The 40,706-nt window shown below is 62.4% G+C and carries 66 protein-coding genes; 59 read left to right on the top strand and 7 right to left on the bottom strand.

What is annotated here, in order from left to right:
* Positions 1-728 precede the first annotated feature (728 nt).
* Both ACFVU2_RS21300 and ACFVU2_RS21295 read left to right on the top strand, forming a co-directional pair.
* Entirely contained in the window at positions 729-1,025 is a 297-nt protein-coding gene (locus tag ACFVU2_RS21300; protein ID WP_387878768.1) for a hypothetical protein, read from the top strand.
* A gap of 167 nt (positions 1,026-1,192) precedes the next feature.
* Positions 1,193-2,545: a tyrosine-type recombinase/integrase gene (locus ACFVU2_RS21295; RefSeq protein WP_387878766.1), complete on the top strand. Its 1,353-nt coding sequence runs from the start codon at positions 1,193-1,195 to the stop codon at positions 2,543-2,545.
* Here the strand turns inward: ACFVU2_RS21295 and ACFVU2_RS21290 are convergent.
* Positions 2,478-2,765 carry an ImmA/IrrE family metallo-endopeptidase gene (locus ACFVU2_RS21290; protein ID WP_387878770.1) on the bottom strand — a complete coding sequence of 96 codons (288 nt, stop codon included), beginning with the start codon at positions 2,763-2,765 and terminating at the stop codon, positions 2,478-2,480. The two genes, ACFVU2_RS21295 and ACFVU2_RS21290, sit on opposite strands and share 68 nt — an antisense overlap.
* Before the next feature lie 91 nt (positions 2,766-2,856).
* Positions 2,857-3,246 (bottom strand): helix-turn-helix domain-containing protein, encoded by a 390-nt coding sequence (locus tag ACFVU2_RS21285; RefSeq protein ID WP_387878763.1) that lies wholly within the window; start codon positions 3,244-3,246, stop codon positions 2,857-2,859.
* 115 nt (positions 3,247-3,361) lie between these two features.
* On the opposite strand from ACFVU2_RS21285, the gene ACFVU2_RS21280 reads away from it, so the two are divergent.
* The 56 genes from ACFVU2_RS21280 to ACFVU2_RS21005 all read left to right on the top strand — a co-directional run bounded on the left by ACFVU2_RS21280 (position 3,362) and on the right by ACFVU2_RS21005 (position 37,830).
* The gene (locus ACFVU2_RS21280; protein ID WP_387878760.1) at positions 3,362-3,565 is read left to right on the top strand and encodes a hypothetical protein; all 204 of its coding nucleotides are present in this window, start codon (positions 3,362-3,364) and stop codon (positions 3,563-3,565) included.
* Positions 3,562-3,795, top strand: a complete 234-nt coding sequence (locus ACFVU2_RS21275) for a helix-turn-helix domain-containing protein (RefSeq protein WP_387878758.1) — start codon at positions 3,562-3,564, stop codon at positions 3,793-3,795. Before ACFVU2_RS21280 ends, ACFVU2_RS21275 begins: the two co-directional genes overlap by 4 nt.
* Positions 3,796-3,877: 82 nt before the next feature.
* Positions 3,878-4,711 (top strand): phage antirepressor KilAC domain-containing protein, encoded by an 834-nt coding sequence (locus tag ACFVU2_RS21270; RefSeq protein ID WP_387878756.1) that lies wholly within the window; start codon positions 3,878-3,880, stop codon positions 4,709-4,711.
* On the top strand, positions 4,708-4,875 hold the full coding sequence (locus ACFVU2_RS21265) for a hypothetical protein (protein WP_387878755.1): 168 nt from the start codon (positions 4,708-4,710) through the stop codon (positions 4,873-4,875). The genes ACFVU2_RS21270 and ACFVU2_RS21265 overlap by 4 nt, the downstream gene beginning before the upstream one ends.
* Before the next feature lie 192 nt (positions 4,876-5,067).
* A complete protein-coding gene (locus ACFVU2_RS21260; RefSeq protein ID WP_387878752.1) occupies positions 5,068-5,406 on the top strand; it encodes a hypothetical protein in 339 nt (112 codons plus the stop codon).
* 121 nt (positions 5,407-5,527) lie between these two features.
* Positions 5,528-5,653: a hypothetical protein gene (locus tag ACFVU2_RS21255; RefSeq protein ID WP_387878751.1), complete on the top strand. Its 126-nt coding sequence runs from the start codon at positions 5,528-5,530 to the stop codon at positions 5,651-5,653.
* Positions 5,650-5,826, top strand: a complete 177-nt coding sequence (locus tag ACFVU2_RS21250; protein WP_387878749.1) for a hypothetical protein — start codon at positions 5,650-5,652, stop codon at positions 5,824-5,826. The genes ACFVU2_RS21255 and ACFVU2_RS21250 overlap by 4 nt, the downstream gene beginning before the upstream one ends.
* The gene (locus ACFVU2_RS21245; RefSeq protein ID WP_387878747.1) at positions 5,823-6,047 is read left to right on the top strand and encodes a hypothetical protein; all 225 of its coding nucleotides are present in this window, start codon (positions 5,823-5,825) and stop codon (positions 6,045-6,047) included. Before ACFVU2_RS21250 ends, ACFVU2_RS21245 begins: the two co-directional genes overlap by 4 nt.
* On the top strand, positions 6,044-6,376 hold the full coding sequence (locus ACFVU2_RS21240) for a hypothetical protein (protein ID WP_387878744.1): 333 nt from the start codon (positions 6,044-6,046) through the stop codon (positions 6,374-6,376). The genes ACFVU2_RS21245 and ACFVU2_RS21240 overlap by 4 nt, the downstream gene beginning before the upstream one ends.
* Before the next feature lie 202 nt (positions 6,377-6,578).
* Positions 6,579-7,067, top strand: coding sequence for a hypothetical protein (locus tag ACFVU2_RS21235; protein ID WP_387878742.1), 489 nt, complete (start codon positions 6,579-6,581; stop codon positions 7,065-7,067).
* Positions 7,064-7,222: a hypothetical protein gene (locus tag ACFVU2_RS21230; RefSeq protein WP_387878740.1), complete on the top strand. Its 159-nt coding sequence runs from the start codon at positions 7,064-7,066 to the stop codon at positions 7,220-7,222. The genes ACFVU2_RS21235 and ACFVU2_RS21230 overlap by 4 nt, the downstream gene beginning before the upstream one ends.
* The gene (locus ACFVU2_RS21225; RefSeq protein ID WP_387878739.1) at positions 7,219-8,067 is read left to right on the top strand and encodes a PD-(D/E)XK nuclease-like domain-containing protein; all 849 of its coding nucleotides are present in this window, start codon (positions 7,219-7,221) and stop codon (positions 8,065-8,067) included. Before ACFVU2_RS21230 ends, ACFVU2_RS21225 begins: the two co-directional genes overlap by 4 nt.
* Positions 8,064-8,279 (top strand): hypothetical protein, encoded by a 216-nt coding sequence (locus ACFVU2_RS21220; RefSeq protein ID WP_387878737.1) that lies wholly within the window; start codon positions 8,064-8,066, stop codon positions 8,277-8,279. The genes ACFVU2_RS21225 and ACFVU2_RS21220 overlap by 4 nt, the downstream gene beginning before the upstream one ends.
* Entirely contained in the window at positions 8,276-8,833 is a 558-nt protein-coding gene (locus ACFVU2_RS21215) for a hypothetical protein (protein ID WP_387878734.1), read from the top strand. Before ACFVU2_RS21220 ends, ACFVU2_RS21215 begins: the two co-directional genes overlap by 4 nt.
* Positions 8,830-9,108, top strand: coding sequence for a WhiB family transcriptional regulator (locus tag ACFVU2_RS21210; protein WP_387878732.1), 279 nt, complete (start codon positions 8,830-8,832; stop codon positions 9,106-9,108). The genes ACFVU2_RS21215 and ACFVU2_RS21210 overlap by 4 nt, the downstream gene beginning before the upstream one ends.
* Entirely contained in the window at positions 9,105-9,506 is a 402-nt protein-coding gene (locus tag ACFVU2_RS21205) for a hypothetical protein (RefSeq protein WP_387878729.1), read from the top strand. The genes ACFVU2_RS21210 and ACFVU2_RS21205 overlap by 4 nt, the downstream gene beginning before the upstream one ends.
* Entirely contained in the window at positions 9,503-9,994 is a 492-nt protein-coding gene (locus ACFVU2_RS21200) for an HNH endonuclease signature motif containing protein (RefSeq protein WP_387878726.1), read from the top strand. The genes ACFVU2_RS21205 and ACFVU2_RS21200 overlap by 4 nt, the downstream gene beginning before the upstream one ends.
* Complete coding sequence (locus tag ACFVU2_RS21195) at positions 9,991-10,473, top strand: HNH endonuclease (RefSeq protein ID WP_387878723.1); 483 nt, start codon at positions 9,991-9,993, stop codon at positions 10,471-10,473. Before ACFVU2_RS21200 ends, ACFVU2_RS21195 begins: the two co-directional genes overlap by 4 nt.
* Before the next feature lie 263 nt (positions 10,474-10,736).
* Positions 10,737-10,889, top strand: coding sequence for a hypothetical protein (locus ACFVU2_RS21190; RefSeq protein ID WP_387878722.1), 153 nt, complete (start codon positions 10,737-10,739; stop codon positions 10,887-10,889).
* Entirely contained in the window at positions 10,889-11,629 is a 741-nt protein-coding gene (locus ACFVU2_RS21185) for a hypothetical protein (protein WP_387878719.1), read from the top strand. The genes ACFVU2_RS21190 and ACFVU2_RS21185 overlap by 1 nt, the downstream gene beginning before the upstream one ends.
* Positions 11,629-12,276, top strand: a complete 648-nt coding sequence (locus tag ACFVU2_RS21180; RefSeq protein WP_387878717.1) for a hypothetical protein — start codon at positions 11,629-11,631, stop codon at positions 12,274-12,276. The genes ACFVU2_RS21185 and ACFVU2_RS21180 overlap by 1 nt, the downstream gene beginning before the upstream one ends.
* On the top strand, positions 12,276-12,572 hold the full coding sequence (locus ACFVU2_RS21175; RefSeq protein WP_387878714.1) for a hypothetical protein: 297 nt from the start codon (positions 12,276-12,278) through the stop codon (positions 12,570-12,572). The genes ACFVU2_RS21180 and ACFVU2_RS21175 overlap by 1 nt, the downstream gene beginning before the upstream one ends.
* Positions 12,573-12,676: 104 nt before the next feature.
* The gene (locus ACFVU2_RS21170) at positions 12,677-12,967 is read left to right on the top strand and encodes a hypothetical protein (RefSeq protein WP_387878712.1); all 291 of its coding nucleotides are present in this window, start codon (positions 12,677-12,679) and stop codon (positions 12,965-12,967) included.
* 384 nt (positions 12,968-13,351) lie between these two features.
* Complete coding sequence (locus ACFVU2_RS21165) at positions 13,352-13,717, top strand: hypothetical protein (RefSeq protein WP_387878709.1); 366 nt, start codon at positions 13,352-13,354, stop codon at positions 13,715-13,717.
* Positions 13,714-13,917: a hypothetical protein gene (locus ACFVU2_RS21160; protein WP_387878707.1), complete on the top strand. Its 204-nt coding sequence runs from the start codon at positions 13,714-13,716 to the stop codon at positions 13,915-13,917. Before ACFVU2_RS21165 ends, ACFVU2_RS21160 begins: the two co-directional genes overlap by 4 nt.
* A gap of 247 nt (positions 13,918-14,164) precedes the next feature.
* Complete coding sequence (locus ACFVU2_RS21155) at positions 14,165-14,368, top strand: hypothetical protein (protein ID WP_387878705.1); 204 nt, start codon at positions 14,165-14,167, stop codon at positions 14,366-14,368.
* A complete protein-coding gene (locus ACFVU2_RS21150) occupies positions 14,365-14,589 on the top strand; it encodes a hypothetical protein (protein ID WP_387878703.1) in 225 nt (74 codons plus the stop codon). The genes ACFVU2_RS21155 and ACFVU2_RS21150 overlap by 4 nt, the downstream gene beginning before the upstream one ends.
* Positions 14,586-15,248, top strand: coding sequence for a hypothetical protein (locus ACFVU2_RS21145; RefSeq protein ID WP_387878700.1), 663 nt, complete (start codon positions 14,586-14,588; stop codon positions 15,246-15,248). Before ACFVU2_RS21150 ends, ACFVU2_RS21145 begins: the two co-directional genes overlap by 4 nt.
* On the top strand, positions 15,245-15,502 hold the full coding sequence (locus tag ACFVU2_RS21140; protein ID WP_387878697.1) for a hypothetical protein: 258 nt from the start codon (positions 15,245-15,247) through the stop codon (positions 15,500-15,502). Before ACFVU2_RS21145 ends, ACFVU2_RS21140 begins: the two co-directional genes overlap by 4 nt.
* A gap of 414 nt (positions 15,503-15,916) precedes the next feature.
* Complete coding sequence (locus ACFVU2_RS21135) at positions 15,917-16,114, top strand: hypothetical protein (RefSeq protein ID WP_387878696.1); 198 nt, start codon at positions 15,917-15,919, stop codon at positions 16,112-16,114.
* 66 nt (positions 16,115-16,180) lie between these two features.
* Positions 16,181-16,483 carry a hypothetical protein gene (locus ACFVU2_RS21130; protein WP_387878693.1) on the top strand — a complete coding sequence of 101 codons (303 nt, stop codon included), beginning with the start codon at positions 16,181-16,183 and terminating at the stop codon, positions 16,481-16,483.
* A 780-nt stretch (positions 16,484-17,263) separates the two neighbouring features.
* The gene (locus ACFVU2_RS21125) at positions 17,264-18,796 is read left to right on the top strand and encodes a terminase large subunit domain-containing protein (RefSeq protein ID WP_387878692.1); all 1,533 of its coding nucleotides are present in this window, start codon (positions 17,264-17,266) and stop codon (positions 18,794-18,796) included.
* Between the two features lie 5 nt (positions 18,797-18,801).
* Positions 18,802-20,199, top strand: coding sequence for a phage portal protein (locus ACFVU2_RS21120; RefSeq protein WP_387878690.1), 1,398 nt, complete (start codon positions 18,802-18,804; stop codon positions 20,197-20,199).
* Positions 20,200-20,210: 11 nt separating this feature from the next.
* The gene (locus ACFVU2_RS21115) at positions 20,211-20,966 is read left to right on the top strand and encodes a hypothetical protein (RefSeq protein ID WP_387878688.1); all 756 of its coding nucleotides are present in this window, start codon (positions 20,211-20,213) and stop codon (positions 20,964-20,966) included.
* Positions 20,967-21,049: 83 nt separating this feature from the next.
* Complete coding sequence (locus ACFVU2_RS21110; protein ID WP_387878685.1) at positions 21,050-21,544, top strand: hypothetical protein; 495 nt, start codon at positions 21,050-21,052, stop codon at positions 21,542-21,544.
* A gap of 31 nt (positions 21,545-21,575) precedes the next feature.
* The gene (locus tag ACFVU2_RS21105) at positions 21,576-22,799 is read left to right on the top strand and encodes a phage major capsid protein (RefSeq protein WP_387878682.1); all 1,224 of its coding nucleotides are present in this window, start codon (positions 21,576-21,578) and stop codon (positions 22,797-22,799) included.
* Between the two features lie 74 nt (positions 22,800-22,873).
* Positions 22,874-23,314 carry a Gp19/Gp15/Gp42 family protein gene (locus ACFVU2_RS21100; protein WP_387878681.1) on the top strand — a complete coding sequence of 147 codons (441 nt, stop codon included), beginning with the start codon at positions 22,874-22,876 and terminating at the stop codon, positions 23,312-23,314.
* Positions 23,315-23,475: 161 nt separating this feature from the next.
* Entirely contained in the window at positions 23,476-23,646 is a 171-nt protein-coding gene (locus tag ACFVU2_RS21095; protein WP_387878678.1) for a hypothetical protein, read from the top strand.
* Positions 23,647-23,904: 258 nt separating this feature from the next.
* Positions 23,905-24,270 (top strand): hypothetical protein, encoded by a 366-nt coding sequence (locus tag ACFVU2_RS21090; protein ID WP_387878676.1) that lies wholly within the window; start codon positions 23,905-23,907, stop codon positions 24,268-24,270.
* A gap of 41 nt (positions 24,271-24,311) precedes the next feature.
* Entirely contained in the window at positions 24,312-25,145 is an 834-nt protein-coding gene (locus ACFVU2_RS21085; RefSeq protein WP_387878674.1) for a hypothetical protein, read from the top strand.
* Positions 25,146-25,229: 84 nt separating this feature from the next.
* A complete protein-coding gene (locus tag ACFVU2_RS21080) occupies positions 25,230-25,568 on the top strand; it encodes a hypothetical protein (RefSeq protein ID WP_387878671.1) in 339 nt (112 codons plus the stop codon).
* Positions 25,569-25,603: 35 nt separating this feature from the next.
* Entirely contained in the window at positions 25,604-25,948 is a 345-nt protein-coding gene (locus ACFVU2_RS21075; protein ID WP_387878669.1) for a hypothetical protein, read from the top strand.
* Positions 25,949-25,970: 22 nt separating this feature from the next.
* Positions 25,971-28,526, top strand: a complete 2,556-nt coding sequence (locus ACFVU2_RS21070) for a tape measure protein (RefSeq protein ID WP_387878666.1) — start codon at positions 25,971-25,973, stop codon at positions 28,524-28,526.
* Entirely contained in the window at positions 28,527-29,957 is a 1,431-nt protein-coding gene (locus ACFVU2_RS21065; RefSeq protein WP_387878663.1) for a hypothetical protein, read from the top strand.
* A complete protein-coding gene (locus tag ACFVU2_RS21060; protein WP_387878660.1) occupies positions 29,954-31,072 on the top strand; it encodes a hypothetical protein in 1,119 nt (372 codons plus the stop codon). The genes ACFVU2_RS21065 and ACFVU2_RS21060 overlap by 4 nt, the downstream gene beginning before the upstream one ends.
* Positions 31,065-31,937: a hypothetical protein gene (locus ACFVU2_RS21055; protein WP_387878657.1), complete on the top strand. Its 873-nt coding sequence runs from the start codon at positions 31,065-31,067 to the stop codon at positions 31,935-31,937. Before ACFVU2_RS21060 ends, ACFVU2_RS21055 begins: the two co-directional genes overlap by 8 nt.
* Positions 31,938-31,997: 60 nt before the next feature.
* The gene (locus ACFVU2_RS21050; RefSeq protein WP_387878655.1) at positions 31,998-32,510 is read left to right on the top strand and encodes a hypothetical protein; all 513 of its coding nucleotides are present in this window, start codon (positions 31,998-32,000) and stop codon (positions 32,508-32,510) included.
* An 11-nt stretch (positions 32,511-32,521) separates the two neighbouring features.
* Positions 32,522-33,346, top strand: coding sequence for a hypothetical protein (locus tag ACFVU2_RS21045; RefSeq protein WP_387878653.1), 825 nt, complete (start codon positions 32,522-32,524; stop codon positions 33,344-33,346).
* Between the two features lie 27 nt (positions 33,347-33,373).
* Complete coding sequence (locus ACFVU2_RS21040) at positions 33,374-33,817, top strand: hypothetical protein (RefSeq protein WP_387878651.1); 444 nt, start codon at positions 33,374-33,376, stop codon at positions 33,815-33,817.
* Positions 33,814-34,191 (top strand): hypothetical protein, encoded by a 378-nt coding sequence (locus ACFVU2_RS21035; RefSeq protein WP_387878650.1) that lies wholly within the window; start codon positions 33,814-33,816, stop codon positions 34,189-34,191. The genes ACFVU2_RS21040 and ACFVU2_RS21035 overlap by 4 nt, the downstream gene beginning before the upstream one ends.
* A gap of 23 nt (positions 34,192-34,214) precedes the next feature.
* Complete coding sequence (locus tag ACFVU2_RS21030) at positions 34,215-34,769, top strand: hypothetical protein (protein WP_387878648.1); 555 nt, start codon at positions 34,215-34,217, stop codon at positions 34,767-34,769.
* A 3-nt stretch (positions 34,770-34,772) separates the two neighbouring features.
* The gene (locus ACFVU2_RS21025) at positions 34,773-35,558 is read left to right on the top strand and encodes a hypothetical protein (RefSeq protein ID WP_387878646.1); all 786 of its coding nucleotides are present in this window, start codon (positions 34,773-34,775) and stop codon (positions 35,556-35,558) included.
* Positions 35,559-35,562: 4 nt separating this feature from the next.
* Positions 35,563-37,002: a hypothetical protein gene (locus ACFVU2_RS21020; protein WP_387878644.1), complete on the top strand. Its 1,440-nt coding sequence runs from the start codon at positions 35,563-35,565 to the stop codon at positions 37,000-37,002.
* A complete protein-coding gene (locus ACFVU2_RS21015) occupies positions 36,999-37,268 on the top strand; it encodes a hypothetical protein (RefSeq protein ID WP_387878641.1) in 270 nt (89 codons plus the stop codon). Before ACFVU2_RS21020 ends, ACFVU2_RS21015 begins: the two co-directional genes overlap by 4 nt.
* Positions 37,269-37,319: 51 nt before the next feature.
* Positions 37,320-37,667 carry a DUF3467 domain-containing protein gene (locus tag ACFVU2_RS21010; protein ID WP_387878640.1) on the top strand — a complete coding sequence of 116 codons (348 nt, stop codon included), beginning with the start codon at positions 37,320-37,322 and terminating at the stop codon, positions 37,665-37,667.
* A 31-nt stretch (positions 37,668-37,698) separates the two neighbouring features.
* On the top strand, positions 37,699-37,830 hold the full coding sequence (locus ACFVU2_RS21005) for a hypothetical protein (protein WP_387878638.1): 132 nt from the start codon (positions 37,699-37,701) through the stop codon (positions 37,828-37,830).
* Between the two features lie 342 nt (positions 37,831-38,172).
* Here ACFVU2_RS21005 and ACFVU2_RS21000 read toward each other — a convergent pair whose 3' ends face one another.
* The 5 genes from ACFVU2_RS21000 to ACFVU2_RS20980 all read right to left on the bottom strand — a co-directional run bounded on the left by ACFVU2_RS21000 (position 38,173) and on the right by ACFVU2_RS20980 (position 39,986).
* Positions 38,173-38,472, bottom strand: coding sequence for a hypothetical protein (locus ACFVU2_RS21000; RefSeq protein WP_387878636.1), 300 nt, complete (start codon positions 38,470-38,472; stop codon positions 38,173-38,175).
* Complete coding sequence (locus ACFVU2_RS20995; protein ID WP_387878634.1) at positions 38,472-38,828, bottom strand: hypothetical protein; 357 nt, start codon at positions 38,826-38,828, stop codon at positions 38,472-38,474. Before ACFVU2_RS20995 ends, ACFVU2_RS21000 begins: the two co-directional genes overlap by 1 nt.
* A complete protein-coding gene (locus ACFVU2_RS20990) occupies positions 38,821-38,988 on the bottom strand; it encodes a hypothetical protein (RefSeq protein ID WP_387878633.1) in 168 nt (55 codons plus the stop codon). Before ACFVU2_RS20990 ends, ACFVU2_RS20995 begins: the two co-directional genes overlap by 8 nt.
* Positions 38,988-39,272, bottom strand: a complete 285-nt coding sequence (locus tag ACFVU2_RS20985) for a hypothetical protein (protein ID WP_387878631.1) — start codon at positions 39,270-39,272, stop codon at positions 38,988-38,990. The genes ACFVU2_RS20990 and ACFVU2_RS20985 overlap by 1 nt, the downstream gene beginning before the upstream one ends.
* A 384-nt stretch (positions 39,273-39,656) precedes the next feature.
* Positions 39,657-39,986: a hypothetical protein gene (locus ACFVU2_RS20980; RefSeq protein ID WP_387878630.1), complete on the bottom strand. Its 330-nt coding sequence runs from the start codon at positions 39,984-39,986 to the stop codon at positions 39,657-39,659.
* Positions 39,987-40,387: 401 nt separating this feature from the next.
* On the opposite strand from ACFVU2_RS20980, the gene ACFVU2_RS20975 reads away from it, so the two are divergent.
* On the top strand, positions 40,388-40,621 hold the full coding sequence (locus ACFVU2_RS20975; protein ID WP_387878628.1) for a hypothetical protein: 234 nt from the start codon (positions 40,388-40,390) through the stop codon (positions 40,619-40,621).
* Positions 40,622-40,706: the final 85 nt, after the last annotated feature.

Here is a 40,706-nt window from a genome sequence, read left to right as displayed (position 1 = left end):
TCTGGTGGCTCCGACCGGCATCGATCCGGTGACCTTTCGATTTTCAGTTGAACGGAATGGTACGATTGTACTTGCGAAGCTGCGAAATGTGCATATAGAGTGTGCATACGTGAGCACAGCAGTGCACCTGCTCGCAGGTATTCGGGTACACCATCCGGGTACACCAAGAAGGGAGAGTCGATGTGTGAGGCGCATGATCCGAAGCCGTGGGTGAGTACCACTGGCTTCCGCACTGCGGTTCAGGCGTGGCACCCGATCTACGGGCTGTCTACCTACCGACCGCGTTACTAACCCGAACCAAATAGTGAAGGCCCCGGGGTGGAGCCCAGGGCCTTCGCGCCGATCCAGTTAGGAGCTGGTCGACATGAGGAAGTTTACTCACCTCGATCGCAGAAGAACGCAGCACATCGGAGTCCTGAGTGATGGCCGGTGGAGCGCGCACGGGAGATTAGCGGTACGGGCGACGGAGCCCGCCCAGAGTACGGAGGTGGTTCCGATCAACAGAAGACTTCGCGGGGCACAGCGCCCCGCATCACGAAAGGCGGCGTGATGGCCAGGCAGCGATGGCGAGCAGTTTGTGATGACTGTGATTGGCGAGCGGCGCAGACGGACCCTGGGCGCGCTTCGGCAGAGGTGCGCCTGATGACTCATCAGCGCAACGCGCATCCGCTGCACGGGCATGTTGAGCCTGTGTACGATCCTGCGGATTCTGAGACAGGAGAGCACTGATGGACAAGCCGAAGTGGAATCGCACCCTGGAGCCATACGCGCGTCTCTACGCCGAGCACCTGGCGCAGATGGAGGAGCGGCTCCGTGCAATGAGCGAGGAAGAGTTCAACGAGTTCGAGACTGCAGTTGCGCAGCCGAGTCAGACCAATGTCTGGTGGGCGACCTACCGAGCGGCCCGGCTCATCGATCCGCTGGTCCGGGATGAGCGGCGGCGACGTAATGAGCTTGTCAGCACCCCAGACCTCGAATCGGCGGAGGGTCATGGCACCCGAGAAGGAGAAGGATCAAATGGATAAGCCCAACACGGACCTATGGGGCGTTCTGGTTGAAGGACCAGTCGTCCAGACCTTCCCCTCCAAAGCGCAGCGCGACCATTGGAGCCGAGCCATGCAGAACTTCTGGGGCAAGAAGCCCATTTCGGTCTCGCGCGCAACCCCCGATAGTCGATGGGTTGAGGAGGGTCATGGCACGCGGGAAGGGTGAAGGGGCTACCAAGCTACCAAGGGGATTCGCGGGTTTCCGGGTTCCCGCTGACGACACCTTGCCGCTCAAGTATTACCAAGTCTGGCTCGAGCTACCCCCGCACGCGGGGAAGCGCAGGAAGACCCCGATCCGGTCGAAGAGCCCCACCGAGTTGATGATCAAGCTCGAGCAGAAGAAGGCCGACCTGCGCGAGCGTGGCGATCTCTACACGAACGACATGACCGTGCAGGCATGGTTCACGTACTGGTTCGAGAACGTCGTGAAGAAGGAACGCCGCCCATCCACGATCCGCGGGTACTCATCCGTGATCTTCGGGCACATCATCCCCACAATCGGGACGATCAAGCTCGAGAAGCTCACCGCGAACCACATCCGCGAAGTAGAGCGGACGATGCTCGCCGGCGGGGCAACCTCCACGTACGCGCTCAACGCGCACCGCATCATGTCCCGCAGCCTCGAGATCGCGATGCGGGAAGGTCGTGTCGGGCGGAACGTGGCGAAGCTGATGGACGCACCCCGCAAGGAGCGAAACGATCAGGAGGCGTTCGAGCTCGAGGAGGTGGTGCAGGTTCTCGGTCACATCGCTGACGACAAAGTCTTTGGCGCACGCTGGGCGACCGCGCTCCTCACCGGCGCCCGAAGGGGTGAGGTCATCGGTCTCGAGCGGGACCGAGTAGGCGAAGAACTCGACCTGTCCTGGCAACTCCAACGCATCATCTGGGCACACGGATGCGGGCTCCCGAAGGAGAAATGGCCAAACGGTCGGGCGAAGTACCCGTGCGGAAACCGGATCGCGCACAGCTGCCCCAACCGTCGCCTCGACGTACCCGCCGACTACGAGTACCGACACATCGACGGTGGCCTCTACTGGACTCGACCCAAGTCGAACGCGGGATGGCGGATCCTGCCGCTCGTGGACCCTCTGCGGTCTATCCTCGAGCGACACATGGCCACCCAGCCGGACAACCCCTGGGGGCTCGTATTCACGTGGGTCAACGACAAGAACCAAGTCCGCCCGATCGACCCTGATCAAGACACGCGTCTGTGGCGTACCGTCCTCGCAGACACCGGTATCGAGAAGGATGTTCCCCTTCACGGCCTGCGCCACACGGCTGTCGATTTGCTCTACGAAGCCGGCGTGGACGAAGACCTGATCCCGCTCATCGTGGGGCACTCCGACCGGGCAATGTCTCGGTCGTACAAGACACGGTCAAAGGCGCAGCAGGCCCGCATACGGCGGGCCCTCGAGCAGATGTCGGCGCTGGTCAACTCGCCAACCGGTGCACGTTCAGGAACACCCGCAGCAATCGAGTCGACACACCCAACTCCATAGCGAGCCGATGAGCGTCCGGGCACCACCTCATCGTGTCCACGCATTCGTCGTAGTCGATCATCTTCTCGGCTGCCGCACGATCCGCCAACACTTCATGTTTGGGGCGGTCGTCGCGGTGGCCGAGTTTTGCGTGGGCGAGTTCGTGCGCCAGGGTGGACCGGTCGTGGATGGCTCGCATTCCGGATCGGATGACGATCAGGTTGTGGTCTGGTAGCCACATTCCGTTGTCGGTCCTGATGGGCCGGTGTATGACCTCGATCCCGCGTTCTTCTGCATCTGCGTAAGGGTCATACCCGCCCACCTTGCCTCCCCTATTGGAACTGCTCGTCCTGCTCGCTCTCCTCGGTCTTCGGGTGAGCTGCCAATGCGACATCGCTTTGGCGTAGCTTGTCGAGCTCGTCCGCGTCCATCTCGCGCGGATCCTTCTTCTCTTCGTTAGTAGAAGATGTAGTCGACCCCGCCGACATTCGTTCCGCTCGAGCCATTGCGCGGTCGACCAGATCCCTGGCGGGGATGTCGAACGCGTCCGCCAATGCCGCGATCTGGGTCACGTTGATGTCCCGGTCTCCCTTGAGGACGTGCTTCAACGTCTCGTAGTTGATGCCTGAGATGTCGGCGAGTTGTTTCTGCGTCAGCCCTTTAGCTGCGCGCTCTGCTCGGATCTCTGCGGCTAGTGCGAGGTTATGCGTTCCCTTTTCCACTGGGTCAGTTTAGCCATGCCATGGGGACATGTGTGCCAAAAAGTGCCCATCTGTGCTTGTGTGGGTACGTGTGTACCTGTAGTCTGCACGTATGTACTTAAGAACTCGGGACGAGATGGTCGGCCAGAAGATCGCCGCGACCATCCGTGACAACCACTACGACAAGTCTGTCGTAGCAAAAGCCGCCGACATGACGGTCACTGCTCTGGACGAGCGCCTCGAAGGAGGTGCCTCGTTCAGTTTCGAGCAGCTGATCGCGGTCGGCGGCTTTCTTGCGTTGTCGGTCCCCGACCTGTTTGAGGAGGTGGTCACCACGTGACCCGCAAGACAACCACCGTAGAGCCCGCTGAAACTTCGGCTGAGAAGAAGGCGTACACGTACGACGAACTCGCCGAACTGGTGGGCCTCTCCCGAAGAACGATCCGCAACCACGTCGATGCCGGGAAGCTCATCCCCACTTTCCCGACCTCGGAGCCGCGCTTCACGGCCAAAGAGGTTGAGCGGTGGATCAAGTCCTGGCCTGTGAAGCCGCCGGCGAAGACGTCCTGAGATTCACCCGAAGCTGCTCAGTCCCCCTAAACGAAGAAACGCCCCCGCTGGAACGAGGGCGAATCAAGAGAAAGGCAAGGAAGTGCCTGACAACGTAATTGTACCGAGATCCATCCAGGAGTCTCTGGACAGTCTGAAGATCATCACGCTCACGGATGGTGAGGTGTGGTCGGCTCGTGACCTGATGCCCTACGCAGGGTACGAGCGGTGGGAACGGTTCTCCGACGCCATCACTCGTGCGATTGCATCGGTGGACGCGTCCGGTCTGGACGCGTCCGAACATTTTCGCGGCGCCGCGAAATCATCGCCGATGCCGAACGGTGGCACCCGGGAGATCGAGGATGTGCAGCTGACCCGGTACGGGTGTTACATCCTTCTGCAGAACGCGGATGCCCGTAAGCCTGAGGTTGCTCGCGCTCAGCAGTACTTCGCGATTCAGACGCGCACTCAGGAACTCTCACAGCCTGCGTTCGATCCGACGTCGATCGAGGGTGTGCAACTCATCCTGGCTGCGGCACAGACCGCCTTGGCGACCGTGAAGGAGTTGGAGGCCAAGGTCCAGGAGGATGCCCCGAAGGTCGAGTACGTCGACAACTTCCTTGATCGCACCGACGTGATCCTGTTCAAGGTCGCGGCGAGCGAGCTCGGGATGGGTGAGCATGCTCTCCGGAGTGCGCTGCTGGACGCCGGATGGATCACGCGCCGGGAGCTCTGGCACTGGTCGGAGAAGCGGCAGAAGAACGTCCGCGAATACGAGTACTTCGCCGCATCCGCACATCGGGACAAGTTCAAGTCGAAGGAGCAGCTGAACGCTCCCCGGCATCACAACGGGCAGATCAAGACGACGCTCTACATCTATCCCGCCGCGTTGCCTGCCATTCGGCGCCGGCTCACCCTCAAGGCGGTGGCGTCATGACCCGCACCGATCTGATCAACATGATCGCCCGCCGTCAGACGACGGTCGCGTACGCCGACCGGACGGTCGAGTTTTTGCAGGCGTATTCGGGTGCTCTGGATGACCGTTACGGGGTCCCTGTCGATGGCGATGCGCTCGCGATCCTCCGTAGGGCGGTGTCGTGATGCGCACTTTGAGGGTGTTTGCGGCTGGTGTGGTGTCGGCGTCGGTGGTGTCTGTGCTGGTGGCGTCGGTGTGGTTGCACTTGGTCGAACGGAAGGCATTCCGATGAGCCGCCGTCGATCTCATGTCCTCACTCATTGGAACCCGATCATTCGTTGGTTGCGGGGTTCCCGAGCCCTTAGGAGGGCGATCCGATGACCGCAGCGGAGACGATCGCAGCGGCGATCGAGAAGCTCGAAGGGCTCAGGTCCGCTAGCTCTCCAGGGCCGTGGCGTATCGCTACGTCGCCCTACGACGTCGACCTGGTCAGCTGTGAGGGGAGCGCACTTCTCAGCGGCGGCGAAGGTTACGGCTGGTTCCGTGAGGACGCCGACCTCGATGCGGTCGTGACTCTGCATCGCACCCTCGACCCCGTACTCGCGATCCTGCGGGATTCGCTGCGGAACATCGAGGTCGTCGGCGAAGGCCCGCGTGCGCCTCTCGGTATCCCCGAGGCCTTCAACCTCGCTCGCGCGATCCTCGGGGAGTCGTGATGAGACCCGACTACACCCCTCAGGATCCGGGCCCGGCAGGTGTTGCGGTGGTCGCGTTCGTGATCACACTCGCCGTGTTCGTCGCGATCTGTGCCGGTATCGCATGGGCGGTGATGGGCGCATGAACGGGTACAAACCGTTCGGCCCGGACTGGCTACTCATCACCATCGTGGTCCTCGCAGCCGTGCTCGCCGTCATCGCGGTCGTCATGTGGATGTTCCGCCTCACGGGGGTGACGTACGCGTGAAGACCTTCCTGATCACCACATTCCTGCTGGCAGTGGTGCTCGCTTTCGCCGGCGCCCTCACCCAGCAACCCCTCCTCTACCGGATCGGTGGAGTACTCGCCGTCCTACTCATGCTGGCCGCCTACGGGATCAACCAGCTCAACACATACCTGCAAGGAGAAAAAGACCGATGAGCAACCTCAAGACCAACCTGGACCGTGTCCGTGCCGCGAAAGCGATCATGGATGACTTCCTCGCCCCGATGTCTCGCAACCACCCGTTGTTCCCCAAGGGTGACGCGATGCGCGCTGTCGTGAACGCGGACCTGAACGACAGGAGAACCGGCATCACCCGGGAAACCGAAACCACACCGGGCCTCACGCTGGCACTCGACGTCCTGGCAGGTGCCCGATGAGCGACACCTTCACGATCACGGCCACGAAAGTCACGGTAACCGCCCGACTCAACACAGAAGTCATGCACAAGGGTTACGCCACCCAGCCGATCAAAGTGAGCGATGTCGAAGCCACTTTCGAGTGGCGTGATGGGGGATGGAAGCTGCGTGGCTGGCTGACCGTCTACGGGGCACGAGTCAAGAAGAACGGCGAGCTCTACGACGAGTACTTGGACCGATCTGTGACCACCTCATGGAAAACGGGTGAGTTCGCGGGAGAGGACGTGTGGGCGACCGACGTTGTGGACACCATGCGCCCGACGTTCATCCCGGCGGAGTTGAACCGATGAACGACCTGACCCGGAACCTGGCGGACATTCTCTACGGTCCTGAGTTCTCTCACCGTGACCTTCCTCCGAAGACCCCTGCCCCGTCGTGCCCCACGAAGCCCGCGTTCATCGCCCCGGACCCGCATGGGGATGACCTCCAAGCAGCAGGAGACGAACGACGCGACCGAGCCGAGTACACCCCGACCGATGAGGAGCTGTGCTGATGCGAATCCTCACCGTGCGGCAGCCGTGGGCGTGGGCAATCATCCACGGCGGCAAGAACGTCGAGAACCGCGTCCGGAACATCGCCGGCACCTACCGCGGCCCGGTCGCCATTCACGTAGGACTTCAGTACGACGCGGCATGGTCATCACGAGCGCTTGACGATGCGATGCAGGCATCCGGAGCTCGCCTCGGGAACCCGCCGATGCCCTGGTGGAGTGACGAAGGCCACATCATCGGCGTCATCGACATCGTGGGCGGGCACCACGGACCAAACACCGAGTCCTCGCGGTTTCGTTCAGTCCGATCCTGCTTCCAACCGGGCAAGCCCTATGGCGCTTGCTCCGAATGGGCAGAACCCGATGCATTCCACCTCGAACTAGCCCACCCGCGTGCGCTGACGACCCCCATCCCGTATAAGGGCGCACTCGGGCTCCGTGAGCTTCCGGAGACCATCGCCGCCCAAGTGCTCGCGGAGGTCAGGTCGTGATCGAACTGACCACCTGCTTCGAGTGTGACGAGACAGTCCCCGCCGACGAATGGCCCGACCACACCTGCCCCGACCCTGACCACGACCCCGCCGAACCCTGGATGGACCGTGACGTATGGGACGAAGACGACCACGAACAGGAGGACCACGAATGAGCTACACCGGCATTGTTCACGGCCTCGATGAGCGTCTCTATCATTCGGATCCCGCACTCAGCAGCACCGGTCTGGTGAAGCTGTTGCAAGCGCCGGCGAAGTACAAGCACTACCGCGACAACCCCGAACCAGCGAAGAAGGCGTACGACGTCGGATCCGCAGTCCACGGGAAAGTCCTCGGCGTCGGTGCACCTGTGACAGCGATCCCCGCCGAATACCTCGCGGTCAACGGTGCGGCATCCACGAAGGGCGCTCGTGCGTTCATCCAGGGTGCCCGTGATGCGGGGAAGATCCCCGTCAAACAGGCTGAGTACGACGAGATCAACGCCATCGCCGAATCCGTCCTCGCCCACCCGCTCGCACGGTCCCTGTTCGAGCAGGCAGGGCAGGCGGAAGCATCCGTGTTCGCCACCGACCCCGACACTGGTGTGCCCATCCGATGCCGGTTCGACTACCTCCCCGACTTCACCGTCGACGACCCCTGGTGTGTCGACCTGAAAACCAGTGCATCGGATGCGTCACCCGAAGCATTCGCCCGCACCGTCGCGAAACCAGAACTCCGGTACGACGTCCGTCAGGAGCATTACCTGCAGACGTACGGGGTGGCGACGGGGGAGTTCATGGCCCGCATGCGGTTCGTCGTCGTCGAGAAGACCGCCCCTTACCTGGTGGGTGTGTACGAGCTCGCACCCGAATTCGCCGACATGGGACGCCGCCAAATCAGACGCGCCTACGAAACGTACGCCGCCTGTACCGCAGCTGATCTGTGGCCCGGCTACCCCACAACTACTGAACCTCTGCAGCCACCCACGTGGCTGATGTTCTCCGAAGGAGTCATCGCATGAGCACCATCGAAATCCAGACCACCGAGGGCGGACGCCTCTCCTGGGTCGCCATCTACCAGGACAGCGACGATCAGCGTGCCATCCGGTGGGGAGACCAGCTTCTTAGCGGCTTCCGCCGTGGCGAGCCCCGCCCATACCTGCGCATCCTCGATCGTCCCCTCGGGAAGGTAATCGGCGCGTGGCAGGGAGCAGGATACGAGGCCTCCGAATGAACCTCACCGAGAGCATCGCCCCACGTTCGGACCAGCTCAACGCGGACGACCTCATCGCCGGACCAGTCACCGTCACCGTCACCGAAGTGCGCCAGGGGAACGCTGAGCAGCCGGTACATGTCGTCACCGAAGAGTTCGGCAACGGACGCCCGTACAAGCCGTCCAAGTCCATGAGACGCGTCCTCGTCGCCGCCTGGGGTGCAGACAGCACCAACTACGCCGGCCGACAGATGACCCTCTTCCGCAACCCCACCATCCGGTTCGGGAAAGAAGAAGTCGGCGGCATCCAAATCAGCCACCTTTCCAACATAGACGCCGCCCTGAAGATCGCCCTCACAGTCACCCGTGGCAAGCGTGCACCCTTCACCGTGCAACCCCTCAACGGCCGCGACTGGCTCACCGAACTGGAACAGGCAGCCGGGAACCTCGAGGCGATCGGGGCACTCGGACAAGCCGCGAAAGCCGCCGGCGCACCAGACCCCATCATGCTCGCCCTCTCCAACGCCTACCGCGAAGCACAGGCAGCGCAGACCGAGAACGGGGCCGACTCATGACCGCGGACCCGTTCGACCTGATCGCCGTCAACCTGCCCGACGAAACCCCACTCGACTGGATGGCCGCAGCTGCATGCGCCACCACAAACCCCGACGCATGGTTCCCGGAAAGCGGCGAATCACCACGCCCCGCCATACGCATCTGCACCAGCTGCGAAGTCCGAGCCCAATGCCTCCAATACGCCATCGACAACGGCGAGTACTGGGGCACATGGGGCGGACTCACAGCACGCGAACTGCGGAAGCTACGACACGAAACGGGGGCCGCCGCATGAGCCGGTCATGGACGTTCGACCTCGCGTTTGAGCGGGCACCGAAGGGACTGTCCGCGAACGACCGCCCCGGACACTGGTCGGTGAAGGCACGCAGCACCAGCATCGTCCGCACCCTTGTCGCCGCGCATGTGCGTGGCGCCAATGTGCCGGCGCTGAATCGGTGCCGTGTCGACGTCGTCTGGGTGGTCAACACACGCCATCGACGCGACGAGGACAACCTTGCCCCCTTCCTCAAAGCCATCTACGACGGCATCGGAGCGGACAAAGGCATCAGCGCACACGTCGTGCCGGATGACGATCCGGCACATATGGAGAAGGTTGGCGCAACTATTCGGTACGAGCGGGACGCCGTTGCTCACTTCAGTGTGACGATCACCGAATTGGGGGCCGTGTCATGACGATGACAGCGCGCGATCCTTGGATCCGTTTCTGGCCCAAGGTTGATGCCGGAGGCGATTGCTGGGAGTGGCAAGGAGCGGTCCGCCAGGACGGCTACGGCGCCTTCTGGTTCAAGGGGCAGATGACGACCGCACACCGCGTTGCGTACGAGCTGCTGATGGGGCCAATCCCTCTGGGCCTCCAGATTGATCATCTCTGCAAGAACCGGCAGTGCGTCAATCCGGACCACCTCGAGCCAGTCACAGCCGAGCTCAACCGGCGTCGAGGCGAGTACGGGAAGGCGGCGCAGGCTGCGCAGCGTGAGAAGACCCACTGTCCGCAGGGACATCCATACTCCGGAGCGAACCTCTATAGCGATTCGTCCGGAAAGCGTCAATGCCGGACATGCAAGAACGAATGGCAGCGAAAGAAGCGCGGCGCCACCATCCGATACGAGAAGGACGCACAGCCGCACTTCGAAGTCACTGTCACGGAGGTGACCGCATGAGCCGGCCGATGAAGGAGCGTTCGATCGTTCTTCGTCCTGACGAGCAGGAGCGGTTCTGGTTCCTCGTCGAGAAGACTGACAGCTGCTGGATCTGGCGTGGCACACTCCACAACCAGGGACACGGACGGTTCTCCGCGCGCTCGACCATGTACTTCGCACACCGAATCTCGTACGAGATGGTCAACGGTCCGATTCCAGAAGACCTCGTGATCGATCACAAGTGCTGGAACCGAGCATGTGTCCGCCCTGATCACCTCCGCGCGGTCACCCAGATGGAGAACATGCAGAACCTCTCGGGCCCGCACGCGGACTCGAAGAGCGGCGTACGCGGCGTTAGTTGGGATCCCACCAGGAACAAGTGGCGTGCCGATATCTGCGTCAACTACAAGCGGATCGCTCTGGGGCGATTCGACCGGATCGAGGACGCGATCGTTGCCGTCGAGCAGGCACGTGCAGAGCATTTCGGGGTCGTGTCATGACGGCCCCGACGCAGAAGGTACGCGACGCAACATCGCTCCGAGACGGTCACCGGTGCATCGCCGGACCCTCCGGTTGCTTCGGTCGCCTCGAGTGGAACCACCGCGAATCGTCCGGCTCGGGTGGTCGAGGAAGTAAGGCGCCCAAGGTCACGCCGGCGGATGGAGTGATGCTTTGCGCTCATCACAACCAGCTGCTCGAGGCTGACGCGACGTTCCTCCGGACCGGTCTCCGCATGGGCTGGAAGCTCAAAAGGAACCGGCTCATGACCGCAGACCAGGTCCCGTTCTATGACCGCAATCTTGGCGGCTACTTCCTTCCCGACACGGAAGGCAGGGCGCACCCGATGAAAGCTGCGGAAGCGATCGAACTGATCACCGCGGCCGGCGGATACACAACGAAAGGAGGGGTGCGCTGATGCCGAGAATTCGGACGATCAAGCCGGACTTCTGGGACAGCCGTGGGACTGCTGCTGCGTCGCTTAGGGCGCGTCTGTTCTTCATCGCTATGTGGAACTGGGCGGATGACTGGGGTGTTGGTGATGCAAACCCTCGACGCCTGTTGGGCTTCGCGTTCCCCAATGACGAATCTTCCGAGGTTGAACCGCGGAATTTCCGCCGCTTGGCGGAAGAGGTCACTTCCTGCTTCGACGTCGCATGGTACTCGGTCGGCGGCCGTGAGTTCTACTCAATTCCGTCGTGGGAAGAGCACCAGCGGACGGAGAAGAAGGCGAAGCGCTCAAATCCTGGCCCTGATCAGGCAGATTGCATCCTATACCAGCGAGTGGCGGAGATTCCGACGCTCAACCGCGGAAACCGGCACGACGGAAGGGGGAAGGGGGAAGTAGGAAGTAGGAAGGGGGAAGACGATATCTCTCCTGTTAACGAGACAACCTACGTGCGTGGTCCAAACGACAAAGACTGGATTGAAGCTGCGCACGAGGTCGGGATCAAAGACCTGGCCGAACTCCGAAGCACCCTTGCTGACACTCTGATGCGGGACATGAGCCTCCTTGAGGCGTTCGTGTTCGCACAGGAGTTCGGGAAGCTCACCCTGGACCCGATCTCCAACTTGGGCGGGTATGTCGCCACGGCATGTAGGAACACTCCGGAATCCATCTGCGACTTCGACGCACGAGTCGACCTGGGGGTGGCGTGATGAGCAACGAACTGATGCTCGAGGGAATCGCCCCGAAGCCAGCGCCTGAGAAGTACACCGAGCGGGACATGCTCGATCTCCTCCTCGACCGGTACATGGCACGTCGGCCTGGCACATACGCGGACCGGTGGGTGCGGGCCGAACACGTGCGAGCCCGACTCGATGGATACGCCTCCGGCCCGCAGCGGATCGCGGACTTTATTGCCGCGGACAAGTATGCGTCCACGCTGGCGCTCCACGGACACGAGGTGAAGGTGTCGCGCTCCGATTGGCTGACCGAGCTACGCGACCCGACCAAGGCGGAGGCGTTCAAGCGGTACATGCACCACTGGTGGCTGGTCGTCCCGCGCAGAGACATCGTGAAGCCGGACGAACTGCCTGAAGGTTGGGGGCTCATGGTGAAGTCAGGCAAGGGTCTCCGTGCAGCGGTCAAGGCACCGCGACTCAACCCAGAACCTCTCCCGGTTGAGTTGACGATCACGCTCATGTCGGCCGCCGCGAAGACTGCCCATCGGGAGCCGCTTCACCACGATGCGCCGAATGCGTTTGTGGGTTCGTGGTCGCCAACCTGCATGTGGTGCGGGCGTCCATCCCCGTGTTCAGCGCATCAGCCTCGCGCACATGCGCTGACTCTGGGGGTGGTGTGATGAACGTGAAGTTCCCGGACCATGCTTGGGCACGCCTGGTCTCCATCGCCGAGAAGCGAGAGATGAGCGTCTCTGACCTGCTCGTGGAGGCTGCCGAAGACCTCCTCGGCGCACCGCGAAGGGAACGCAAGCGACTTGCCCCCATCGAGCCCACGAAGGTAGCTGAGCTTCACTCTCAGGGCCTGTCTGATCGGCGCATCGCGCTCGTTTTGGACGCATCGGAAGGCGGCGTCCGGTATCGCCGCATCCAGCTTGGTCTTCCCGCGAACGGGAGAAAGGACATCACCAATGTTTGATCAGACCATCACCCGTCCTCCGGCACCTGAACTGTCCCCGATCGAACTGTTGCGGGTGATCGAGTTCGAGAACGGGGCAGACACATTCGAGGAAGCGATGACCGATGCCTGAGCGTCTGTGCCTGCAGTGCAACGAGAGCGAGGACGCGATCCGCGAGTCACAACGGCGACGCGACCCGATCTACTGCGGCGCCGTGGACTACTTCGGAGAGGTCGAGTGGGATCTTCCGCTGCATCGCTTTCGGGATCGGTCCGACCGCGAGCTCGCCAGCCTCCACATCCTGCCGGAGCACTTCAAGGAGTACCGCCGCCTGCTCTCGCCCTGGGAGATCAACGATGCGCACCGCGATGCGGAGTGGGCGGGCGACAAAACACGGGCTAGCGGTGATGCCTGATGAGGTCCCGTATCGATCTGTCTCCTCGTCCTGAGTGGTCACCCACACCAAGAGAACGAACCGACACCCCACCGCCGTGCAAGAAGTCGTGCTGCTGGTCACCGTTCGGTCACAGCACCGCACGCGACCACCTCCCGAAGTGGCACAAAGACGCATGCCACTGCCACACACCCGAACCCACGAAGGAGAACCAGACATGACCTGCGACCAATGCGGCGCGACCGTCGAAGACGAAGCACTTCACGCACGGTGGCATCGCAATCAGACCAGGGCGCTGCGGTTCGCCGCCCTGCCGAAATGCAAACTCTGCAAGGGCAGCGGCCGGCACCCCGGATTGCACAACCAATGCGGTCGATGTGGTGGCTCCGGAAAGGAGATCTACCGATGAGCGACGACTACATGAGGCTGATCGAGGCCGTCCGAGGCCCGTACAAGCCGGATGTCACTCTTGGCGAGTTGGCGGATGCTGTTGAGGCTCTGGTCAAGAATCCGCAGGCGGCTTTCGACGCCTACTGCGCTCGCCAGGACATCCACACCTACCGGGAACTCATCGCCCTGATCGAAGACGTGGACAAGGAACTCGCGACAGCTGAGGCTGAGCGTGACGCGTTGCGGGCACAACTCGACAGCATGAGGACTGAGGAGCGCACCGCGTGGTCCGGTGACTACCTCTCAGACGACGACTTTCGCCAGGTCACGCTACAGCGCCTGGTTGGCCCATGGACTCCGGTTGAGGGGGAACAGGCATGAGCGGCCAAACCATCATCACTAGTCGCGGGCGGGTCGAAGTGCCGGAGCCTGGCGAATATGTCGACCCGAGGAATGGTCAGCGCTACACATTGTGCGGCGTGCTCGGATACACAGTCACCCGCGATGCGTTCGGCGGCGTCATCGGCTTCACGGGCTGGCCCGAGAACTGGGAAGACCTAGTGCCCGAGGGGGAGCGGTGAACATACCAGACGAAGTGATGCGGAAGGGTTGGCGAGATTACACGGGCGGCGTAGACCCTGCCGACCTCCCGGCCAGCTGGCAAGCATTTATCGCTGGTGCTGAGTGGGCACGGAAGGAAGCACTCGCCGGGTGGGCTGACTGGATCGAATCTCGGGACGCCCATGTCCCGGGAGTGACCGTTGAGCAAATCGTGGCTGCGCTCCGATCAGGACGCGAACCATTCGGAACTTCGCAAGGAGAAGAACAGTGAGCGCCGCGAAGGATGCATGGGAAGTCTGGTACGACAACCCCGGTTGGTCGGGAACGACACCCGAAGAGGACTTCATCGCCGGGTACGCAGCAGGCCGCCGTCAGGCTCTTCTGGATGCTCATGCCCTCTGCACCACAACCACGGATGCGGGCGCGATCAACCGACTCATCGAAGCAGAACGAACGGAGGCGGACGGATGAGTGACACCGACCCCGACCTTCCGGGAGAGCGAGCCTCATTCGTCCCCGCGACGGGCGAAGCCATCGAGTACTCGAGACCGCGACCGCGTCACGTGATGCTCATCCCGAAGTCCATCGAGGAGCAGCGCAACATCCACCACAACCAACTTCGATACGCCGAGCTGCAGAAACTTCGCGCCGGCCAACCCAACCTCTACAACGAGACGAGGTACCGCAATTGACCGACACTGCTCCGCTCCTGACAGCGGTCGAAGCACTCACCAAACCCGTAGTCGAGAAAGTTCGGCAGTTCGACGACGACGGCAACCACCTCAAAACCTGGACCGTCGAACACGCACCACTCCTCGACCAGTTCCGTGACGCGGTCATACCGTCCAGCAACACCGCTGCCGGGTCCTCAGCGCTCGCCTCAACCCGCAACATTCTCGATTCGACCGCACTGTACGAGTACGCGAAGATCGCGTCTCAGACGGCCGACTGGTGCCGCATCATCAACGTCACCGCCGTGAAGGACGCGAGACTCAACCTGGTGCACTGGCTGCCCCGCTTCTCGAAGCTCAACAGCGACCCCGAAGCCGCAGCCTGGTACATCACCCAGCTGCACGGATGGACAAACCTGATCCGCGCACACATGGACCCACCCCGCCGGCGTAGCATCACCTACCCGTGCCCGATCTGCGGTAAACGATCCTGGACCGGTCCTGACGGGGAGGGCGGAACATGGCCCCTCGAACTCCTCTACCGCCTCGACGACAACGACAAACCCGTCATCCTCTCCGCCATCTGCAAAGCCTGCAACCCCGTCACCACATGGACAGGACACGACGCCGTCGAAGAACTGATCGGAGAGCTGGAGGAAAAGGGTAACGTGAGCGCATGAGCGATATCCCAAAACGGTTCCCGCCGCCGCTCGCCCGACACACCACCGATTCAAACGGGTTGAACCGCCCGGTAATGGAGCCGCCATTCGTCGAGTGTGGGCAGACGGTGACTCTCCGCGGAGTCGGTCTGGTCACGTGCATCCGCCGCAAGGGTCACCCCGTGGCGATGAACTACGGGCACTCGAACGGATACGAGGAATGGCTGTTCGATTCAGCCGACACGCCAACCGGTGGAGATACCGCCCACGAATGACAACCATGTCATTCTGCGATAACATGTGAGTGCCTTCCAGAAGTCCGCCTAAAACCGGACAGGAAGCCACCAACCACGAGAAGCCCCGACCGGAAACGGCGGGGCTTTTCTCGTTCCAGCGGCCCACAGTCGCGCGCCCCGACATCAGCTCGGATGACAAACACTCAGGACCACAAACCTGACCCACCACCAATCAGGCCACCAAACCTGACCACGTCCGGGTGTGACATCAACCAGGGGGTCGACCACACCCGGCACCCATTCCGTTCCTGGACCCGACTCACCCCCCAACACAGAACAGGGCCGAAGACTCCTCACCAAGCGCGCCACCGTGCAGGCGCCAAGCGCGACCGGACCAGCCCCAACGTTCACCACAGTCGGGCCCAGGACGGAACCAACCAACGGAGGTGCGAAATGCCCATAGCTCTCGGCCCCGCCTTCGAGACCGCCGTCCTCACCCTCGCCGGAATAGACCCCACCACCATCGACCCCGGCAGCCTCGACATCACCCTACTCAACCCCGCCGGCGACACCACCGTCCGCTGCACACTCGTACTCAGCGTCAACACCGACGCAGTCAAGGCAGCCATGAAGAACGCACTCGAGGCATAAGCCAGAGGAACTCACACCCGGTTTGGTGGCTTTTAAAGACATCAAACGCCCGCAATACTAGGGACCATGACAATGCCGGCCGCGTTCACCAAGCCCGCCAACCCTCGCCTAGCGAAGGTATTCGACGAAGCGATCGCGCGCGGGCATCAGATTCGCTATGCAGACGAGACTCAAGTCGCCGTTTTCCAACGCAACGAGCTCGGATGCATGGGCCTCATCCTTCTCATCATCATCGGACTACTGACCGCATTCATCGTCCCAATCATCCTGCTCGTCATCGGAGCCCTCAGCCCACGCGGACGAGTCATCACCTACACGGTGAAACCGAACGGGAAGATCAAGAAGAAGTCACGAGCGGCACGCCAGTAGCCCTCGCCAGATTCGCCGCTCGGAGGGCAACGTGTCCACTCCGATGCACAACGCGAACGGGCACAGGAGACGTGAAGTCACCGCCCGCGTCAAGACAGAAGAATCCCGGTGTGCCCTCTGTGGCGAACCCGTAGACCCCTCCCTCACAATGACCCCCGGGGGGCACGGCAAACGATGCCCAGGGGGGACATGCACAGGATGCATCCCACACCCAATGCGCGGCGAAGTAGACGAAGACATCCCCCGCTCACGAGGCGGCTCACCCTATGACCGCTCCAACTGCCATCTCCTCCACCGCGCATGCAACAGGTGGAAGTCGACGATGACGCTGGCAGAAGCGAGAACCAAGCTCCACGGCCAACAACCGAGCACCGCACCAGTTACTGCATCACCGATCTGGTAATGAGCCACGAGCAACAACACCCCGGGCACCCTGCACCAACAAGCAACGCGACACAGCGACTCGTTTCGATAACGACACGGGCAACCGCCTAGAACACCAAGAAGCACATCCGACACGCCAGCAAATGCACCAGGGCACCCACCCCTCCCCCCGGGCCCGACGGCCCACCCACGGCATAGGGCCTTTTCACACACGGATCTTTTCAGCTCGGGGGAGGTGAGCCGGCGTGGCTCGAATCGATGATCTGAAGCGTGCTCGTGACGTGATGTGGGAGTCGATTGAGGCTGCCGATCCTGACAAGCGGGCGCCTCTGATGAATCAGTGGCGTGCGCTCGAGTCGACAATCGCGGATCTCGCCGCTAAGTCTGAGAAGGCGGGTGACCCGATTGACGAAATCGCCGCCCGTCGAGCTTCTCGGGGAGGCGCCACCGCGCGCATTGGTCGAGCCGGTCGGGGGACGGGCTAATTCGTGGGAAGACGTCGCTGATCTTTCAGAGCAGGCCGGAATCGTTCTTGACGGCTGGCAGGAGATCATCCTGCAGGCTGCGATGGGTGAACGGTCTGACGCTACGTGGGCTGCCAAGCGTGTGGGCGTCTCCGTGCCGAGGCAGAACGGCAAGAGCCAGCTGCTCGTAGCTCGAGCGCTCGCAGGCGTGCTGCTCTTCGGTGAGAAGAAGATCGTTATCTCGGCGCATCAGCAGGACACCGCGCGGGAAGCGTTCTCGAAGATGGTTGAGATCCTCGACGCGGACGGTAACGGATGGTTGATGGATCGCGTCAAGCCGAACGGCATCATGAACGCGATCAACCGCGAGGCGGTCAAGTTCCGCAACGGCGCCACCATCCAGTTCAAGGCGCGCACCGGCTCCGGTGGCCGAGGGTTCTCCTCAGACTGTCTGCTGCTTGACGAGGCGCAGCGGCTGAAACGGCCGGCATGGGTTTCGATCAACTCGACAATGTCGGCAATGCCGAATCCGCAGGTCTGGCTTCTTGGTACTCCTCCCACACGGGAGGACGTTGAAGGACAGATGGGCGAGGTGTTTGAGAGCATCCGTAGGGCCGCGATCGATGGGACTTCGACGGCTGCGGCGTGGGCTGAGTGGGGCGCCGACTCGGGACACCCGGATTTCGATCCTGCTTCCGAGTACACACGGTGGGTCGCGAACCCGGCGTGGAACACACGCATCAATCACGAGATCGTGCAGGGCGAGTTTGAGTCGTACACGACTGAGGAGTTCGCTCAGGACCGTCTTGGAATGTGGCTGTCCGATCTGGGGTCGGTAGGCACTAGAGCGGTCTCGGCTGACTCTTGGGAGCGAACGGGGATCGCTGCGGCTCCAGCTACAGAGGGTGTGCGCGTCTTCGGGGTTGCGTTCTCGGCGGACGGGATGCGACTTTCTCTCGCTGGCGCGTTGAAGCATTCAGATGGGATCCATGTGGAGCTCGTCGATGCATACGCCGGCGCGATCGATGGCGGGCTGGCACCGCTCGCCGACTGGTTTGCCGAGAAGGACGTCGACGGCGTTCCTCGTTGGCGGCGATCCGCTTCGATAGTTCTCTCCGGTGCTGCTGGCGCACAGGTGTTGAAGCAGCTGCTGATCGAGCGCCGTGTTCGTGAGAAGCGAATCCAGATCGTGAACACCCCCCAGTACCTGCAGGCGTGCGGGATGCTCGACGACGCAATGAAGGGTGAAGGCGACATCGCCGTCACTCACCTTGCTGCTGATGGTCAGGCCGCACTTGATGCGTCCGTTTCGGTTGTGGACAAGGACAAGCGCGGCGGGTGGAAGGCAACCACACCAGACGGAGACGAAACCCCGCTCGAAGCGGTCAGCTTGGCCCTCTGGGGGGCGAGAACTTCAAGACGAACGCCGCAAGGCGACAGCGAGCGGAAGGCGGTCATCCTTTGAACGAGGTGAGTACCGTCTTCGTTGCGCCTGCCGTTGATCTGGGGACCGATCAGCCTCTTCTGCAGCAGCTGGTGAATGTGTGGCTGGCCAAGCATTCACGCAACACGATCAGGTCGGTCTACTACGACGGTGAAGCAGCGCTGAAGGACTTTGGAATCGCCGTGCCGCCGTCGATGACTCGAGTTGGTGCTGCGCTCGGCTGGGTTGCAAAAGGCGTCCACGCGGTGACCGACCGCTCCGAGTTCGAGGGTTTCGTCACCGCCTCTGGTGGCGACGATCCGTTTGGGCTTGACGAGATCCTTGACGACAACCGGTTCATCTACGAGTTCCCTGCTGCCACTGTCTCCTCGGCAGTCCACGGCTGCTCGTTTCTCACCGTGTCGCAGGGCGCGACGGGCGAACCGGACGTACTGATCATCCCTCGCGCGGCCGAAAACTCCGCAGCGATATGGGATCGGCGGCGACGTGATCTGAAGGGCTTCCTCTCGATCACCGATGTCGATGTAAACGGTGTTGTTTCGCAGATGATCATGTACACGCGCGAGCGCATGTACACCCTCGATCGTGACTCTTCCGGATGGAGCACGGATGTTGCTCTAAACCCTCTCGGTCGAGTACCCGTTGCGCCGCTGGTGCATAAGTACGAGCTTCGCCGGCCGCTCGGCCATTCGCGGATCACGCGGGCAGCCATGTACTACTCTGACGCCGCGCTTCGTACGATCCTTCGGAGCGAAACGTCAGCGGAGTTCTACTCTGCAGACTCGTACTGGCTGTTCGGCGCTGACGTGACGAAGTTCGTTGGCGATGACAAATGGTCGGCGGTCATGGGGCGCGTGAAGGCGCTTGACATCGAAGACGGTGACGACAAGCCCGACCTGCACCGATTCAACGGCGCCTCCCCACAACCTCACGTCGATCAGTTGCGTATGTGGGCGAACCTGTTCGCTGATGACCAGGACATGGAGGTGAAGTTCGCCGACGCATCGAATCCATCGAGCGCCGACGCAATCTTCGCCGCCAAGGAGACGCTGATCACCACGACTCGTGACGCCAACAAGCTGTGGGGCCGCGGAGCCGTGGAGGCTGCGCAGATGGCCGTCATGCTCCGGGATGGACTGAGTGAGGTTCCGCGGGAGATGAAGGCGCTGCGTGCACAGTTCACTGACCCTGCGATCGTTTCGCCATCCGCTCGTGCAGACGCGTTCAGCAAACTCTCCGCGAGTATCGCCGGTTTCGGAACGTCCGAGGTGGGTATGGAGTACGCGGGTCTCACGCGTGAGCAGATCGTCCGGTTCCAGGCCGAACAACGCCGCGCGTCGGTTGGGTCCCTCGTTCAGTCGCTGCGGGACACCGTCGCGAGGCCGTCCCCTGGCCAACCAGCCGTCTCTGACACAGCCGGATAGAGGTGTTGCCTATGCCAACGATGCAAGACATCGAGGCGTACAGGGACACCCTCACTGCGTTGTCGACGCGCGCTGTCGACGATGTCGGATTGCTCCTGGCAGCGGTCGGAACAGACGGGGACCCGGTCAAGATTAGGGATCTACTCATTGATGCTTTCCCCGCAGTGATCCAGCCCTATGTGACTGCTTCAGGGGAGTTGTCAGCCGCTTGGTATGAAGACCTTCGGCATGCGGCGGTGGGCGGGGAGTTCTACGCCACAACAGTCGCTAACCTGAACGCCGACCAGATGGCGGCATCCGTTCGATGGGCGGTTGGCCCATTGTTCGGTCAGTCCAATTCCACGGTCCTGGCTCTGCTTAGTGGGACGACTCAGCGTGCCGTCGCTGATGCCGGCCGGAACACGATCGACACGAACGCGCGCAAAGACGTCGTGTCAACATCCTGGTCGCGGGTGGCGCGGCCCGGTGCATGCGAATTCTGCACGATGCTCGCCGGCCGCGGTCCCGTGTACCGGTCAGAGGATGCCGCTGGTGTCGCGATCGGTCGAGGCGTAGATCCCTCACGGGCTTTCGACGAGAGCGGTAGCCGCAAGGTTGGCGGAATTGGGCAAGGCGTGAAGGCGCGAGGGAAGCAAGCTCTCGCACACGAGTATCACGACGACTGCCACTGCGTCACCAAGCCGACCTTCTACACCCGGGAGACGTACACGTACTCGGTCCGCGGTTACCCCCGTACCGAGAGTGTTCTCGTTCCGATCCCCGACTGAAGACTTCCACGGTTTCTTCCGTGGCGGTACGCGACCGTTTCGCGGCTCACGGGCGACGGCCCTCATACGGAAAGGGGCTCAGCGTGTCTGAGCAGACGGACAGCACCACTGTCACGGAAGAAGCCAACTCGCAGCAGCAGGAACAGGCGAAGGGGTTCGAGGCGATCACGTCTCAGGAGGACTTCGACAAGGCCATTCAGGCGCGCATCGCGAGGGAGCGCGCGAAGTTCGCGGATTACGACGAGCTGAAGACGGCAAAGACCGAGCTCGACACCATCCGCGAGTCGCAGAAGACCGAAGCAGAGAAGGTCCAGGAACGGCTCGACGCCGCCGAAAAGCGGTCGGCTGAGCTTGAAGTCAAGGCCACCCGCGCTGAGGTAGCCGCCGCCAAGGGAGTCCCCGCGGAGCTGCTTTCCGGCAGCACCAAAGAAGAACTCGAAGCGGCCGCAGACGCGCTCATCAAATTCAAGGGCGACACCCGTTTCGTCGCCGCCGGCGAAGGCAGCCACGTGGAGAACCTGAGTGGTTCACCCGAGGACCAGTTCGCCGGGTTCCTCCAGCAGCAGCTCGGCAAGTAGTCGAGCGCCAAACCCATAAGGAGAGACCACAATGGTCGCCGCAACTCTCGCAAACCTGCCCAGCGCAGTACTGCCGCCCACCGTGGCAGGTCCCATCTTCGACAAAACCAACGAGGTCTCGGCCGTTCAGCAGCTCGCACGCAAGGTGCCACTGTCACTGACCGCCAACACCGTCGTCCCTGTCTCCATGGACATCCCCGTCGCCGGCTGGGTGTCTGAGGGCGGATCCAAGCCGGTCGGCTCGTCCGCATTCGGCATCAAGCAGATGTCGGGCAAGAAGCTCGCGCTGCTCGTCCCCTTCTCCGAGGAGATCGTCCGCACCAACGCTGCCGGTGTCTACGACCAGCTGCAGCAGGACCTGCCCACGGCGCTCGCTCGCGCGTTCGACTACGCGGCGATCCGCGGCCTTGACCTGCGCACTGGCGGTGCGGGGCCGTTCGCGGACTACCTCACCAAGGGCGCGAACACCGTCGAGCTCGGAACCACCTCGCAGGCCAACGGCGGTATGTACGCCGATCTCGTGAAGGGTGAGCAGCTTGTCGCACAGGCTGGCTTCGACTTCTCCGGCTTCGCGGGCGATCCGCTCCTCAAGCCGACGCTGAAGCTCCAGACCGACACGACCGGCAAGCCGCTGTGGGTGTCGGACCCCACGCTCGGACTCGGCAACGGAAACCTCATCGGCTACCCCGCGTACTACAACCGCGGCGTCTCCGGCGCCTACCGCCGCTCCGGCGACCGCGTCCAGGTCGTCACGATCACGGGAACCCCGACCGGCGGTACGTTCTCTCTGAAGATTGGTGGGCTGACCGCTCCCGGTATCGCGTACAACGCGGCCACCTCTGCAGTCCAGACTGCGATTCGCGCGCTCAGCCCGCTGTGGTCGGCGGCGACGGTCACCGGCTCCGCTGGCGGCCCCTACACCATCACCCTGTCGCCGGTCGGTGGCCCCGCTGCACCGATCTACGCGGACGGCTCCGCCCTCACCGGCGGTACCGCGCCCGCAGCTGTGGTGGCACAGTCTCCGGCGATCGACACCAAGCTCCGTGCAATCGGTGGCGACTGGTCGCAGGCGGCTTGGGGTCAGGGCATGGACATCACCGTGAAGGTGTCGACGGAGGCTTCCTACGTCGACGAGGCCGGTACGACGCACTCCGCGTTCCAGGAGAACCTGGTGCTCCTTCTCGTGGAGGCGTACTTCGGCTTCGTCAAGTCGGACTCTGTCGGAGCGTTCACCGCCTACACGGATGCCGTCTAAACAACACCTTCTAGGGGTGGGCTTCCGTTTCTGGCTAGCCCACCCCTATCGGTAACACTCGGAGGAGGATCCCGATGTCTTGGACTGACCCATCCGACGTGACCGACGCTTGGATCGGAGAGGACGCGCCGGCAGATCCGATCAAGACTCAGACGTGGATTGACAAGGCGGAACGAGAGGTCAAGTACCGCGTCCCGGACATTCAGTCCCGCATTAGTGCTGAAGCGGCAGAGAGCCCAGCGCGCCAGGATCTTCAGCAGACCGCTATCGATGTGGTTGTTGCGATGGTCACCCGGGTTTTCCGCAACCCAGAGGGTATCCGGCAAGCAAACACCACCACAGGACCAATCACAGACTCGGTCACCTACGGCGGAAACACTCCTGGTGGACTTGGACTGACCGAAGATGAGCTCGCGAAGCTTCAGGCCCGCACTCAGGGCGCCTTCACGATCTCCCTCATCCCTCCAACTTCGCCGTTCTCCCCGGACTACGTGGGCGGGGTGAATCTGCTGTGACCCGCGCGGTCAGTGAGGAAGTCCTGTGGGCTGCACACCAGGCTGGCGCCACCGATACCCACGGAAACCCAACGAACGAATGGGGCACTCCTGTCCCGGTTTCGATTTACGTCTTCGCCCCAGGGTCAACCTCTGAACTTCGGGAACCTGGCTCCGACCGAGTGATCGTCGAGCCCACGATCTACGCACCGTCCACCGTGGTCTTCGACGCACAGGATCGGGTCACCGCTCGCGGCGACCTGTACGAAGTCGAGGGCGAAACCCGACAGTGGCGGCATCCGAACAAGAACCACAAGGTCAACGTCATCACGCTGAGACGTGTGGAGGGCTGAAACGATGGTCGGCACACGGGTAGCGCTGAAGATCTCCGGGATCCGCAAAATCATCAAGGGACCCGAAGTCACTTCGGAACTTGCCAGGCGGGCGAAACGAATCGCCGCCGCAGCCGGAGAAGGATTTGAGGCCGTAGTAAAGCCAGGCAGGTATACGGCGCGCGCGTTTGTGCAAACCAGTACGCAGGAAGCGGCAAAGAAGGAAGCCGATACCAAGGTACTCACGCGAGCTTTGGACGCCGGCCGATGACGGCACCAATGGTCCTCGACGATGTTGAGGCGATGGTCGTCGCGTTCCTCGATGCGCGTGTGACACAGCCGGTTTCGACGCGGATCCCAAACCCTCGACCCGCCACTTTTGTTCGTGCTTGGCGCACAGGTGGGTCAGCGGTGAACCGCGTACTCGAGCAGGCGCAGATCACCGTTCAGGGGTGGGCGTCGGATGACGTTTCTGCAGGTGACCTGACCCGACAATGCCGCGGCTCTCTGTTCAACGACTACACGGCAATGCCGCTCGTCAAGCGCGTCGAAGAGGTCGCCGGTCTCTACTACGACCCAGACCCTGAAACCGGGATATCCCGATACTCGTTCACCGTCTCCCTGATGGTGCGCGCCCACCGATAACCAGCCGGCCATGACCGGTTACTGACGAAAGGGAAACCACTATGGCCGTAAACGCCGCAAACGCCCGGATCTTCGGGTCTGACCTGGATGGCATCAACCTGGCCCCGATCGGTACGCCTCTTCCGGCGTCGATCAATGCTGCCCTGGACGGAGCATTCGAGGATGTCGGTTGGCTCCACGAGGACGGCATCAAGGAGGCAGCTACCGGCTCGAAAGAGGTTGTCCGGGGCTACCAGGGTGCGAAGGTCGTTCGCTCTCGTGTGAACGAGCCGGGCACGACTATCGACTTCACCGCGCTCGAGTCGAAGCCGCAGACGAAGTCGCTGCGATACAACGAGAAGTCGGTCACCACGGTCGCCGGTGTTCGACAGGTCACTCGAGGAGCCGGGCAGACGGTCAAAGCCCGTGCTGCCGTGATCTGCTTCTACGACTTCGACAACACCACGATCAAGGAGGTGTGGGCTATTCCACGCCTCGAGATCGTTCCGAACGGTGACCGCGAGTACGTCAACAGCGACATCGCCGGCTTCCCTTTCCAGGGGGAGATCATCGGTGACTACTACGTCTTCGAGGGCGCAGGAACTGTCACTGGCACTGGCTGGACGGTGACGATCTCCGGTACCCCGACTGGCGGCACGTTCACAATCCAGCTCAACGGCGCCACGACAGCACCGATCGCCTACAACGCTGCTGGCGCGGCTGTCGCTGCTGCCCTCAACGCACTGTCAGGTGTCACTGGCGTGTCGGGTGTCACTGGCACTGGTTCTGCCGGTGGCCCGTTCTCGCTGACCTTCCCGGCCGCGGCCGCACTCGTGGCAAACGGGTCCGCCCTGACGGGCGGCACCAACCCGGCCGTCACTGCGACCACGCCGTAACTGCGTGGCCCGGGCGGGTAATCGATGGCTCGATCCGCCCGGGCCACTTTCATTCGAGCCATCGCCTCCTAGAAGAGAGCCATCATGACTGCACCGAAGAAGCCAGAGGATCACCTGGAAAAGGCCGAAAAGCCGAAGATCACAAAGGTTGATGGTGGCCGTACCGTCACCCTCAGGGGGATCACAGTCACCGTTCCCGACGACGCGCTTGACGACTTCGAACTCGTCGAAGAGATCGGGCTCGTCCAGTACGGAACCGATGCGGACCGTGTACGAATGCCACTCATCCTCCGCCGGTTGGTCAGCGACGACGATTACCGGAAGGTGATGGAGGGACTTCGAGGCCCGAATGGTCGCGTCCGCTTCCAGACAGGGATCGAGTTCATCCAGGAGCTGTTCGGAGCACTCGACCCAAACTCCTGATCCTCAGCGTCGGCTATGCAGCCCACCGTGGAGCGTTGCGTGCCGCGCTGAGGTCTGAATACAACCTCGACCTTCGCCAAGTCTGGGGTAACCACACCCTGAGCACCCATGACCTCGGCGATCTCGTCACATGGCTCCCCGCAGGGTCGGTGTTCTGGCGTTCGATCGGTGGTCCTGCGTCCTTCTCCGAACTGGAGCTCGAGATCCGCGAGAACACCTTCTGGTTGCGCGTCCTTGAATGGCGCGAACGCGGATCCAAGGGTGAACAGCCGAAACGCGCTCCTGATGCGGTGTGGGCGTGGGAACGCGAAGCAGCAGCGAAATCGATGTCCCGCAAGGGCACCGCCTACCTCGAACGGCAACGCCGGCAGAGCGGCTAGACGACGAATTGGGGGGTGCCAGATGGCGACCGAAATCGCTGCCGCCTACCTAGCCCTTTACGTCAAAATGCCCGGTGTCCAGAAGGACATCGAGAACCAGCTTGGAGCAGAGCAGGCCGGTCAGAAAGCCGGCGCCAAGATGGGCGCAGGCCTCAACGGTGCTCTCAGCAACGTGCTCAAGGGCGCAGCAACCGCGACCGTTGCCACAGCTGCGGCCGGTATCGGTGCATCCCTTGTGGGCGGGTTTTCTCGTCTGAACAACATTGACGTGGCGAAGGCCAAGCTGACGGGCCTCGGGAATTCTGCCGCAGATGTCAACGGCATCATGGCGAATGCCCTAGCTGCGGTCAAGGGCACTGCTTTCGGCCTCGGAGACGCGGCGACTGTTGCCGCAGGTGCAGTGGCCGCTGGTATCAAGCCGGGACAGAAGCTCGAGGGCGTCCTGAAGTCGGTGGCGAACTCTGCCGCAGCGTCCGGTTCGAGCCTTAGCGATATGGGGTCGATCTTCAACAAGGTCGCTTCCACGGGTAAGGCGCAGAACGACGTCCTGCAGCAGGTCGCCGATCGTGGGATCCCGATCTATGCTGCCCTGGCCTCACAGCTCGGCGTCACGGCCAGTGCGGTGTTCGATATGGCCTCCAAGGGGCAGATCGGTTTCGATCAGTTCCAGTCGGCGATGACGGCTGCCTCTGGGACCGTCGCTCAGGAGATGGGCAAGACCATCCCCGGAGCGTTCGACAACTTTCAGGCTTCGCTCTCCCGGATCGGCGCGGGTGCACTCTCTGGGGTGTTTCCGAGCATTGCCACCACGATCATCGCCATCACCCAGGCGATGGCACCGCTTGAGGCCGCCGCTACCCGTCTTGGAACCGCGATCGGATCGATCGTGGGTCCGCGGATGCAGGGATTCATTCTCTATCTCACGGACGCGAACAGTGGTCTTGTGAATCTTGGCGCAAACCTCGCGCCTCTCGCTGGCATAATGGCTCCGCTCGCCGGAGCCTTCGCAGCCATTGGTGCCGGCGGTCTAACAGGGCTCCTAGCGGCCATTCCTGGGCTGGGCGGGCTGGCGCCAATAGCGACAGCACTGACTGGCCCTATCGGCATCCTCGCTGCCGCGTTTGCGGGGTTGGTCGCTGTATCGCCGCAATTGCAGGCGGCTTTCGGCGTCATCGGTGCGCAGCTCGGTCAGACATTCGGGAACCTACTTACGACACTGTCGCCGGTGATCTACCAGATCGGTTCGGCGCTGTCCGTGATGGCGCAGACCATCGGTGGTGTGCTTGCGAATGCGCTGCTCACTGTGGCGCCGTTCCTGTCCCAGCTGGTGAACATCCTGGGCGGTGTGCTGGTCGCAGTGTTGCCCTCCGTGCTGACGTTGATCACACAACTGTCAGGGATCTTCTCCGCATTCGCGGGCGCGGTGATTCCGGTCATCGGTGCAGTACTTCAGGCCATTGTGCCGGCGCTCTCGTCTTTGGGGCCGGTAGTCGGGACGATCGTGAACGCGGTTGTGCCACTGGTGTCGTTGCTGGCCTCGGCTCTGATGCCGATCTTCCAGGCAATTTCGCCGCTGGTGACTGCGCTGGTATCCGCGGTTTCCCCGCTGATCCCGGTGGTGCTGCAGTTGGCGTCGAGTCTGATCTCGACGTTGGTGCCGATCTTCACACAGTTGATCTCGATCCTGGCTCCGGTGATCTCGATGGTGGTGAACCTGGCCACCACTCTGATCTCGATGCTGGCGCCGATCTTCCAAGCATTGGCGCCGATCATCATGCAACTGATCACTGCGTTCATGCCGCTCATTCAGGCGATCCTCACACCACTGATCCAAGTGGTGGCAGCGTTGATGCCGGTGCTGCAGCCGATCCTTGATCTGTTCATTCAGTTGCTGACGCCGATCCTGGCGTTGATTCAGCCGTTGCTGCAGTTGGTGTCCGCGATCATCCCGCCCCTGTCGGCCGTGCTGACGTTCCTCGCGAACGTTATCGGCACAGTTCTCAAGGGTGCCTTCGCGTTCCTGATTCCCGTCATCCAGTCCGTCGTGCAGATCATCTCGAACGTACTGCAGCCGGTCATCAAGGGCATCACGGATGTCCTTGGTGGTGTGATCAACTTCCTCACTGGCGTCTTCACGGGCAACTGGAAGCAGGCATGGAACGGGATCGTGCAGATCTTCTCCGGCATTTGGAACGGCATCGTCGGAATCGTGAAGGGCGTCATCAACTCGATCATCGACGCCGTGAACGGGGTCATCGGGGGCATCAACGGTGTCGCCGGCATGGTGAAGGACGCCACCGGTGGTGCCGTAAACCTCACGATCGGTAAGATCCCGCGCCTCGCGCAGGGCGGCATTGTTCAGGCCACGAACGGCGGAACCGCAGCGATCATCGGCGAGGGACGATACGACGAGGCCGTAGTGCCTCTCAGCCCGGATGTCCTTGGTCGTCTTGGTGGGGGCGACGTGAAGGTCGAGGTCGTCAACAACTCGGGTGCGGCACTGGGAGACCTAATCGAAATGTACGTCACGCGTGGCAACACGCGACGACGCGTGGCGCTCGAGAACGGGGCACAGTAGATGTCGCAGCTGACGAACCTGTTCAAGAATCCGTCATTCGAGACGAACGCGACCGGGACCTACACGCTCCCGGGGACGACGGGTGTTGCACCGTTGACGTACCTGTCGACGGGCGGCTATTCGGGTGCCGATTTTGTTCGGGCGACGTGGTCGACCGCTTCTACCGCTACTGGTGGTGGGATGGCGGTCGGCCACAACGCGAACACGGGCGTTGAGAGGATCGATGTCGTCGCGGCGACCCAGTACACGGCCACGGTGTGGGTTCGCCCGTCGAAGGCGAAGACTCTGACTCTTTCGGCCTTGGTGTACAACACGACACCGTCGCAGGTTGGGTCTACTACTGTCGGCACGCCTGTGTCGGTGGCTGCGAACACGTGGACACTCCTGACGGTCACGTTCACGACCGGGACGGGCGGTGTTCGTGTTGTGCTGCAGGTGCAGGACACCGATGCGACCCGCTGGTCCATCGGTAACACGCTTGACGTGGACGCGGTCATGGTCGTGCCCGGATCGAGCGCACCCGCGTACGCGGACCCCTCCACTTCGTTGATGTGGGCTTGGTCGGGTGCTGCGCACGCGTCGACATCCGTCTTGTACACGCCGTCGATCGTGCTCAATCCCTATGGTGGGCTCGCGCACACGGACGCCGACCTGCCCTGGTGTGAGGTTGTCATCACGGACGTTTCGCCTCAGATCCCTGCGATGACGATCTGGAGGACCGCTGAGGACCGCCAGTTCCCTGTACGTGGCGGCATCAACGTGGCGCCCGGTACCGCGATCTCTGTTCCCGATTCGGAGTGCCCTAGCGTCACTGCCACCTATGTTGCTGAACTCCTCGACGCGAGCGGAAACCGGGTCCAGTTCTCCGCGCAAGCGACCGTGACGCTCGGGTTTACGGGAGTGTTCATCCATCAGCCATTGCAGCCTGAGCTGTACGTGTCACCAGTGTTGACCAGTGCAACCGCCACAGAGATCAGTCGTTCCTCCAACGGGCAGTTTGTCTTCCCTGAGGGTGCCACAGTTGGGACATGGATCGGTTCCGGGCGAACCGGTATCCAAGCGCCCGTCGAGTTGCTACTGACGACCGCTCAGGCCGACATGTTTTCACGCATGCTGGGCACGTATTCGGCACCGCAGACCGCGGTGTTGTGCATACGGACGACCGCTCCAAGTCGTCTGCCTCGACTGTTGTTCGCCGTGGGCCCGTCCACGAAGGAGATCGACTTCGACGTCATGCGGGAGGGCGATGACCTGCGGGTCGTGTGGGACATCACTGAGGTGCGCCCACCCGCGCCGGCACTCTCGCAGCCGGCGCTCGGGTACGACGACCTGGACTTCTTCTATTCGGCTGGTTACGACGTCATGGATGCCGCGTACGTGTCCTACTTCGACCGTGACCGGGACTATTCGCTGGCGGGGGTGGCACCGTGAGCCGGATCGCTTCGGACGTCTGTCGCGCGGTCCTTGCCGGGGGAGAGTTTGATCACTACTACTCGGCGGATCTCTACTACGCCGGCGAACGCCGCATCCCGAACGTTCCAGTGACAAAAGTGCGTTTCGATGAAGACGGCTCGGCACAGGTACAGCAGAGCGGGTCGTGCACAGTCGTATGGCAAGACGACTACGGCACTTCTATTACTCCGGACAGTGCACAGGGGGTGTTGGCACCTTTTGGCGCCGAGATCTACCTGTACTCAACGATCGTCGCCGGCCCATTCATTGAGAAAGTTCCCCTTGGGCAGTTCCGCATCACGAACGTCCCGTCGGCGCAGGACGAGGAGATGCTGTTCAAGGGGCAGTACATCACCACGGGTTCGATGGTCGACGTCGAGTTCAAGGAAAGGCTGCAGCGTGTCCAGCAGGACCGTTTCGACGCCCCGTCCGCTCCGACTGATCTGACGTCAGTGTGGGCGGAAATCGGCCGTCAGACCGGTCTCCAGATCACTCGGAACATCGCAGATGCGCTAATCCCTCGAGCGGTCGCGTACCAGGAGGACCGACTCAAAGCCGTCTACGACCTGGCGAACGTCCTCGATGCGACCCTGCACATGACAGCCGATGGTGCCCTGTCGATGCGGCCGAACGCGTGGCCCGCCCCTATCGATGCGCTGTACCGCGGCGATCGGGGGACCATCGTCTCGGTCGGTAAGGGCATGGCCACAGATGGCGTGTACAACCGGGTCGCGGTGCGTTCGACGACGGACGGAGGGACTGCGATTCTCGCGACCGCGGCGAAGACAGACGGTCCGCTGCGTGCAGTCAACGCGGATGGATCGCGCTCACCTTGGGGCGCTGTTACGGAGTTCGTTGACTCCCAGTATGTGACGGACACCACTACAGCCCTGCAGTACGCACAGCGCGAGCTTGGGCGGGTCGCCGTCATCGGCCGGCGGACGGTGCCGATCGTTGAGACTTTCAACCCTCTGCGGGAACGAGGAGACGTGATCACGGTTGAGCGGGCGAAGAAGGTGATCACCGGGAGGATCAAGTCCATCGAACGGGACACTGGCCCCACACAGACCATGCAGGTGGTCATCAATGGATGACGCAACCGCAATTCTCGCGCTGATCAAGGGCGTGTCCAAGGTGCGGGTGCTTCAGGGTCAGTACAGAGGACTGTCGAACGGACGTCTCCTCGTCGATGTCGGTGGTGGTCGAATTCCGGCACAGGTGTGGACGTCATACCGGCCCGCCTTGAATTCGGATGTGACTGTGGTGTTTGTCAACGACACCCCGTACATGGTCGGCCCTGCATCACCGCTCCCTCCTGAGGGGACTGTCGTGTCGGTGGCGTCGTCTCTGGTGACGTTGAACACTGATCAGGGGCAGGTGATAGCCACCTACCCGAACGGCGCCACGTTGACTGCTGGTCAGCAGTGCAAGCTTCTCTGGTCGGGCGAGCTCCCGCACGTGGTGTCAGTCATGTCGACCACACCGGCCCCGCCCCCGGTGCCAGGTGCGCCCGGCGGTGGTGGGGGAGTGAACGTGCAGGAGTTCACCGCGACCGATTCTGGTTCGTTTGGGTCCCGCTGGTTCACGAACCAAGTCTGGAGTTCTGACAGCAACCTGGGCGCCTTTTTCTTCGGTTCGAAGATCTCAGGCACGATCTGGCCGTTGGCGACGATCCAGAAGACCGAGGTGTATATCTCCCCGGTCCAGATTCGTGGTTCCGCGCCGAACATTGCCACACATCCGCACCCATCAAAGCCTGGCGGTGCGCCGTCGATGACGAACCGTCAGACGGTCGGGATCGCTGCCGGGTGGGTGACAGTCGACAACTCGATCGGTCAGGCCCTGAAGTCCGGTGGCGGGTCGTACGGGTGGGGTTTCAACCACGGCGGCGGCCCGACAATCATGCGCGACCTCACCGAGGACCCGCGTTCTGGCGCGATCCGCATCACCTGGATCTGACAACCACAAGCCCTGGAGGCATGCATGGGTAACACGCTTACGAGCGCGAAGGGTGGGCCTGTGTTCACGAACACGCCCACCCAGACCGCCGCAGATCTGAACGCGGCACGAGCGTTCACGGAGAAGCTCGGGAATCGCATCCAAGACACTGCCGCGAACCGTACTGCGCCCGGTGCACCCGCCTGGCTGGGTCTGGAGTGGTTTGAGACGGACACGGGTCTGTCGTGGCTGTACACGTCGTCGGGGTGGATTCAGACGCTCGAGGACACGGGGTGGATCACCCCGACAACGGAGTTCGCCTCCGGGTGGGTGACGTTCACGGACACGATCTGGACGGGGTTCCGGTACCGGCGTCTCAACCGGGTCACGTACCTTGCTGGTGCCGTTTCGAAGGCGTCATACACGGCACTGGACACGATCATGACGCTACCTGCCGGGTTCCGGCCGGCTCTGACGATTCCGGGTCCAGCGGCGAACTCGGGACAGTTCACGTTCGTTCGATCGGATGGTTCCGTCTGCACGGCTATCACGGGCACCACTCGTATTCCGATCATGCTCTCCTTCCCGGTCTAAGGAGCCTGCTCATGTCGATCGTTGATGGTAAGGGTCTGATCACGTGGGAGGGTGGCGAGTTCGCGCCCGGTAGTGACCTGTTGCGGCGCCTGCAGTGGGCGTTTCCTCAGATTCGTGCTGCGGGTGGGCGGATCAGTCTTACGGAGGCTGGGCGTCCGTTCGGTGTGCCTTCCGATGCGAACGTGCGTAATGCGTGGCAGACGGCGTCTGGTGTTTCAACGGTGTGGTTCCAGTGGGGCCGATTCTTGCGGGGTGAGACGCCGTCGGCTGCCGACCCGAGGTCGGGTAACACGATGGCGTCGGAGCACACGCAGGGTATCGCGGCGGACTGTTACTGCCCGACGGTGTTCGACGAGATGCTGCGTGCGAAGTTCTTCGCGATGGTCGGTTTGAAGCAGACGATCTCGTCGGAGTCGTGGCATTGGGCGATCCGTGGACCGTCTCTGGTTGATCTGACTTCGAGTGCCGGCGTTGGGTCGGTCACTCATCTCACCCCTGCTGCTTCGGTAGCGAAACCCATTCTGGAGGACATCATGGCTGTGCGTGCCACTCGTACGAGCACCGATCAGACGTACCTGATCGGGCAGGGATTCATCAAGCACCTGCCGGACCAGAACTACAAGGACGGCACCGTGCAGTTCGGACCCATCTCGGAGCTCGCCGACCCGCAGTTCCACGCCCTGTGCGAGGCGAACGGCATCCCGTGGAACATCGTGCCCTGGTTGGGTGCGGGGAACGGGTGGGACTACAACCGTGTCGTGCAGCCGCCGGCTCGTCCGGGAACTCCTGGGTACATGGACAACATGCGGACTGGCGCATTCAGCGAGCCCTGGTAACCCCCTACTCCCTGAGAGGGGGAATGCATGTCCGCAGTGGTTTTGGCGGGCGGCAACACTTTCATCGACATTCCTGGGGGATGGGTGACGATCATCGTCGCCCTGATCACGTTCGTGGTCGGCCCGTGGGCGTCGACGATTGTTGCCGCCCGTGTCTCCGGGAAGGTCAAGAAGGTCAGCGAGGACGTAGCGGCAACTCGAGAGCAAGTGGAGAACAACCACAAGAAACCGGACGGCACCCCGATCAATCTTCGTGAGGAGCAGGACGACCGCCACGGCGAGATCGTTGGGCTTCTCCGGGATCACGGCGAGCTGCTCGAGGAGCACGGCAAACAGTTGAAGAAGCTGGCCGACTCCGACCAGGAGCAGAACGAGTGGATCGACGACTTCAACAACACGTGGCCGCGGAACAAGTTCATGCCGCCGGCCAAGCATCGAGCACCAGACAACCCGAACGGAGAAATTCTATGAGTAAGCACGTGTCCACGATCTGGTATCCCAACCAGCGTGTTCTGCGCACCATCGTCCAGGCGGTCGTCGCCGCCGTTCCCACGATCGTTGCGATCGTCGGGGTCCTCGCTGATCAGTGGCCTGCACAGTGGCTGGTAGCTACATCCGCTGCTGCTGTCGCGATCCAGGGCGTCCTGGCGCGGATCATGGCGCTCCCTGGTGTCGATGCGTGGCTCACCGGGATCGGCCTGGGGTCGGCTCCGAAGTCTGCCTCGGAGGGCGGCATCCCAGCCGAAGTGAAGGATCAGATCCTCAACCAGCACGCCCTCCTGACCCCGTCTGAGCAGGAAGCGTCCGAGCAGGCTGCTGCGTCCCGTGTCAGCGGCCACGTCTAACCCCAACCCGAAGGAGTAGATCCATGAACGAAACCACTCGCGTCGCCGATACTCTGTCCGCGACGATGGACCGCCCTCGAGGCACCGCATCCAAGCTCAGTGTTCACGGCACGGTCGTTGCTGAGCTTCGCGGTCCGGACGGGAAGCTGAAGGGCTACTGCAAGACCCACAACCTGGTCACTTCGGTGGGGGATCAGCTGTACGCATCCCGTGGTGCCGGCCTGACCTCGTCTGCCCTCCCGACGGGGATGAAGCTGGGTTCGGGGTCGACGGCTGTGGCGAAGACGGGTGCGGGTGCTGCACTGGTCACGTACCTGTCTGGGTCGAATCAGGCGTTCGATGGTTCCTTTCCGTCGGTGACTGGTGGTGTGGCGACGTACAAGGTCACGTATGCGGCTGGTACTGCGACGACGGCGTCCCCGATCACGGAGGTGGTGATTCCGACTGACACGATCGCGACGAATGCGACGTCGACGGCGGCGAACACGATCTCCCGGGCACTGCTCACGGGCATCGGGTCAAAAGGGGCCAGCGATACCCTGACGATCACGTGGATTCACACAATTCTGGGCCAGTAGCCCGTGCCGCGGAATCTGGCGGTCACGGTCGGGTACATTCCGTCGCCTACTCTGCAGCTCGTTGACCCGACATCGGATCCTGCGGTTCAACCATCCGGGCTGTCTGGTTGGTCGTTGAAGTTCTCTGACGAGTTCAACGGGACCACCCTGGACCGGTTGAAGTGGGACACGCTGTACCCGGCGTGGAACATCTTCACGATCCAGAATCCCGGCGGGAACCGCACCAACACGGACAACGCGAACTACTACAACGACTCCTCCGCAACCATCGACGGCTCATCCAACCTGCTGTTGACGATGGCGCAGGACTCCACCACCTACCCGGGGTTGTCGTACAAGTCGGGCATGGTGCAGTCGCTGAAGTCGTACACGACGTCACCGGGGTGTTTCGTTGAGATGCGGATCCAGGTCCCTGTCCTGTCGAACATTCTGTGGCCGGCGGGGTGGATGTCGAACAGTGCCACGAACACGTGGCCACCGGAGACGGACATCTTCGAGCTGTTCGGCATGGGCCCCGGGATTGAGCAGAACGTGTACGTGACGACGTCCGACAAGGACACCGTCCACGTGAACGCCCCATCGAACCTGACGGCGTGGCACACGTACGGGGCGTGGTGGAAGTCGGACGGGACGACCGCGTTCTACATCGATGGTGCACTCTCGAGAACGTCGTCGAAGGTGATCGGTGGGTCGCAGTACCTGATCCTCAACCTTGCTGCGCGTACAGGGCAGTCGTGGCCGGGGGCGAACCCGACGATGCTGGTGGACTACATCCGAACCTGGAGGTGACCTAGTGCCGGTTCTGCAGTCAGCATCGAATGCGACCACAGCCACCATCGTCACCGCCACCCTGGCAAGTGTCCCGACCGTGGGGAACACGCTTGTCCTGATCGCGAACTCGGACTCCACTCTCACCCTGGACACCACCTCGGGGAGCACGGGCACCGGGTGGACGCAACGGTTCTCCTACGTGTCAGACCAAGGGTTCTACATCTGGGTTCGCCCTGTGGTGTCGTCGGACGCAACCGTCTACGGTGTCGTCCCTGGTGGTGGGGCGACGTACGCGAGCCTCGCGATCGTCGAGCTCGCGGGGGTCACTGCTGCACCGTTTGATGTGGTGGGGACGGTCGCGTCGGCCACGAACGCTACGACTCTCGCCGCTGCGACGATCACGACCACGGCTGCGAACGATCTAGTTCTTGTCGCTCACGCACAGCATGGGTACTCGGGGACGATTTCGAACACGTTCTCCTGGAACAACTCGTTCACCTCGCTCGTGCAAGCTCTGGTGGCTACTGGGCCGTCGAACGCGAAGACGTCTCTGGTGGTGGGGCAGAAGATCCAGGCCACGGCGGGTGCTGTGGGTGCGACGACCGCAACATGGTCGAGTCAGGCGCAGAACGTTGCTGCTGTGCAGATCGCATTCAAGGCGTCTGCTGGTGGGACGAACTACACCGGCACGCCGTCGGATGCGGTTGGGGTCACGGACAGTGTGACTGCAGGGTTCGGCCCTCAGATCACCCTGTCGGATGCTGTGGGCGTCACCGATGCTGCTGCTGTGGCGCGAAGTGTCAACGTCACCGTCAGCGACACGGTCGGAGTCACGGATACGGGTGCACCGATCACCCTGGCCTACGACTACACCCTCAACGACACGGTGGGCGTCACTGACGCTGCAGCGGATGTTGAGACGGTCGTACAGGCGCCGGCGGACCCTGTTGGTGCCACGGACACGCTGAGTGACACTGTGGACGCTGTGCGGGCCTCGAGCGACCCGGTAGGGGTCACTGATGTGGTCGCCGCATCTATCAGCGGTGGTGGCAGCTATACGGGCAACCCTGCCGATCCGGTGGGTGTGACAGATGCGGTCCTCGCCCAACTGGATCGGGTTGTCACTGTTGCCGATCTGCTGAACCTCGTCGACAACGCCCAGCCCGCGTCGGGTCCTGTCGCGAACCCTGCTGACCCTGTGGGCATCGCGGACAGTGCTTCGTGGTCGGCGGCTCGTTCGCAGCTGCCTTCCGACCCGGTCAACGTCTCCGACACCGTCACGACCACCCTCGTGCGGACGGTCACGGTAGTTGATCTGGTCGGCGTCACAGATGTGGTTGCCGCGCAGATCAACCTGCCGATACGGGACATCACCGTCTACGTGTCCGGCCCCACCAGGAACCCCCTGCGCGACGCCTACGCACAACCGAACCCGCTCCGTGTGTCAGGAGGCACCCGATGACCTATCTCCCTCGTGACGGCCGCGAGTACTTCCATTGGACGTTCACCGGCCTCCCTGACGATCACGGCGCTGTGGAGGCGTTCATTGATGGTCAGTGGCGTGCTCTCACCATGGACGGTGCGGTCGGCCGGCTGTTGGTAGCGGGCCCGGACGCTGACTCGACCGGCGCGGTCGTCGTCACCGCTGACACCGACGTGAAGGTCCGCGTCACCGACAGCCCGGAGATCGTGGTTCGTGGTGGTGGGTGGATTCGCATCACCGCGTGACCCCCATGCTGGGGGCATACAGGCGAAGTACTGCACCCCTAGGTTGTGGGCATGCCCGATCCTCAACAACTGGTCCTCCAGATGGGCCTACCAGACAGCCAGGAAGTCGGCGTCTACGCCGATTTCGCGAACATCTGGCACACACCCAACTCGTTCGTTCTCGACTTCCTCACCGTGAAGATGCCGCCGCACCCGCAGGCGGACCCACAGTCCGGCCAGCCGCTCGAGGACGTACCAGGTGTGCTCGAGACCACGGTCTCCGCTCGGGTCCGTATTCCTCCTGAGCAGATCTTCCCTTTGATGGCAGGGCTGCAGCAGCAGGCGAATCAGTGGCTACAGGAGACTGGGCGTCAGGCCCCTCCCGAGGTCTGGGACCCCACTCAGCCACCGAGTGCATAATCAATAGCAACACCACACAAGGAGACACACGATGGTCAGTCAGATCCAGAGCACGATCACGACCGCGGCGATCCCGCGGCCGCAGTCCGGCGTCTACACGTCGACCGCGCACGGAACTGTCGTCTCGATTTCGCAGACCGTGCCGCCGGCAGCGGCTCACTAACTCCATAACCAAGCGAGTCCCGGCCCATCCTCACAGGTGAGTCGGGGCTTTCTCTGCACCCAGCACCCCCAGTTCAGGCTTCGGTCTGGACTGGGGGTGCTTTCGTCGTGTTTGGGGGTGCCGCAACTGTTGCGGTTCCCCCAAAGGCCGTTTCGCCATTGCATCGCGGGCATGTGCATCCGGCTGGCCCCATCCCGCCGTCTGGCACGTCCGGGTTGCGGTCGTCGTAGGTTTCGGTGCATCCGCATCCCTCGGGGCATGGTCGGGTGTGCCAGTGCTCGCGGAGGTCGGCCATCAGGGCTTGGTACTCGGGGTCATCCCGGTACTGGTCAAAGAACCCCATCATTCGTCTCCTGTGAGTGCACGGATCGCTTTGACCGTGTCGCATGGGTATGGTGACGCGGAACATCCCCGGCAGACCGTGTACAGGCCGTGTTCGTTCTCCCCGTGGTGCTCGCGGTGGATGTCGAGAATCGCGGTTGCCGCTTCCTTCCGTGCCCACTCGGCGACAGCCAGGACACCGGCTTCGATCAGTACACCCCGATCGGTCCCCGCTGGTACGGCTGCGAAGGTTTCGTCGTAAGCCCGGCTGTAGACGCGTTTGATCTGCTCGCGCCGGGCTATCTCGTCCGGGATCTGCATCAGTCGGTCACCTCCACCCACGGGCCAACCAGACGCTGCTCACGGACGGCCGTGGCGGTCTGCACGATCTTCCCGCCCCTCACGTCAATCCGACGCCAACGCTCCTCCGTCGTCATGCTGTCGAGTTGCGCTTTGAGTGCGTCACGCTCCACGTCCAAGTCGGCAACGGTTTTCAGGCTGGCCAAATAGAAGCCGCGAAGCCTCTCTGCCTCAACCTTGATTTGGTCTCGGTCAGATATCAGGGCGCGAGAAAGATCTGCGATCCGATCCCGCAGCTTCTCCTGCTCCACCGGGGTCAGGTAGTCGTTGTCGTTGAACCGCCGTTCGAGGAAGTCCATGAGGTTCTCGTCAGTCATCACTCGCTCCCGTCTCGGACTCCGCCTTTGTGTGGGTGGCGTCGCGCATCCTCTCCAACGCGTCGTCGATCTTCGCCCATGCGCGCGCCCTTTTGGTCTCAGGGGCATCGTCGTCGTAGCCGAGTGCCCGCATGAGATTGATGCCGGGTTTGCTTTCCATCAGATCCCCTCCTTCGCCGGGTGCGGGACGAAACGCACGAGCTCCATGCGCTCGGAATCCCAGACGAAGACGATGGGACGGTCGTCGTTGTAGTCGTGCTCGGCTCGTGCTGCGTCGATCGCGTTGTCAAGGGCGGCGTAGTGCTTCACGAATCGCTCGAGGATGGCGATCTCCGCAACGTCGTCGTCCCACGTGTCGTTGACGGGTTCGAGGATGCCTTCGATCAGCGCCGTGGCGAATTCGTCGGCCTCGTAGAGCTTGCTCACGGCGTCGGGGTAGTTCATCGCTGCTCTCCTGTCTCAACATTCGAAACTATGTTCGACACCACCGACATCATGGTGCCTACCGGAATCCGGTACTATTACTCCGACAAGCATACCGACATTCGGTACGATTGGAAAGTAGGACAACATGGCACCCGTGGTAGCCGCCCGAAAGGAACTCACCGAACGCACCCGCGCGCGCATCGAAACGGCAGCCGCGGAAGCGCGAGACGCGGACGCGGCTCTATGGGACATCTGCCTCGACGCTAGCCAGGAGGGCAAGCTCGACGACATCGCAGCAGCCGCAGGTGTCGCACGCTCAACCCTTCAGGACAAGCTCCGCGAAGCCCGGAAGCGCCGAGGGTACTAGCCAAGCTTCGATCCGGACTGCGGACCTTTCGTCGTTTAGGGCGCTTTAGGCCGTTCGGATAAAGTCCGGTGTTCCCGCCAGAACTTCACGAGCTCGCCGGCGGGCGGGGTCTCCATCTGGTTCGCGTCGACCCGCCGTGCTGCACGATCGTGGCGCCACTCCTCGAAAGCGACCTTATAGTCCCACCCGAGCTGGCAAGCGTCCTCGAGGGTGCGCACCCAGCCGATGAGTTCCCTGGCCTCGCTGGTCGGCGCATACGTGACGACACGGAACCATTCCTCAGGCCGGTTCGGGTCACCCATCAGCATTCGCCGCACCACCGCGTAGGGCGGTTGTGATTCCGAAGCGCGTAGCAGCCACTCCATGGGGCGCGCATACGAGGTAGGGGACCAGTCAGGCACCAGCACAGATTACGGCTCGACCTCTGACACTAGAGGTCGTCTACCGGACGCGGTGATCCCGGTCTACCGGTTCAGCAGGAATTCGCGTTCCTCTGAATCGCAGCCTTGGCGGTGGTACAGGCATGCACTGCCCTGAGGGTTGGTTGACATAACCTTCTCGAAGTCTACGGTTCGACGGAATCGTTGACAAGGGGTAATCCTCTGTACCCCAGTCCACCCCATTGCGAGGGCCACGAATCATGTGAGTTCGTTGAGATTCCCGCATTCGACGAGCGGACAAACAGAACCTTCTGTGACCCAAAATGGTCACGATTCAATCGTTCGTGCCCTTACGATTCCCGAAACGTCACTATCAGGGGAGCAGCATGAACAACCTTGCAAGACCCGCAACCAGCGCCGAGCTGGTGCGGCGCAACATCCACGACGCCTTCCAACTCGAAGGGGTGGACATCGGCCGGCTCGCCAGTGTTGGCGGGGAGATCACGTTCTCGGAGCTCGTAGCCGTTGCCCTTCTTCTGGGCTGTCGGCCTGCTCAGTTCTTCAACTCTGATGCTTCGGGTACACCTTCGGGTACACCAGGCGATTCTGACCCGAGATGACAAAACCCCTACCTCGTAGACGAGAGTAGGGGAGAAGTCTGGTGGCTCCGACCGGCATCGATCCGGTGACCTTTCGATTTTCAGT

The organism is Leifsonia sp. NPDC058194, assembly GCF_042883605.1.
In the GTDB taxonomy this organism is placed as follows: Bacteria; Actinomycetota; Actinomycetes; order Actinomycetales; family Microbacteriaceae; genus Leifsonia.
This window is presented reverse-complemented; position numbering and strand designations above follow the sequence as displayed.

Bases quoted from the DNA above. Each gene is read 5' to 3' on its own strand.
- ACFVU2_RS20985 (WP_387878631.1), bottom strand. From the start codon at position 39,272: ATGAACTACCCCGACGCCGTGAGCAAGCTCTACGAGGCCGACGAATTC.
- ACFVU2_RS21200 (WP_387878726.1), top strand. From the start codon at position 9,503: ATGACGATGACAGCGCGCGATCCTTGGATCCGTTTCTGGCCCAAGGTT.
- ACFVU2_RS20975 (WP_387878628.1), top strand. From the start codon at position 40,388: ATGAACAACCTTGCAAGACCCGCAACCAGCGCCGAGCTGGTGCGGCGC.
- ACFVU2_RS21130 (WP_387878693.1), top strand. From the start codon at position 16,181: ATGACAATGCCGGCCGCGTTCACCAAGCCCGCCAACCCTCGCCTAGCG.
- ACFVU2_RS21240 (WP_387878744.1), top strand. From the start codon at position 6,044: ATGAGCGACACCTTCACGATCACGGCCACGAAAGTCACGGTAACCGCC.
- ACFVU2_RS21040 (WP_387878651.1), top strand. From the start codon at position 33,374: ATGTCCGCAGTGGTTTTGGCGGGCGGCAACACTTTCATCGACATTCCT.
- ACFVU2_RS21135 (WP_387878696.1), top strand. From the start codon at position 15,917: ATGCCCATAGCTCTCGGCCCCGCCTTCGAGACCGCCGTCCTCACCCTC.
- ACFVU2_RS21115 (WP_387878688.1), top strand. From the start codon at position 20,211: ATGCCAACGATGCAAGACATCGAGGCGTACAGGGACACCCTCACTGCG.
- ACFVU2_RS21290 (WP_387878770.1), bottom strand. From the start codon at position 2,765: ATGTGGCTACCAGACCACAACCTGATCGTCATCCGATCCGGAATGCGA.
- ACFVU2_RS21225 (WP_387878739.1), top strand. From the start codon at position 7,219: ATGAGCTACACCGGCATTGTTCACGGCCTCGATGAGCGTCTCTATCAT.
- ACFVU2_RS21205 (WP_387878729.1), top strand. From the start codon at position 9,105: ATGAGCCGGTCATGGACGTTCGACCTCGCGTTTGAGCGGGCACCGAAG.
- ACFVU2_RS21070 (WP_387878666.1), top strand. From the start codon at position 25,971: ATGGCGACCGAAATCGCTGCCGCCTACCTAGCCCTTTACGTCAAAATG.
- ACFVU2_RS21195 (WP_387878723.1), top strand. From the start codon at position 9,991: ATGAGCCGGCCGATGAAGGAGCGTTCGATCGTTCTTCGTCCTGACGAG.
- ACFVU2_RS21045 (WP_387878653.1), top strand. From the start codon at position 32,522: ATGTCGATCGTTGATGGTAAGGGTCTGATCACGTGGGAGGGTGGCGAG.
- ACFVU2_RS21105 (WP_387878682.1), top strand. From the start codon at position 21,576: ATGGTCGCCGCAACTCTCGCAAACCTGCCCAGCGCAGTACTGCCGCCC.
- ACFVU2_RS20980 (WP_387878630.1), bottom strand. From the start codon at position 39,986: ATGGAGTGGCTGCTACGCGCTTCGGAATCACAACCGCCCTACGCGGTG.
- ACFVU2_RS21085 (WP_387878674.1), top strand. From the start codon at position 24,312: ATGGCCGTAAACGCCGCAAACGCCCGGATCTTCGGGTCTGACCTGGAT.
- ACFVU2_RS21210 (WP_387878732.1), top strand. From the start codon at position 8,830: ATGACCGCGGACCCGTTCGACCTGATCGCCGTCAACCTGCCCGACGAA.
- ACFVU2_RS21000 (WP_387878636.1), bottom strand. From the start codon at position 38,472: ATGCAGATCCCGGACGAGATAGCCCGGCGCGAGCAGATCAAACGCGTC.
- ACFVU2_RS21035 (WP_387878650.1), top strand. From the start codon at position 33,814: ATGAGTAAGCACGTGTCCACGATCTGGTATCCCAACCAGCGTGTTCTG.
- ACFVU2_RS21005 (WP_387878638.1), top strand. From the start codon at position 37,699: ATGGTCAGTCAGATCCAGAGCACGATCACGACCGCGGCGATCCCGCGG.
- ACFVU2_RS21245 (WP_387878747.1), top strand. From the start codon at position 5,823: ATGAGCAACCTCAAGACCAACCTGGACCGTGTCCGTGCCGCGAAAGCG.
- ACFVU2_RS21055 (WP_387878657.1), top strand. From the start codon at position 31,065: ATGGATGACGCAACCGCAATTCTCGCGCTGATCAAGGGCGTGTCCAAG.
- ACFVU2_RS21190 (WP_387878722.1), top strand. From the start codon at position 10,737: ATGACCGCAGACCAGGTCCCGTTCTATGACCGCAATCTTGGCGGCTAC.
- ACFVU2_RS21280 (WP_387878760.1), top strand. From the start codon at position 3,362: ATGGTCGGCCAGAAGATCGCCGCGACCATCCGTGACAACCACTACGAC.
- ACFVU2_RS21160 (WP_387878707.1), top strand. From the start codon at position 13,714: ATGAGCGGCCAAACCATCATCACTAGTCGCGGGCGGGTCGAAGTGCCG.
- ACFVU2_RS21235 (WP_387878742.1), top strand. From the start codon at position 6,579: ATGCGAATCCTCACCGTGCGGCAGCCGTGGGCGTGGGCAATCATCCAC.
- ACFVU2_RS21080 (WP_387878671.1), top strand. From the start codon at position 25,230: ATGACTGCACCGAAGAAGCCAGAGGATCACCTGGAAAAGGCCGAAAAG.
- ACFVU2_RS20995 (WP_387878634.1), bottom strand. From the start codon at position 38,828: ATGACTGACGAGAACCTCATGGACTTCCTCGAACGGCGGTTCAACGAC.
- ACFVU2_RS21175 (WP_387878714.1), top strand. From the start codon at position 12,276: ATGAACGTGAAGTTCCCGGACCATGCTTGGGCACGCCTGGTCTCCATC.
- ACFVU2_RS21215 (WP_387878734.1), top strand. From the start codon at position 8,276: ATGAACCTCACCGAGAGCATCGCCCCACGTTCGGACCAGCTCAACGCG.
- ACFVU2_RS21295 (WP_387878766.1), top strand. From the start codon at position 1,193: ATGGCACGCGGGAAGGGTGAAGGGGCTACCAAGCTACCAAGGGGATTC.
- ACFVU2_RS21165 (WP_387878709.1), top strand. From the start codon at position 13,352: ATGAGCGACGACTACATGAGGCTGATCGAGGCCGTCCGAGGCCCGTAC.
- ACFVU2_RS21015 (WP_387878641.1), top strand. From the start codon at position 36,999: ATGACCTATCTCCCTCGTGACGGCCGCGAGTACTTCCATTGGACGTTC.
- ACFVU2_RS21100 (WP_387878681.1), top strand. From the start codon at position 22,874: ATGTCTTGGACTGACCCATCCGACGTGACCGACGCTTGGATCGGAGAG.
- ACFVU2_RS21090 (WP_387878676.1), top strand. From the start codon at position 23,905: ATGGTCCTCGACGATGTTGAGGCGATGGTCGTCGCGTTCCTCGATGCG.
- ACFVU2_RS21255 (WP_387878751.1), top strand. From the start codon at position 5,528: ATGAACGGGTACAAACCGTTCGGCCCGGACTGGCTACTCATCACCATC.
- ACFVU2_RS21030 (WP_387878648.1), top strand. From the start codon at position 34,215: ATGAACGAAACCACTCGCGTCGCCGATACTCTGTCCGCGACGATGGAC.
- ACFVU2_RS21185 (WP_387878719.1), top strand. From the start codon at position 10,889: ATGCCGAGAATTCGGACGATCAAGCCGGACTTCTGGGACAGCCGTGGG.
- ACFVU2_RS21150 (WP_387878703.1), top strand. From the start codon at position 14,365: ATGAGTGACACCGACCCCGACCTTCCGGGAGAGCGAGCCTCATTCGTC.
- ACFVU2_RS21140 (WP_387878697.1), top strand. From the start codon at position 15,245: ATGAGCGATATCCCAAAACGGTTCCCGCCGCCGCTCGCCCGACACACC.
- ACFVU2_RS21260 (WP_387878752.1), top strand. From the start codon at position 5,068: ATGACCGCAGCGGAGACGATCGCAGCGGCGATCGAGAAGCTCGAAGGG.
- ACFVU2_RS21065 (WP_387878663.1), top strand. From the start codon at position 28,527: ATGTCGCAGCTGACGAACCTGTTCAAGAATCCGTCATTCGAGACGAAC.
- ACFVU2_RS21300 (WP_387878768.1), top strand. From the start codon at position 729: ATGGACAAGCCGAAGTGGAATCGCACCCTGGAGCCATACGCGCGTCTC.
- ACFVU2_RS21220 (WP_387878737.1), top strand. From the start codon at position 8,064: ATGAGCACCATCGAAATCCAGACCACCGAGGGCGGACGCCTCTCCTGG.
- ACFVU2_RS21170 (WP_387878712.1), top strand. From the start codon at position 12,677: ATGCCTGAGCGTCTGTGCCTGCAGTGCAACGAGAGCGAGGACGCGATC.
- ACFVU2_RS21180 (WP_387878717.1), top strand. From the start codon at position 11,629: ATGAGCAACGAACTGATGCTCGAGGGAATCGCCCCGAAGCCAGCGCCT.
- ACFVU2_RS21265 (WP_387878755.1), top strand. From the start codon at position 4,708: ATGACCCGCACCGATCTGATCAACATGATCGCCCGCCGTCAGACGACG.
- ACFVU2_RS20990 (WP_387878633.1), bottom strand. From the start codon at position 38,988: ATGGAAAGCAAACCCGGCATCAATCTCATGCGGGCACTCGGCTACGAC.
- ACFVU2_RS21010 (WP_387878640.1), top strand. From the start codon at position 37,320: ATGCCCGATCCTCAACAACTGGTCCTCCAGATGGGCCTACCAGACAGC.